Origin of the sequence: Amycolatopsis sp. SB7-3, from assembly GCF_041021335.1 — a bacterium.
GTDB lineage: Bacteria > Actinomycetota > Actinomycetes > Mycobacteriales > Pseudonocardiaceae > Amycolatopsis > Amycolatopsis japonica.
In genome coordinates, this window is the sequence record NZ_JBFPJQ010000004.1 from 230,171 (window position 1) to 285,772 (window position 55,602).

The 55,602-nt window shown below is 70.1% G+C and carries 57 protein-coding genes and 1 pseudogene (2 of these 58 only partly in view); 15 read left to right on the forward strand and 43 right to left on the reverse strand.

The genetic code is table 11. The features are described 5' to 3' along the window. The 3 genes from AB8M46_RS28600 to rpe all read right to left on the reverse strand — a co-directional run. Positions 1–655 carry the 5' portion of a bifunctional 3,4-dihydroxy-2-butanone-4-phosphate synthase/GTP cyclohydrolase II gene (locus AB8M46_RS28600; RefSeq protein WP_394362429.1) on the reverse strand. The gene continues 620 nt to the left of window position 1, outside the view, so 655 of the gene's 1,275 nt are visible here — the first part of the coding sequence; its start codon is at positions 653–655; the stop codon falls past the left edge of the window. Positions 656–711: 56 nt separating this feature from the next. Beyond that, positions 712–1,335, reverse strand: a complete 624-nt coding sequence (locus AB8M46_RS28605) for a riboflavin synthase (protein ID WP_125736379.1) — start codon at positions 1,333–1,335, stop codon at positions 712–714. 112 nt (positions 1,336–1,447) lie between these two features. Further along, positions 1,448–2,116: a ribulose-phosphate 3-epimerase gene (rpe, locus tag AB8M46_RS28610; RefSeq protein ID WP_007029650.1), complete on the reverse strand. Its 669-nt coding sequence runs from the start codon at positions 2,114–2,116 to the stop codon at positions 1,448–1,450. 145 nt (positions 2,117–2,261) lie between these two features. On the opposite strand from rpe, the gene AB8M46_RS28615 reads away from it, so the two are divergent. The 3 genes from AB8M46_RS28615 to AB8M46_RS28625 all read left to right on the forward strand — a co-directional run bounded on the left by AB8M46_RS28615 (position 2,262) and on the right by AB8M46_RS28625 (position 5,351). Beyond that, on the forward strand, positions 2,262–3,497 hold the full coding sequence (locus AB8M46_RS28615; protein ID WP_394362252.1) for a sensor histidine kinase: 1,236 nt from the start codon (positions 2,262–2,264) through the stop codon (positions 3,495–3,497). Beyond that, complete coding sequence (locus AB8M46_RS28620; RefSeq protein ID WP_037343968.1) at positions 3,494–4,153, forward strand: response regulator transcription factor; 660 nt, start codon at positions 3,494–3,496, stop codon at positions 4,151–4,153. The genes AB8M46_RS28615 and AB8M46_RS28620 overlap by 4 nt, the downstream gene beginning before the upstream one ends. Before the next feature lie 82 nt (positions 4,154–4,235). Beyond that, positions 4,236–5,351 carry a serine hydrolase domain-containing protein gene (locus AB8M46_RS28625; RefSeq protein WP_394362253.1) on the forward strand — a complete coding sequence of 372 codons (1,116 nt, stop codon included), beginning with the start codon at positions 4,236–4,238 and terminating at the stop codon, positions 5,349–5,351. On the opposite strand, the gene AB8M46_RS28630 is transcribed toward AB8M46_RS28625, so the two are convergent. From AB8M46_RS28630 to ggt, 4 genes are all read right to left on the reverse strand, one after another. Continuing rightward, entirely contained in the window at positions 5,348–5,854 is a 507-nt protein-coding gene (locus AB8M46_RS28630; RefSeq protein ID WP_037343965.1) for a flavoprotein, read from the reverse strand. The two genes, AB8M46_RS28625 and AB8M46_RS28630, sit on opposite strands and share 4 nt — an antisense overlap. Beyond that, entirely contained in the window at positions 5,851–7,287 is a 1,437-nt protein-coding gene (locus tag AB8M46_RS28635) for an RsmB/NOP family class I SAM-dependent RNA methyltransferase (protein ID WP_394362254.1), read from the reverse strand. Before AB8M46_RS28635 ends, AB8M46_RS28630 begins: the two co-directional genes overlap by 4 nt. Beyond that, on the reverse strand, positions 7,284–8,210 hold the full coding sequence (fmt, locus tag AB8M46_RS28640) for a methionyl-tRNA formyltransferase (RefSeq protein ID WP_394362255.1): 927 nt from the start codon (positions 8,208–8,210) through the stop codon (positions 7,284–7,286). Before fmt ends, AB8M46_RS28635 begins: the two co-directional genes overlap by 4 nt. Positions 8,211–8,417: 207 nt before the next feature. Beyond that, a complete protein-coding gene (gene ggt / locus AB8M46_RS28645; RefSeq protein ID WP_394362256.1) occupies positions 8,418–10,229 on the reverse strand; it encodes a gamma-glutamyltransferase in 1,812 nt (603 codons plus the stop codon). Positions 10,230–10,326: 97 nt separating this feature from the next. Here ggt and AB8M46_RS28650 point away from each other — a divergent pair, with 97 nt between their 5' ends. Further along, entirely contained in the window at positions 10,327–11,706 is a 1,380-nt protein-coding gene (locus tag AB8M46_RS28650; protein ID WP_394362257.1) for a hypothetical protein, read from the forward strand. Positions 11,707–11,781: 75 nt separating this feature from the next. Here the strand turns inward: AB8M46_RS28650 and AB8M46_RS28655 are convergent, their stop codons facing one another. The 13 genes from AB8M46_RS28655 to pyrR all read right to left on the reverse strand — a co-directional run bounded on the left by AB8M46_RS28655 (position 11,782) and on the right by pyrR (position 26,797). Further along, complete coding sequence (locus AB8M46_RS28655; RefSeq protein WP_394362258.1) at positions 11,782–13,872, reverse strand: primosomal protein N'; 2,091 nt, start codon at positions 13,870–13,872, stop codon at positions 11,782–11,784. Between the two features lie 449 nt (positions 13,873–14,321). Continuing rightward, positions 14,322–15,524 carry a methionine adenosyltransferase gene (metK, locus tag AB8M46_RS28660; protein ID WP_037344531.1) on the reverse strand — a complete coding sequence of 401 codons (1,203 nt, stop codon included), beginning with the start codon at positions 15,522–15,524 and terminating at the stop codon, positions 14,322–14,324. A gap of 96 nt (positions 15,525–15,620) precedes the next feature. Beyond that, complete coding sequence (coaBC, locus tag AB8M46_RS28665) at positions 15,621–16,841, reverse strand: bifunctional phosphopantothenoylcysteine decarboxylase/phosphopantothenate--cysteine ligase CoaBC (RefSeq protein ID WP_394362259.1); 1,221 nt, start codon at positions 16,839–16,841, stop codon at positions 15,621–15,623. Further along, a complete protein-coding gene (gene rpoZ / locus AB8M46_RS28670; RefSeq protein WP_005152353.1) occupies positions 16,834–17,103 on the reverse strand; it encodes a DNA-directed RNA polymerase subunit omega in 270 nt (89 codons plus the stop codon). Before rpoZ ends, coaBC begins: the two co-directional genes overlap by 8 nt. 24 nt (positions 17,104–17,127) lie before the next feature. Beyond that, entirely contained in the window at positions 17,128–17,757 is a 630-nt protein-coding gene (gene gmk / locus AB8M46_RS28675) for a guanylate kinase (RefSeq protein ID WP_081975946.1), read from the reverse strand. Further along, a complete protein-coding gene (gene mihF / locus AB8M46_RS28680) occupies positions 17,754–18,071 on the reverse strand; it encodes an integration host factor, actinobacterial type (protein WP_003096398.1) in 318 nt (105 codons plus the stop codon). The genes gmk and mihF overlap by 4 nt, the downstream gene beginning before the upstream one ends. A gap of 107 nt (positions 18,072–18,178) precedes the next feature. Continuing rightward, positions 18,179–19,018: an orotidine-5'-phosphate decarboxylase gene (gene pyrF, locus AB8M46_RS28685; RefSeq protein ID WP_394362260.1), complete on the reverse strand. Its 840-nt coding sequence runs from the start codon at positions 19,016–19,018 to the stop codon at positions 18,179–18,181. Continuing rightward, on the reverse strand, positions 19,015–22,329 hold the full coding sequence (gene carB, locus AB8M46_RS28690) for a carbamoyl-phosphate synthase large subunit (protein ID WP_037343957.1): 3,315 nt from the start codon (positions 22,327–22,329) through the stop codon (positions 19,015–19,017). The genes pyrF and carB overlap by 4 nt, the downstream gene beginning before the upstream one ends. After that, positions 22,329–23,462, reverse strand: coding sequence for a glutamine-hydrolyzing carbamoyl-phosphate synthase small subunit (gene carA / locus AB8M46_RS28695; RefSeq protein WP_037343955.1), 1,134 nt, complete (start codon positions 23,460–23,462; stop codon positions 22,329–22,331). Before carA ends, carB begins: the two co-directional genes overlap by 1 nt. Continuing rightward, positions 23,462–23,971, reverse strand: a complete 510-nt coding sequence (locus AB8M46_RS28700; RefSeq protein WP_037343953.1) for a hypothetical protein — start codon at positions 23,969–23,971, stop codon at positions 23,462–23,464. Before AB8M46_RS28700 ends, carA begins: the two co-directional genes overlap by 1 nt. Next, entirely contained in the window at positions 23,968–25,260 is a 1,293-nt protein-coding gene (locus AB8M46_RS28705; protein ID WP_037343951.1) for a dihydroorotase, read from the reverse strand. Before AB8M46_RS28705 ends, AB8M46_RS28700 begins: the two co-directional genes overlap by 4 nt. Next, on the reverse strand, positions 25,257–26,189 hold the full coding sequence (locus tag AB8M46_RS28710; RefSeq protein ID WP_016333100.1) for an aspartate carbamoyltransferase catalytic subunit: 933 nt from the start codon (positions 26,187–26,189) through the stop codon (positions 25,257–25,259). The genes AB8M46_RS28705 and AB8M46_RS28710 overlap by 4 nt, the downstream gene beginning before the upstream one ends. After that, a complete protein-coding gene (pyrR, locus tag AB8M46_RS28715) occupies positions 26,186–26,797 on the reverse strand; it encodes a bifunctional pyr operon transcriptional regulator/uracil phosphoribosyltransferase PyrR (RefSeq protein WP_037343950.1) in 612 nt (203 codons plus the stop codon). Before pyrR ends, AB8M46_RS28710 begins: the two co-directional genes overlap by 4 nt. A gap of 260 nt (positions 26,798–27,057) precedes the next feature. On the opposite strand from pyrR, the gene AB8M46_RS28720 reads away from it, so the two are divergent. Then, positions 27,058–27,546, forward strand: coding sequence for a transcriptional regulator (locus AB8M46_RS28720; protein ID WP_003096372.1), 489 nt, complete (start codon positions 27,058–27,060; stop codon positions 27,544–27,546). A 109-nt stretch (positions 27,547–27,655) separates the two neighbouring features. Here AB8M46_RS28720 and nusB read toward each other — a convergent pair whose 3' ends face one another. The 3 genes from nusB to AB8M46_RS28735 are packed head-to-tail and all read right to left on the reverse strand — an operon-like array spanning position 27,656 to position 29,813. Beyond that, positions 27,656–28,120: a transcription antitermination factor NusB gene (gene nusB, locus AB8M46_RS28725; RefSeq protein WP_037343947.1), complete on the reverse strand. Its 465-nt coding sequence runs from the start codon at positions 28,118–28,120 to the stop codon at positions 27,656–27,658. Continuing rightward, positions 28,120–28,683, reverse strand: a complete 564-nt coding sequence (gene efp / locus AB8M46_RS28730; RefSeq protein WP_034311660.1) for an elongation factor P — start codon at positions 28,681–28,683, stop codon at positions 28,120–28,122. The genes nusB and efp overlap by 1 nt, the downstream gene beginning before the upstream one ends. 38 nt (positions 28,684–28,721) lie before the next feature. After that, complete coding sequence (locus AB8M46_RS28735) at positions 28,722–29,813, reverse strand: Xaa-Pro peptidase family protein (RefSeq protein ID WP_037343944.1); 1,092 nt, start codon at positions 29,811–29,813, stop codon at positions 28,722–28,724. Between the two features lie 429 nt (positions 29,814–30,242). On the opposite strand from AB8M46_RS28735, the gene AB8M46_RS28740 reads away from it, so the two are divergent. Continuing rightward, a complete protein-coding gene (locus AB8M46_RS28740; RefSeq protein ID WP_037343941.1) occupies positions 30,243–30,662 on the forward strand; it encodes a B-4DMT family transporter in 420 nt (139 codons plus the stop codon). Here AB8M46_RS28740 and AB8M46_RS28745 read toward each other — a convergent pair. From AB8M46_RS28745 to AB8M46_RS28795, 11 genes are all read right to left on the reverse strand, one after another. Then, the gene (locus tag AB8M46_RS28745; protein WP_125736600.1) at positions 30,617–32,101 is read right to left on the reverse strand and encodes a beta-xylosidase; all 1,485 of its coding nucleotides are present in this window, start codon (positions 32,099–32,101) and stop codon (positions 30,617–30,619) included. The two genes, AB8M46_RS28740 and AB8M46_RS28745, sit on opposite strands and share 46 nt — an antisense overlap. Before the next feature lie 60 nt (positions 32,102–32,161). Further along, on the reverse strand, positions 32,162–33,088 hold the full coding sequence (locus AB8M46_RS28750; protein WP_394362261.1) for a GNAT family N-acetyltransferase: 927 nt from the start codon (positions 33,086–33,088) through the stop codon (positions 32,162–32,164). Beyond that, positions 33,085–33,516, reverse strand: coding sequence for a type II 3-dehydroquinate dehydratase (gene aroQ, locus AB8M46_RS28755; RefSeq protein ID WP_394362262.1), 432 nt, complete (start codon positions 33,514–33,516; stop codon positions 33,085–33,087). The genes AB8M46_RS28750 and aroQ overlap by 4 nt, the downstream gene beginning before the upstream one ends. Then, positions 33,513–34,622 (reverse strand): 3-dehydroquinate synthase, encoded by a 1,110-nt coding sequence (gene aroB, locus AB8M46_RS28760; RefSeq protein WP_037343933.1) that lies wholly within the window; start codon positions 34,620–34,622, stop codon positions 33,513–33,515. The genes aroQ and aroB overlap by 4 nt, the downstream gene beginning before the upstream one ends. A gap of 8 nt (positions 34,623–34,630) precedes the next feature. Next, on the reverse strand, positions 34,631–35,038 hold the full coding sequence (locus AB8M46_RS28765) for a hypothetical protein (RefSeq protein WP_394362263.1): 408 nt from the start codon (positions 35,036–35,038) through the stop codon (positions 34,631–34,633). Continuing rightward, complete coding sequence (locus AB8M46_RS28770) at positions 35,035–35,559, reverse strand: shikimate kinase (RefSeq protein WP_394362264.1); 525 nt, start codon at positions 35,557–35,559, stop codon at positions 35,035–35,037. The genes AB8M46_RS28765 and AB8M46_RS28770 overlap by 4 nt, the downstream gene beginning before the upstream one ends. Further along, positions 35,556–36,743, reverse strand: a complete 1,188-nt coding sequence (aroC, locus tag AB8M46_RS28775) for a chorismate synthase (RefSeq protein ID WP_037343929.1) — start codon at positions 36,741–36,743, stop codon at positions 35,556–35,558. Before aroC ends, AB8M46_RS28770 begins: the two co-directional genes overlap by 4 nt. 47 nt (positions 36,744–36,790) lie before the next feature. After that, a complete protein-coding gene (locus tag AB8M46_RS28780) occupies positions 36,791–37,402 on the reverse strand; it encodes a prepilin peptidase (RefSeq protein WP_394362265.1) in 612 nt (203 codons plus the stop codon). Between the two features lie 253 nt (positions 37,403–37,655). Further along, the gene (locus AB8M46_RS28785) at positions 37,656–38,285 is read right to left on the reverse strand and encodes an anti-sigma factor family protein (RefSeq protein ID WP_394362266.1); all 630 of its coding nucleotides are present in this window, start codon (positions 38,283–38,285) and stop codon (positions 37,656–37,658) included. After that, positions 38,282–38,794: a sigma-70 family RNA polymerase sigma factor gene (locus AB8M46_RS28790; protein ID WP_073846967.1), complete on the reverse strand. Its 513-nt coding sequence runs from the start codon at positions 38,792–38,794 to the stop codon at positions 38,282–38,284. The genes AB8M46_RS28785 and AB8M46_RS28790 overlap by 4 nt, the downstream gene beginning before the upstream one ends. Continuing rightward, entirely contained in the window at positions 38,791–39,159 is a 369-nt protein-coding gene (locus AB8M46_RS28795; protein WP_394362267.1) for a hypothetical protein, read from the reverse strand. The genes AB8M46_RS28790 and AB8M46_RS28795 overlap by 4 nt, the downstream gene beginning before the upstream one ends. 132 nt (positions 39,160–39,291) lie before the next feature. Between AB8M46_RS28795 and AB8M46_RS28800 the strand changes: the two genes are divergently transcribed. Beyond that, positions 39,292–39,732 (forward strand): ubiquinol-cytochrome c reductase iron-sulfur subunit, encoded by a 441-nt coding sequence (locus AB8M46_RS28800; protein WP_125736398.1) that lies wholly within the window; start codon positions 39,292–39,294, stop codon positions 39,730–39,732. Positions 39,733–39,794: 62 nt separating this feature from the next. Here AB8M46_RS28800 and AB8M46_RS28805 read toward each other — a convergent pair whose 3' ends face one another. Both AB8M46_RS28805 and AB8M46_RS28810 read right to left on the reverse strand, forming a co-directional pair. Continuing rightward, the gene (locus tag AB8M46_RS28805; protein WP_016333082.1) at positions 39,795–40,250 is read right to left on the reverse strand and encodes a PTS glucose transporter subunit IIA; all 456 of its coding nucleotides are present in this window, start codon (positions 40,248–40,250) and stop codon (positions 39,795–39,797) included. Continuing rightward, positions 40,247–40,492 (reverse strand): annotated as a pseudogene (locus tag AB8M46_RS28810) (glucose PTS transporter subunit EIIB); the annotation flags it as partial. The pseudogene AB8M46_RS28810 and the gene AB8M46_RS28805, both read right to left, overlap by 4 nt. 225 nt (positions 40,493–40,717) lie before the next feature. Here AB8M46_RS28810 and AB8M46_RS28815 point away from each other — a divergent pair. From AB8M46_RS28815 to AB8M46_RS28830, 4 genes are read left to right on the forward strand one after another with little or no spacing between them, the layout of a single operon-like run. Further along, entirely contained in the window at positions 40,718–41,506 is a 789-nt protein-coding gene (locus AB8M46_RS28815) for a GntR family transcriptional regulator (RefSeq protein WP_037344522.1), read from the forward strand. Then, positions 41,503–42,759, forward strand: a complete 1,257-nt coding sequence (locus AB8M46_RS28820; protein ID WP_037343920.1) for a PTS transporter subunit EIIC — start codon at positions 41,503–41,505, stop codon at positions 42,757–42,759. Before AB8M46_RS28815 ends, AB8M46_RS28820 begins: the two co-directional genes overlap by 4 nt. Positions 42,760–42,799: 40 nt before the next feature. Beyond that, on the forward strand, positions 42,800–43,066 hold the full coding sequence (locus AB8M46_RS28825) for an HPr family phosphocarrier protein (protein ID WP_007031200.1): 267 nt from the start codon (positions 42,800–42,802) through the stop codon (positions 43,064–43,066). A gap of 59 nt (positions 43,067–43,125) precedes the next feature. Further along, the gene (locus tag AB8M46_RS28830; RefSeq protein ID WP_394362268.1) at positions 43,126–43,950 is read left to right on the forward strand and encodes a serine hydrolase domain-containing protein; all 825 of its coding nucleotides are present in this window, start codon (positions 43,126–43,128) and stop codon (positions 43,948–43,950) included. Here AB8M46_RS28830 and AB8M46_RS28835 read toward each other — a convergent pair. Beyond that, positions 43,940–44,881, reverse strand: coding sequence for a D-2-hydroxyacid dehydrogenase family protein (locus tag AB8M46_RS28835; protein WP_394362269.1), 942 nt, complete (start codon positions 44,879–44,881; stop codon positions 43,940–43,942). The two genes, AB8M46_RS28830 and AB8M46_RS28835, sit on opposite strands and share 11 nt — an antisense overlap. Positions 44,882–44,929: 48 nt before the next feature. On the opposite strand from AB8M46_RS28835, the gene AB8M46_RS28840 reads away from it, so the two are divergent. Next, a complete protein-coding gene (locus tag AB8M46_RS28840; protein WP_037343915.1) occupies positions 44,930–45,265 on the forward strand; it encodes an NIPSNAP family protein in 336 nt (111 codons plus the stop codon). A 12-nt stretch (positions 45,266–45,277) separates the two neighbouring features. Beyond that, positions 45,278–45,907, forward strand: a complete 630-nt coding sequence (locus AB8M46_RS28845; protein WP_394362270.1) for a maleylpyruvate isomerase family mycothiol-dependent enzyme — start codon at positions 45,278–45,280, stop codon at positions 45,905–45,907. Between the two features lie 3 nt (positions 45,908–45,910). On the opposite strand, the gene AB8M46_RS28850 is transcribed toward AB8M46_RS28845, so the two are convergent. Continuing rightward, positions 45,911–47,110: an endonuclease/exonuclease/phosphatase family protein gene (locus tag AB8M46_RS28850; RefSeq protein WP_037343910.1), complete on the reverse strand. Its 1,200-nt coding sequence runs from the start codon at positions 47,108–47,110 to the stop codon at positions 45,911–45,913. A 140-nt stretch (positions 47,111–47,250) separates the two neighbouring features. Here AB8M46_RS28850 and AB8M46_RS28855 point away from each other — a divergent pair, with 140 nt between their 5' ends. Both AB8M46_RS28855 and AB8M46_RS28860 read left to right on the forward strand, forming a co-directional pair. Then, a complete protein-coding gene (locus tag AB8M46_RS28855) occupies positions 47,251–47,673 on the forward strand; it encodes a hypothetical protein (protein WP_394362271.1) in 423 nt (140 codons plus the stop codon). A gap of 17 nt (positions 47,674–47,690) precedes the next feature. After that, positions 47,691–48,359, forward strand: coding sequence for a TetR/AcrR family transcriptional regulator (locus AB8M46_RS28860; RefSeq protein WP_037344521.1), 669 nt, complete (start codon positions 47,691–47,693; stop codon positions 48,357–48,359). Positions 48,360–48,424: 65 nt separating this feature from the next. Here the strand turns inward: AB8M46_RS28860 and AB8M46_RS28865 are convergent, their stop codons facing one another. The 5 genes from AB8M46_RS28865 to alaS form a co-directional block, all read right to left on the reverse strand. Next, positions 48,425–49,678, reverse strand: coding sequence for a GrpB family protein (locus AB8M46_RS28865; protein ID WP_394362272.1), 1,254 nt, complete (start codon positions 49,676–49,678; stop codon positions 48,425–48,427). A gap of 394 nt (positions 49,679–50,072) precedes the next feature. Continuing rightward, on the reverse strand, positions 50,073–50,903 hold the full coding sequence (locus tag AB8M46_RS28870; protein ID WP_394362430.1) for a shikimate dehydrogenase: 831 nt from the start codon (positions 50,901–50,903) through the stop codon (positions 50,073–50,075). 13 nt (positions 50,904–50,916) lie between these two features. After that, positions 50,917–52,362, reverse strand: coding sequence for an endolytic transglycosylase MltG (gene mltG, locus AB8M46_RS28875; protein ID WP_037343901.1), 1,446 nt, complete (start codon positions 52,360–52,362; stop codon positions 50,917–50,919). 347 nt (positions 52,363–52,709) lie between these two features. Then, a complete protein-coding gene (ruvX, locus tag AB8M46_RS28880; protein ID WP_043848020.1) occupies positions 52,710–53,213 on the reverse strand; it encodes a Holliday junction resolvase RuvX in 504 nt (167 codons plus the stop codon). Then, on the reverse strand, positions 53,206–55,602 hold the 3' portion of the coding sequence (gene alaS, locus AB8M46_RS28885; protein ID WP_037343896.1) for an alanine--tRNA ligase. 267 nt of this gene lie beyond the right edge of the window; only the last 2,397 of its 2,664 coding nucleotides appear in the window; its start codon lies beyond the right edge, outside the window; the stop codon is at positions 53,206–53,208. The genes ruvX and alaS overlap by 8 nt, the downstream gene beginning before the upstream one ends.

Below are 55,602 nucleotides of genomic sequence, written 5' to 3' on the forward strand. Positions count from 1 at the left end.
GGATCCGCGCCTCGGCGACCCGCTCGACCTGCTTCTCGGTGCGCCGCCGGTACGCGATCAGGTCGGCGATGGTGATCATCTTGAGGTCGTGGTCCGCGGCGAAGACCTCGAGTTCGTCGCGGCGGGCCATGTCACCCTCGTCCTTCTGCGACACGATCTCGCAGAGCACCCCGGACGGCGAAAGCCCGGCCAGCCGGGCCAGGTCGACGGAGGCTTCGGTGTGCCCCGGGCGCCGCAGGACGCCGCCCTGCTTGGCGCGCAGCGGGACCACGTGGCCGGGGCGCCGGAAGTCCGACGCCTTGGACGCCGGGTCGGCGAGCAGGCGGACGGTATGCGACCGGTCGGCCGCGGAGATCCCGGTGGTGATGCCCTTGGCGGCGTCGACCGTGACGCTGTACGCGGTGCCGCGCTGGTCCTGGTTCGTGTGGTACATCGGCGGCAGGTCGAGCCGGTCCGCCTCGGCCTCGGTCAGCGCCACGCAGACGTAACCCGAGGTGTAGCGCACCATGAACGCCATCAGCTCCGGCGTGGCCTTCTCCGCCGCGAAGATCAGGTCGCCCTCGTTCTCACGGTCCTCGTCGTCCACCACGACGACCGGACGGCCCGCCTTGATGTCGGCGATCGCCGCCTCGATGGCATCGGCGTTCACTGCCACCACCCCGCCCGCACAGGGGGTCAGATCGGCCGACCCCGGAATCGCACTCGTCTCGCTCACGCCCGCTCCTCCGTACCGCCATTGTCCCCCTGCGCGCGCAGGTGCGGCATGGCCAGCTTCTCGACGTACTTGGCGACCACGTCCACCTCGAGATTCACCAGGTCGCCCGGGGTGTTCCGGCCGAGCGTGGTGAGTTCGAGGGTGGTCGGGATCAGAGCGACGGAGAACTCCTCGTCGGTCACCGAAGCGACCGTGAGGGAGACACCGTCGACCGCGATCGACCCCTTCTCGACGACGTACCGGGACAGCTTCTTCGGCAGCGCGAACGTGGTGAGTCCCTGCTCGTCGCGGTTGAGGAAGACGCCGGTGCCGTCGACATGGCCCTGCATGATGTGCCCGCCGAGCCTGCCGCCGGCCGGCGTCGCGCGTTCGAGGTTTACGACGTCGCCGACCTGCACCTTCGCGAGGCTGGAGCGCTGTAGGGTCTCGTGCACGACATCGACGGTAAACTCACCGCCCGCCACCGCGACCACGGTGAGGCACACGCCACTCACCGCGATGGAGTCGCCGTGCCCGGCGTCGCTGGTCACCAGCGGCCCCCGAACGGTCAGTCTCGCGGCGTTCGGGACCTGCTCGACCGCGGTGACCTCGCCGAGTTCCTCGACAATGCCGGTGAACACTCCTGCTGCCCTCCTCCTGGCTCGCACCGCCGCTAAGAACGGTGCTCCCCTCATCCAACACCCATCGCGGCCGATTCCTTCTCCTGACCCGACGGCGGATCACGAGGCGGGATCAGCCGCGGACGCGGGCCGCCTGCTCGCGAAGCGCCGCGACGGCCTTACCTGGGTCTTCGGCGCCGTAGACGGCGGAACCGGCGACGAAGCAGTCCACTCCGGCTTCGGCGGCCTGCTCGATGGTGTCGGCGTTGATCCCGCCGTCGATCTCGACGACGAGCTTGAGGTGGCCGGTGTCGACCAGGCGCCGCGCGGTGCGGACCTTGTCGAGGACGCCCTCGATGAACGACTGGCCGCCGAAACCGGGCTCGACCGACATCACCAGGAGCGTGTCGTAGTGCTTGAGGGTCTCGAGGTGGTCCTCGATCGGCGTGTTCGGCTTGATCGACAGGCCGGCCTTCGCCCCGGCGGCGCGCAGGTTCTTCGCCAGCGCGATCGGGTCGTGCGCGGCCTCGACGTGCACGGTGACGTTGTAAGCGCCCGCTTCGGCGTACCCGATGGCCCACTTGTCGGGGTTCTCGATCATCAGGTGGCAGTCGATGGGGACGTCGGTGGCCTTGAGCAGCGACTGCACCACGGGCAGGCCCAGGGTCAGGTTCGGCACGAAGTGCGCGTCCATGACGTCGACGTGGACCCAGTCCGCGCGGGTGTCCCCCTCCCCCGCGACGGCACGGATCTCGTCGCCGAGCCGGGCGAAGTCCGCGGAGAGGATGCTGGGTGCGATCAAAGGTCGGTGAGCCACGCGCCCGAGTGTAGGAGGACGCCGCTAACGCCCGCTAACCGGCTGTGACCGTCGACCCGGTCTGGAGTATGACGCGAAATGGCACCGCAGTGGGAGGTGCGCGCACACGCCGCCGAATAGCGTTCCCCTCATGGTCAACCCACTCAAGCCCCTCGTGCGGATCGGCAGCTACCGCAGCGTCCCGTTCGGACTCCTCGGCATGGCGATGACGGCGATCCCGTTCCCCGTCGCGCTCATTCCCGCCGTCCTCGTCCCGGGTGACGTGTGGGCGAAGATGGTCTACGGCGTGCTCGCCATGAGTGTCCTGGTCGTGCTGGCCGGTTTGCCCGGACCGATGCGCCGGGTCGGTATCTGGTTCTCCAACCAGATGCTGGACACCCGGATCGCGCAGCCTCCGCAGCACACGAAGGTCGCCTGGGCGGAGCGCTGGCGCTCGGCGGCCTGGCTGCTCGTGCACACCGCGCTCGGCTGGGTGCTGTTCGGCCTCGGCTGTTTCCTGATGCTCGGCTTCGTGTTCGCCGTCGTGTGGGCGGGAGGCGGCGGCAGCCCCATCGAGTTCTTCGGGGAACGGGTGACGATCGAATCGGGCACCGGCGGGCTGTGGACGCTGCCGATCGCGCTGGTCACGCTCGTCGTCATCGCCTACGTCCTCGCCGGTTTCAGCAAGCTGTTCCAGTACGCCGCGGTCGCCCTGCTGGGCCCGTCCGCCACCGAGCGCGTCGCCGCGGCGGAAGTCCGGGCGAACCATTTCGAGCAGCGCAACCGGCTGGCCCGCGAACTGCACGACTCGATCGGGCACACGCTGACGACGTCGACCATCCAGGCCGCCGCGGCCGCCGAACTGGTCGATTCCGAACCGCAACTGGTGCGCCGGGCGCTGGGCACCATCGAGGAGTCTTCGAGGGCGGCGCTCGAAGACCTCGACCACGTACTCGGCCTGCTGCGGGAGGACCGGTCGTCCCGTGAGCCCGAACGGCGGCTCATCGAGGCCGGGACGTTGGCCGAACGGGCCCGCGCGGGCGGCGCGGAGATCGACTACGAGCTCACCGGCCCGGCCGCCGAACTGCCCGCGACCCTTTCGCGGGAGGCGTACCGGATCGTCCAAGAAGGACTGACGAACGCGTTGCGGCACGCCCATCCCGGCCCGGTGAGCGTGCGGGTCGCGGTACTCGCCGACGCGTTGCGGATCGAGATCGTGAACCCGCTCATGGAGCACGCGGCCGCCTCCGGCCGCGGCGGCAACGGGCTGCCGGGGCTCACCGAACGCGTCGAGGCCCTGCGCGGGGAGCTCGTCGCGGGGCCCGCCGTCGACGGGGAACCGTTGTGGCGGCTGGTGACCACGATCCCGCTACGGTCGCGCTCATGACACTGCGCGTCCTGATCGTCGACGACGAACCCTTGCTGCGAGCCGGTTTGCGTTCCCTGCTGGACAACCAGCCGGATCTGACCGTGGTCGGCGAGGCGGACGACGGCGGCGAGGTGGTCGATCTGGTGCGGCGGACACATCCCGACGTGGTCCTGATGGACGTGCGCATGCCCGGGGTGGACGGGATCGAGGCGACCCGGCGGGTGCTCGCCGAAATCCCCGACCCGCCGAAGGTCCTCGTGATCACGACGTTCGACAACGACGACTACGTCTATGACGCGCTGCTGGCCGGGGCGAGCGGTTTCCTGCTGAAGCGGGCGCGCAAAGAGGAGTTCGCGCACGCCATCCGGACGATCGCCGCCGGGGAGACACTGCTGTTCCCCGACGCGATCCGCCGGATGGTCACCGCGCGCCCGGCGCCGTCCGGCCTCGCTCCCCGCCCGTCGTCGCTGACGAAACGGGAGACCGAGGTGCTGCGCCTCATCGCCACCGGGAAGTCCAATGTGGACATCGCGGCCGAGCTGGTCATCAGCCTCGAAACCGTCAAGACCCATGTGGGCAACATCTTCGGGAAACTGGGCGCGGCGAACCGGAGCCAGGCGGTGGTGTTCGCCTACGAGACCGGCGTCGTCGCGCCAGGGCACAGCCTGCGCTGAGCGACATGGTGGGGCAAACCTCAGTAAGGTGTGGGGGTTCACCCCATGGCCACCGCGTCCGCGCCTCCCTAGCGTGGAATCCATGCGAAAATCCTTGCCAGGCAAGAAGATCGTCGCCGTCGGTTCACTGGTCGCACTGCTCGCCGCGACGACCGCCACCCCGGCACTGGCCGTCACCCACCCGCGGGACGAAGTCGACAAAGCGCTGAAAACACTGGTGCAGGACGGCGTCCCCGGCGCGCAGGCGACCGTGACGAGCCCGTCGGGGCGGTCGTGGTCGGAGCGTGAGGGCGTCGGGAACGCCGAGACCGGGACACCGTTCCCGCACGACTCGAAGTTCCGGGCGGCCAGCATCACCAAGACCTTCGTCGCGGTCGTGGTCCTGCAGCTCGTCGCCGAGGGGAAGGTGCGGCTGGACACGCCGATCGACCGCTACCTGCCCGGTCTCGTCCGCGGGAACGGCAACGACGGCACCAAGATCACCGTCCGACAGCTGCTGCAGCACACGAGCGGGCTGTACAACTACGTCCGCGATCTCGACATCGACGAGTGGCGGCATCGCGGCGCCGAACCGGGAGAACTGCTGGCGGTCGGCCTGGCGCATCCGCCGGACTTCGCGCCGGGCACGGACTGGAGGTACTCCAACACGAACTACGTCATCGCGGGCATGCTCATCGAGAAGCTCACCGGCCGCTCGGTCTCCACCGAGATCCGGAAGAGGATCGCCGAGCCGCTCGGCCTGCGCCACACCTACCTGCCCTTGCGCGGCGACGAGCGCCTGCCGCTGCCGCACGCCAGGGGCTACGCGCCGGGTCTCGTCGACTACACCGAACTGGATCCCTCGCTCGCCGGGGCCTCCGGCGGGATCGTTTCGACCGGCGCGGAGCTGAACCGCTTCTACGGGGAGCTCGTCGACGGCCGTCTCCTGCCCCGGGCACAGCTGGCGGAGATGCAGCGGACCGTGCCGGCGGGCCTGGGCATCCCCGGAGCGGAATACGGGCTCGGGATCGCGTCGGTGCCGCTGTCCTGCGGCGGGAGGTTCTGGGGCCACGGCGGCAACCTCCGCGGCTTCGCGAACATCTCGGGGGCGGTCCCGCACGGGAAGAAGGTGAACGTCGTGGTCAACCAGGACCCGCTGCCGGACGGGGCGTCGGCGCATCTGGTGGCCGCGGTCGACACGGCGTTCTGCGCCCGCTAGACCGCTGGGAGCAGGTCCAGCACCGAGGTCCAAGCGGTTTCCGGGGTGAGCCTCGTGGTAGTGACCCCGGCGGAGGCGAGCGTGTCGAGATGGCGCCGCCACGCCGGATGGTGCACCCGTGTGTCCTGGATCTGGTAGCCCAGCACGATCGTGATGCCCGGCGTGCCGAGGACGTCGCCGAGCAGGGTCAGCGCCTGGTTGTCGGCGATGCCGAGCGCCAGTTTCGCCACGGAGTTGGCGGACGCTGGCGCGAACAGGAACACCTCGGGGTCCGGATGCGGGCGGGGTTCGCCCGGTAGCCGGGAGGTGCTGCGGACCGGCAGCCCGGTGCACTTCTCCAGGTCACCGAGCCCGCCGGTCTTCTCCAGCCAGCGGGCCGCGGTGGGGGTCAGCGTGATGGCGAGCTCCCAGCCGCGGTCCGCGGCCGGTTTCGCGAGCTGCGCGGCGAACCGGGTGTCCAGTCCGCCGCACGAGCTCGCGACCAGGCCGAGGACCCTGCTCACCCGGCGGTGTCCGGCTTCCGCAGGACGGCGCAGAACATCGCGTCCGTGCCGTGGCGGTGCGGCCACAGCTGGACGTACGGGCCGTTGCCGAGCTGCGGGACGCCGGGGAAGAACTCCCGCGCGTCGACGATCTGGGTACCGGCGCGGCGCGCGGTCTCCCCCACGACGCCTTCGGTCTCGGCCAGATGCGGCGAGCAGACGACGTAGGTGACGATGCCGCCGGGCCGGACCAGGTCCAGTGCCGCGGTGATCAGCTGGCCCTGCAGTTTCGTCAGGTCCGCGATGTCGCTGGGCTGACGGCGCCAGCGTGCTTCGGGGCGGCGCCGCAGCGAGCCGAGACCGCTGCACGGCGCGTCGACGAGGACGCGGTCGTAGCCCGGTTCCAGACCGGTCTCACGGCCGTCGGCGACGTGCACGGTCACGGGCAGGTCCTGCACGGCCTTCTCGATCAGCTTCGCGCGATGGGGCGCCTTCTCGACGGCGTCGACGGTCGCGCCCGCGGCCACCGCGAGCGCGCCGAGCAGCGCCGCCTTGCCGCCCGGACCGGCACACAGGTCCAGCCACCGCACGTCGGAGCCGGAGACCGGGACCCTCGTGACGGCGTAGGCGCACAGCTGGCTGCCTTCGTCCTGCACCGCGGCCAGCTTTTCCTTGATCGGCTCGAGGTCGCCGGGGTCACCGGAGCCCGCGGGCAGCCGCACGCCGTAGGGCGAGTACGGCGCGACGTCGCCACCGGTGATGGCGGCCAGTTCCTCGGCGCTGATCTCGCCGGGCCGGGCGACCAGGTGGACGTCGGGGCGGTCGTCGTCGGCCTCCAGGGCCGCCTTCAGCTCCGCTCCCTTGTCCCCCAAGGCTTCCGCGAACGACCGCGCGACCCAGCGCGGATGCGCCGTCCGCAGGGCGTAGGCGCCGATCGGGTCGGCGGCCTCGTCGGGGGCCAGCTCGTTCAGCCAGGTCTCTTCGTCCTTTTCGGACACCGAACGCAGCACCGCGTTCACGAAACCCGCGATCCAGGAACCGACTTCGGCGCGGACGAGGTCCACAGTGGACCCGACGGCGGCGTGCTGGGGGATGCGGGTGCGCAGCAACTGGTACGCGCCGAGCCGGAGGCCGTCCAGCACGATGGCGTCGACCTTCTCCAGCGGACGGTCCAGGCAGGCCGCGATGACGGCGTCCAGCATGCCGACCGCGCGGCAGGTGCCGTAGGTCAGTTCGGTGGCCAGCGCCGCGTCGCGGCCGGAGATCCGGCGGTTGCGCAGCAGTTGCGGCAGCACCAGGTTCGCGTACGCGTCGTCTTCGCGGACCGCGCGCAGGACGTCGAAGGCGACCTGCCGGGCCGGGTCGATCTGCGGCGGGCGGCTGGGCCCCTCTTTACGCTGGCCCGGACGGCCGCGATCCGGCCTCGACGGCCGGCGTTCCCTACGCTCGTTCACTGCAGGCGCTCTCCTTGTTCGATCCTCATACCGCGCGCCCAGTCGGTGGCCGCCATCCGCTTCTTCCCCTGCGCCTGCACCTCGCCCAGCCTCACCGGCTTCGACGCCGTGCCGACCAGCACCCGCTTGCGCTCCACGACGAGTTCGCCGGGCGGGGGCCCCGGCTCGTCCACGACCGTCACCGGGCCGAGTTTCAGCCGCTCACCCCGGAACTCCGCCCACGCGCCCGGCTCCGGCGTGACCGCGCGGATCTGCCGGTCGACCGCGGCGGCCGGATCGGCGAACGACACGCGCGCGTCCTCGACGGTCACCTTGGGCGCGTAGCTCACGCCGTCGCCGGTCTGCTCGACCGCGCGCAGTGAGCCGTCGGCGATTCCGTCCATCGTGGACACGAGCAGCTTCGCCCCGGACTCCGCCAGCCTGCCGAGCAGTTCGCCCGCGGTGTCGGTGGCGGCGATCTGCTCGGTGACCACGCCGTAGACCGGGCCCGCGTCGAGTTCCTTGACGATGCGGAACGTCGAGGCGCCGGTGATCTCGTCCCCGGCGCGGATCGCGGCCTGGACCGGCGCGGCGCCACGCCACGCGGGCAGCAGCGAGAAGTGCAGGTTGACCCAGCCGTGCGCCGGGATGTCCAGCGCGGCCTGGGGCAGCAACGCCCCGTACGCGACCACGGGGCACGCATCGGGCGCGATCTCCGCGAGCCGGGCGAGGAACGCGGGGTCGCTCGCCTTCGGCGGGGTCAGCACCTCGATCCCGTGCTCGTCGGCCAGCGCGCCGATCGGCGACCGGACGACGCGGCGGCCGCGGCCTGCCTGGGCGTCCGGACGGGTCACGACGGCGACGACCTCGTGCTGCTCGGACGCCAGCAGCGCGCGCAGCGACGGGACCGCGGGTTCGGGGGTGCCGGCGAAGACGAGGCGCATCAACGCACCTCCGCCGGGGGGACGGGTACCTCTGACTGGGCGAACATCGCTCTGCAGTCTAGAAGGAGCTCACCACCCCGGCGCGCTCGCTCTCCCTCTGCGGTGCGGCGGCTGCTAGGAACGGTCCTTTCCTTGCAAATTTCGCAAGGAAAGGACCGTTCCTAGCGCGCGAAAGGGCCGAAGAGGCCTTCGCGAGCGAAGTCGTCCTTAACGCGGCGGCCAGGGCAGCACGACGGCCGCCGAGCCGCCTCCCCGGCGCGTGGGTTCGGCCGCGGCGAGCCACCGGCCGTCCCGCAGCCGCTCCACGCCGGTCGCCGCCCCGATCTCCGCGGGCGTCGCCGAGAAGCCCTGCCCCTTGGCCTTCAGCACCTTGAGCACCTCGGTCTGGTCCAGGAACGCCTGCTCCACCTGCGCGGCCGCGGAGTTCCGCTGCGAGGCGCGCGGTTCGGCGATCGCGTCGACCAGCTTCAGCCCGCGATCGATACGGCCGGTGAGGATCTGCAGCACCGTGGTGATGATCGACGCGCCACCGGGCGAGCCGACGGCGAGGAACGGCTTGCCGCCCTCGAGCACGATGGTCGGCGCCATCGACGAACGCGGCCGCTTCGCCGGGCCCGGCAGGTTCGGGTCGGGCACGCCCGGCGTCACCGGGGTGAAGGAGAAGTCGGTCAGTTCGTTGTTGAGCAGGAAGCCGCGGCCCGGCACGACGATGCCGCTCCCGCCCTCCTGCTCGATGGTCAGCGTGTAGGCGACGACGTTGCCCCACCGGTCGGCGACCGTGAGATGCGTGGTGTTCTCGCCCTCGTACGGGGTCGGCGCGGGGTTCGTCCCGGCCACGCACGGGGTGGGCTTGCGCGGGTCCGCCGGCGCGACCGGGCTCGTCCCGGCCTTCGCGGGGTCGATCAGGCACGCGCGGCTGTCGGCGAACTTCTGGCTGATCAGTTCCTTCGCCGGGACGTCGACGAAGGCCGGGTCGCCGATCCAACGGTTGCGGTCGGCGAAGGCGTACCGGGTCGATTCCAGGAAGTAGTGCAGGTAGTCGGCCTTCTCCAGCTTCGAGAGCTTCGTGTTCTCGAGGATGTTCAGCGCCTCGCCGACGGTCAGCCCACCGGACGACGGCGCGGGCATGCCGTAGACGTCGAGACCGCGGTACTGGGTCTTCGTCGGCTTCCGCTCGACGACGCGGTACTTCGCGAGGTCGGCCGCGGTCATGTCACCGGGGCGCACCTTCAGCGCCGACGCGGGGTCGACCGGCGGCTTCCGCACGGTGTCGACGACGTCCGCGCCGATCGGGCCGCGGTAGAGCACGTCGGTGCCCTTCGCGGCGAGCTGCGCGTACGTGCCCGCGAGGTCCGGGTTCTTGAACGTCGAGCCGACCGCGGGCGGCGCGCCGCCGGGCAGGTACAGCGACCGGGTGGACGGGAACGCCGAGAACCGGGCGGCGTTGTTCGCGATCTGGGTGTTGAAGGTCTGGTCGACGGTGAAACCCCTGCGCGCGAGGTCTTCGGCGGGTTTGACCGCCTTCGCGAGCGACTTGGTCCCCCATTTGCGCAGGGCTTCCTGCCAGGTGGCGGGCGTGCCGGGCACGCCGACGCCCAGTCCGCTGGTGACGGCCTCGGCGAACGGGATCGCCTTGCCGTTCTCGACGAAGAGGTTCTCGTTCGCGGTCGACGGGGCGGTCTCGCGGCCGTCGAGCGTGTGCACCTTGCCCGAGCGCGCGTCGTAGTAGACGAAGAAGCCGCCACCGCCGAATCCGGCGGAGAACGGGTCGGTGACGCCGAGCGCGGCGGCCGTCGCGACGGCGGCGTCGACGGCGTTGCCGCCTTCGCGCAGGATCTTCGTGCCGATCGCGGTCGCGTCCGCGTCGATACTCGACACCGCGCCCAGATAGCCGACGGCGGTGGGCGATTTGGCCGTCGGTGGCGCGGCCGCCGCCATCCCCGGCGCGGCGGTGCCGACCAGGACGGCGATCGCGGTGACTGCGGTGATGCGTACCGGAGTTCTTCTGTGCGCGGCCATGGCGCGAGTCTGCCCCGCCTGTCCACCCCGGACAAGACCCGTCCAGACCTGCGTTCGTCGGTGGTGCGGCCGTGGCGGGATGAGCAGAATGCGGGCCATGAAGACTTCCGGCAGGCGGTGGGGCGCCTTCCTCCCGCTGCTCATCGCACTTCCCGTCCTCGCTGTCCCCGGTGTCGCGCAGGCAGAAGGCGCGAGTGCCTGCTTCGACGACTCCGCCGCGATCACCGTCGAGGAGAAGCGGCTCACCGCGACCATGCCTTCGGGTGGTCCCGCGGTCGGCCCGGAACTCGTCCGGCTCGCCGGACTCGACAAGCTCGTCTCCGACTTCACGAGGCGCCTCTGCGCCACGAAGACCGCTTTGCGGGCCGAGAAGCTCGCCGAGACCGCCGGTGACGGGCTCTGGCGCACCGCGGTCGACCGCGCGCAGGGCCGCCGTCCCGACCTCGGCAGCATCGATAAGGCCGACGACCGGCCGCTCTACTGGGCCCGCCTCCAGATGAGCAAGGCGCTGCGGCAATGGACGCCGCGTTTCCCGCTGTCCGCGCCCGCCCGGGCGGAGCTGCTGAAGACGTTCGACTTCGGCGCGCGGGGCCTCGACGATTCCCGCTTCCCCGCCGGCCCGAAGCTCCGCCGGGTGCTGGTGAGCGGGTTCGATCCGTTCACCCTCAACGGCGCGGGCGTCCGCATCGCGAACCCGTCCGGCGCGGCGGCACTGCATCTCGACGGCAAGACCATCCAGACACCGACCGGGCCCGCGCTGGTGCAGGCCGTGTCGTTCCCGGTGGTGTGGCGCTACTTCGACGCCGGAATCGTCGAGTCGGCTTACGGCCAGGCGTTCAAGGACCGGTTCCGCCGTCCGGAGCTGATCATGACGATCAGTCAGGGGCGCCCCGGCCGCTTCGACATCGAGCGGTGGGCGGGTGCGTGGCGCGGTGGTTTCCCGGACAACCTCGACGAGCCCGTCCGCGGCCAGGTCCCGCCCGCCGACGGCTGGCCGCAGCCGGACGTCCAGTTCATCGAAACCACGCTGCCGTACGAAAAGATGCTCGCCGCGCCCGCCGGGGCGTATCAGGTGCTGTACAACGAGGCGTTCTGCGTCTGGCCGGACAGCACGAAACCGGGGACGGGGGCCGCGGTGTGCCGGACGGACGCGCCGAAGCCCGGTGAAGTCGCCGCTTCCGGTGGCGGCGGCAACTACCTGAGCAATGAGTCCATGTTCAGAAGCAACCGGCTCCGGACGGGCCTTGGCCTGACCGGGATCGCGGGCGGGCACCTGCACACGCCCGTCCTCGGCACACCCGCCGATCCTTCGGCCCTGACCGACGCCGATTTCGAGGCACGGCGGGCGGCGATCTCCTCGCAGATCGTCACGCTGCTCACCGCCGCTCTGGGCGGCTCCGCCACGAAGCCCGCTTCGCCCGCTCCGGGCGCTCCGGCGCGCGCCGACGTCCTCGCGACCCCCGGCACGACCCTCTGACCCCACGCATTTCGTCCTCTGGATGCGATGGTTCGCTGTCGAACCACCGCATTCAGAGGACGAAACGCGGGGGCTCTAGATGAGCTCCAGCGGGTCCAGCTGGATCCGGATGGGCTCGGACGCCTTGCGCGCGTCCCGCCGGGCGGCCGCAGCGTGGACGGCGGCGGCGAGCGCCTTCCCGTCCGGACGCGCGACGCGCACCAGCGCCCGCTCCCGTTCGGCGTTGCCGTCCTCGTCGACCTCGCCGAGCGGCACCGGGCCCAGCACCTCGCCGGTCTCCGGGAGGGCGAGGTCGTCGAGCAGTCCGGCGACCGCGTCCGGGGTGCCTTCGATACTCGCCATCCGCATCGCGGGCGGGAACCCGAGTTCGCGCCGCTCCGCCAGTTCGAGGCTCGCATGCCAGCCCGGGTCCCAGCGCACCAGAGCCTGCACCACCGAAAGGCCCGCTTCCGCGCCGACGAACACGCGACCGCCTTCGGTCCCCGGCCGCACCAGGGCCGCCGCAGCCATCCAGCGCCGCAGGGTCTCCTCCCCCGCGCGCAGGTCCTGCCGCCCCAGCAGCGCCCAGCCGTCCAGCAGCAGCGCCGCGCCGTAGCCGCCTTCCGCGACCGGCTCGGCGCCCGGCGTGCACACGACCAGCGCCGGTTTTCCGGGCACCGAAGCCAAAACCTCCGTCGCACCCGAGGTCCGTACGGGGAATCCGGAGAACGCGCGGCCCAGTTCCTCCGCGGTGCGCTTCGACCCGACGACGACCGCCCGCAGCCGCACCGAACCGCAAGCCACGCAATGGAAGTTCGTCTCGGGGACGCCGCACCACCGGCAGGCCGGCGGTCTCGGCGCGCCGTCGATCAGCCCGCCCGGCAAGGAAAGCGGCCCGGCGCACCGACGGCAGTGCGCCGACGTCCGGCAGTTGCCGCACGCGAGCCCCGGGACGTACCCGCGACGCGGAACCTGCACCAGCACGGGGAATCCGCCCGCCAGCGACTGTCGCGCCGCCTCGAAGGCGACCGACGGGAGCCGCGCGGCCTTGGCCGCTTCGTCCCGGGCGACGTCGAAGTCCTCTCCGACCGGGGTGACCCTCGGCGCCGCCGCCCGCAGTTCCGGCCGGGCGGCCACGAGTGGCTGCGCCCAGCCCGATTCCACCAGGAACTGCGCTTCGGCGGTGCGCGCGAAACCGGCGACGAGCATGGAGCCCTTCGCGGCGTGCGCGCGGTCCATCAGCACGTCACGGACGTGTGGATACGGTGCGTGCTGGTCGAGGTGGACGTCGTCGCCGTCGTCCCACACCACGAACAGGCCGGGATCGGCGACCGGCGCGAACATCGCCGCACGCGTGCCGACGACGACGCGCACCGCGCCGCGCAGCACCGCGAGCCAGCGGCGATACCGCTCGGCGGGGCCGAGCCCCGCGATCAGCGCGACCACGGATTCGGCGCCCAGCAAGGAAACGCACGCGTCGTGCAGCCGGGTCAGGTCACGATGGTCGGGCACGACCATGACCACACCCCGGCCCGCGGAAGCCGCGACGGCGGCCGCTTCGGCGAGGCGGCGCGGCCAGTCCTCCCCCGGCAGCGCCTGCCAGACCGCGTTGGCCGGACGCCGTTCCGCGACGGCCTCCAGGAACGCCGGACCGCTCTGGTACTTCTTCCAGGCGGTGGTGTCGGGCGGTTCCGGCGTCGGCGCGGGCTCGGCGGGCGGTTCGCTCTCGGCCTTCGCGTGCCGGGACGGGATCGCGAGCCGCAGAACGTCGCTGAGGGTGCCGCCGTAGCGGTCCGCGACGGACCGGCAGAGCGTGAGCAGCGCCGGGGGCAGGACGGGCTCGCTGGAGGTCACCCTGTCGATGTACGCGAGCTTGCCGGTGAACTCCGTGGTGTCGGCACGCTCGACGAGGTACCCGTCGACGAGCTGACCGGCGAACCGGACCCGCACCCGGCAACCGGGGACGGCGGCTTCGTGCAGTTTCTCGGGGATCCGGTAGTCGAAGGTGCGGTCGAGATGCGTGAGCGGGATGTCCACGACGATCCGCGCGACCGGGTTCTCGGGCGCGGGGTTCTGCGCCCCGCGGCGGCTGGCCGTTTTCGCGCGCGACGGCTTCGCCTTCCGCGCCGGCTCGGCCTTCGGCTCCGGAAGGTCCCACAGAGGGGTCGGTTCGGGACTGCTGCTCACCCGGTGATCTCTACCAGACGCTGTCGCCAGTGCCCGCCACCGCGTGGCCATCTCGCTGTGGAGTGCCGTGAAGGCCTCCTTGAGGGACCCAGAGTCCCTCAAGGAGGCCTTCACGGACCAGGCAATGCCCCGTTCGCCCCAGGCGCACCAGCAGTCACAATGGTCTCGCATCAAGGCTCTCCCGAGTACATGAAGGCCCCCTTCCTTGCGCCTAGGTAAAGGAAGGGGGCCTTCATGTACCTCCGGCAAGCAGAGACGCGCCAGCACCGCGCAGGCCGGGATCTCAAACTGGCGGCCTCGCGTGGTCGAAGGGACGACACGCGTGATCCGGCGGACGACACGCGTGTCTGGATGGACGACACACGCACAACAGGGCTCCGACCCCAAGACGCCGTGAAGGCCTCCTTCCCTACCCTCAAGGTAGGCAAGGAGGCCTTCACGGAAAGGGATCAGGCGCCCGCGGCCGACTTCAGGTCCGCGGCCCGCGCCGTGCTCTCCCACGGGAGCGACAGCTCGGGACGGCCGAAGTGGCCGTACGCGGCCGTCGGCGCGTAGATCGGGCGAAGCAGGTCGAGGTCGCGGATGATCGCGGCCGGACGCAGGTCGAAGACCTCCGTGATGGCGGCCTGGATCTTCGACGGGTCGACCGTCTCGGTGCCGAAGGTCTCGACGAAGAGGCCCACCGGGGCCGCCTTGCCGATCGCGTACGCGACCTGGACCTCGGCACGGGCGGCGAGCCCGGCGGCGACGACGTTCTTCGCCACCCAGCGCATCGCGTACGCGGCCGAGCGGTCCACCTTGGAGGGGTCCTTGCCCGAGAACGCGCCGCCACCGTGACGGGCCATGCCGCCGTAGGTGTCGACGATGATCTTGCGGCCGGTCAGGCCCGCGTCACCCATCGGGCCGCCGATGACGAAGCGGCCGGTCGGGTTGACCAGCAGCCGGACGTCGGAGGTGTCGAGCCCGAGCTCGGCGATCTCCGGGGCGACCACGTGCTCACGGACGTCGACGCCGAGCATCTGCTCCAGGTCGATGCCGTCCGCGTGCTGGGTGGACACGACCACCGTGTCGAGCCGCACCGGCTGGTCGCCGGCGTACTCGATGGTGACCTGGGTCTTGCCGTCCGGGCGCAGGTACGGCAGCACGCCTTCCTTGCGGACCCGGGTCAGCCGCTGCGAGAGCCGGTGCGCCAGCGCGATCGGCAGCGGCATCAGCTCGGGGGTGTCCGAGCAGGCGTAGCCGAACATCAGGCCCTGGTCGCCGGCGCCCTGGCGGTTGATCTCGTCCTCGTCGGATTCCACGCGGGACTCGTACGCGGTGTCGACACCCTGCGCGATGTCCGGCGACTGGGAGCCGATCGCGACGTTGACGCCGCACGAGTTGCCGTCGAAGCCCTTGGCCGAGGAGTCGTAGCCGATCTTCAAGATCACGTCGCGGACGATGGTCGGGATGTCCGCGTAGGCCTCGGTGGTCACCTCGCCGGCGACGTGCACCTGACCGGTGGTGATAAGGGTTTCGACCGCCACCCGGCTGCGCGGGTCCTTGGCCAGCAGGCCGTCCAGGATCGAGTCGCTGATGGCATCGCAAATTTTGTCGGGATGACCTTCAGTCACCGATTCCGATGTGAACAGTCTGCTCGTGGACGCGGTCACGGTGCCCGTCACTCCCTCACCTAGACGTCTGATGCCTAGAAAGTTAGGCACCCCTCAGCTTGAACTCAAGCCTACTGACTATCGCTTTGGGGGCTCTCAACGCTTCATCAACGTCACAACAGCGTCCCACAATGTGGACGCGAGTTCGGCCTTGGCGCCGAGCGGGATCGGGATTTCGGTGCCGTCGGCCCCGAGCAGCCAGCCGGAGTTGTCCTCGGTGCCGAAGGCCTTCCCTTCACCGACGGCGTTCACCACCAGCAGATCCGCGCCCTTGCGCTTGAGTTTGACCCTGGCGTGGTCGAGGACGCCACCCTTATCGTCCCCTGTTTCGGCGGCGAACCCGACGACCACCTGGCCCGGGGTCCGATTCCGCACCAGTTCGGCCAGGATGTCCGCGTTGCGGGCGAGCTCGACGACGGGATCCGGTGCGTCGTCGGACTTCTTGATCTTGTGGTCGGCCCGGTTCGAGGGCCGGAAGTCGGCGACGGCCGCGGCCATCACGAGGACGTCGGCGGAGGCGGCCTCGGCGTGCATCGCCTGGCGCATCTCCTCGGCGGTGGACACGTGGACGACCTTCGCGCCCGCGGGCTCCGGCAGCGCGACGGTGTGCGCGGTGACCAGGGTGACCTCGGCGCCGCGCTGGGCGGCGACGCGGGCCAGCGCGTACCCCTGCTTGCCCGACGAGCGGTTGCCCAGATACCGGACCGGGTCGAGCGGCTCACGGGTGCCGCCGGCCGAAATGGCCACGCGCACGCCTTCGAGGTCACGCGTGAGGGCCTTCGGCACGGCGAGCAGGAGCCGGGCGAGGTCGACGATCTCGGCCGGGTCGGCGAGCCGTCCCTTGCCGGTGTCCTTGCCGGTCAGCCTGCCGGCGGCGGGTTCGGCGACGACCAGGCCACGCGACCGCAGCAGCGCCACGTTGTCGCGGGTAGCCGGGTGCTCCCACATCTCGGTGTGCATCGCCGGGAAGAAGGCGACCGGGCACCGGGCCGTGAGCAGGGTGTTCGTCAGCAGATCGTCCGCGATGCCGTGCGCGGCCTTCGCGAGCAGGTTCGCCGTGGCGGGCACGACGATCACCAGATCGGCTTCCTTGCCGACGCGGACGTGCTGGACCTCGGGCACTTCGGTGAACACGCCGGTGTGCACCGGGTTTCCGGAAAGTGCCTCGAAGGTGGCCGCGCCGACGAAGTTCAGCGCGGCTTCGGTGGGGACCACGCGGACGTCGTGACCGGATTCGGTCAGTCCGCGCAGGACCTCACAGGCCTTGTAGGCGGCGATCCCGCCACCCACGCCCAGAACGATACGGGGTTTATTCACCCTCGGTGTGCTCGAGCAGACCGCCGTGGATCTCGCGCAGGGCGATGGACAGCGGCTTCTCGCGCGGGCCCGGCTCGACCAGCGGGCCGACGTACTCCAGGAGACCCTCGCCGAGCTGGGCGTAGTAGTCGTTGATCTGGCGAGCGCGCTTGGCCGAGTAGATCACCAGCGCGTACTTCGAGCTGACCTTCTCGAGGAGGTCGTCGATGGGCGGGTTGGTGATGCCTTCGAGCTCTTCGTGCAGCGTGGCCTGAGTCGTCACTCGTGGTGCTCCGAATCTTCGGGTCTAGTTGTCGCCGGTTATCAAGTTTAGCAACTGCTCGGCGGCCTCTCGCACGTCGGCGTTGACGACGCGCTCGTCGAACTCCCCGGCGGCGGCGAGTTCGCGTTCGGCCTCGGCCAGCCTGGCCTTCACGGCGGCTTCGTTCTCGGTGCCGCGGCCGGTCAGCCTGCCGACCAGTTCGTCCCACGACGGCGGCATCAGCATCACCAGCCGGGCCTCCGGCATCGCCTTGCGGACCTGCCGCGCGCCCTGGAGTTCGATCTCCAGGATCGCGTTGCGGCCCTCGGCCAGCACCCGCTCCACGGGCCCGCGCGGGGTGCCGTAGCAGTTGCCCGCGAACTCGGCGTGTTCGAGCAGTGCGCCGTCGGCGACCATGCGGTCGAACTCGGCCCGGTCGATGAAGTGGTAGTGCTCGCCGTCCACCTCACCCGGCCTCGGCTTCCTGGTGGTCACCGAGACGCTGAAATAGATCTCCGGATCCAGCTTGCGCAGCTCCTTGGCCACGCTCGACTTCCCGACCCCCGAAGGCCCTGAGACGACCGTGAGCCGGTGCCGGGATTCGACTCCCGCCACCGGCTCACCGCCGCGGTCAGCGCCCGGGTTCACCGGGTGGTCCTGACCGATGCCGCTCACTCGCCGCTGAATTCGGCCAGCAGCGCCTTGCGCTGCCGGTCGCCGAGGCCGCGAAGACGACGGCTGGGTGCGATCTCCAGTCGTTCCATGGTCTGCTGGGCACGGACCTTGCCGACGCCCGGAAGAGCCTCGAGCAGAGCCGAGACCTTCATCTTGCCGAGGACTTCGTTCTCCTCGGCCTGCTTCAACACGTCGACCAGAGTGGTACCGCCCCGCTTCAGCCGCTCCTTCAGCTCAGCACGGATGCGGCGGGCGGCGGCGGCCTTCTCCAGCGCCGCAGCGCGCTGTTCCTCTGTCAGCTGGGGAAGTGCCACGTTTTCCTCCGGTAGTTCTCAAATCTGGGTGGGTGTGGCGACGGTACCCACCCGTTACCTCGGCCCACAATGCGGGGGTGGCTGGTCATGACGGATTCCCGGGCCTGCTATTGGCCTTTTTCCAGGGGACCGAGGGAATCCCGGGTCCGCCGAACGGCCGCACGCAGAGCTTCGGGGTCCGGCCCGTGCTTGAGGACGTCACGGGACGACGCGGGCAGCACACCCGGCAGCCCGGCCCCGAAAACGGCCCGCAGATCGGCCGGAGTGGCCCCCTGGGCCCCGAAACCGGGTGCCAGGACCGGACCGTTCAACCCGCTCAGATCGAGCTGTCCCGGCGCGATGGTGGCGCCGACGACGACACCGATGTCACCCAGGGGGCCGACGCCCGCGTTGTATCCGGCCGCCGTGTCGACGATGTCCTGCGCGACGGTCTTTCCGTTGGGCAGCAAGGCGTTCTGCAATCCCTGCGCCTCCGGGTTGGAGGTGCGCGCGAGGACGAACAGCCCCTTGCCTTGCGCCTGCGCGACCTCCAGCGCGGGCGCCAGCGAACCGAACCCGAGGTACGGCGACACCGTGATGGCGTCGGCCTCGAGTTCCGCGCCGCCGGGCAGGAACGCCGCCGTGTACGCCGCCATCGTCGAACCGATGTCGCCGCGTTTGACGTCCAGCAGGACGAGCGCGCCCGCTTCCCGGCACACCTTCATCGTCTTGGCCAGAACGGCGACCCCAGGAGGCCCGTAGGCCTCGAAAAAGGCCGACTGGGGCTTGATCACCGCGACCTCGGGCGCGAGCGTCTCAGCGGCCGTGAGGGCGAACTTCTCCAGCCCGCCCGCGTCCGCCGTCAGACCCCACGCTTCGAGCAACCCGGGATGGGGGTCGATACCGGCGCAGAGCGGTCCCTTTTCCGCGACCGCCCGCGCCAGCCTCGCCCCGAACCGCTCGCTCATGCCTTGGCCTTCAGCGCCGCCTGCAGGCTCTGCAGCGACCGCACGCCGATGTCGCCCTTGATGACGGCCTCTATCCCGTGCACGGCCGCGGCCGCGCCCTGCACCGTGGTGATGCAGGGGATGTCGCGCGACACCGCGGCGGTGCGGATCTCGTAGCCGTCGATCCGCGGACCGCTGTTGCCGTAAGGCGTGTTGATCACCATCTGCACCTCACCGCTGAGGATGACGTCCACGACGTTCTGTTCGCCTTCGGCCGAACCTTCGTAGTGCTTGCGCACGACGGTGCAAGCGATCCCGTTGCGCCGCAACACTTCCGCGGTACCCGAGGTGGCCAGGATCTCGAACCCGAGATCGGCCAGCCGCTTCACCGGGAAGACCAGCGAACGCTTGTCGCGGTTGGCGACGGAGACGAACACCTTGCCGGAAGTCGGCAGCGAACCGTAGGCACCGGCCTGCGATTTGGCGAACGCCTTGCCGAAGGAGACGTCCACGCCCATGACCTCACCGGTGGACTTCATCTCCGGGCCGAGCAGCGAGTCGACGCCGTGGCCCTCCGGGGTGCGGAAGCGGTGGAACGGCAGGACCGCCTCCTTGACCGCGACCGGCGAATCGGCGGGCATGTGGCCGCCGTCACCCTCGGCCGGGAGGACGCCGGACTCGCGCAGATCCTTGATCGACGAGCCGGTCATGATCAGCGCCGCGGCCTTCGCCAACGGCACCGCGGTCGCCTTCGACACGAACGGCACCGTCCGCGACGCGCGCGGGTTGGCCTCCAGGACGTACAGGACGTCGTCCTTGAGCGCGTACTGGACGTTCAGGAGCCCGCGGACGCCGACGCCGCGCGCGATGGCCTCGGTCGAGCGGCGCACCGTCTCGATGTCGGTCCGGCCCAGCGTGATCGGCGGCAGCGCGCACGAGGAGTCGCCGGAGTGGATCCCGGCCTCCTCGATGTGCTCCATGACGCCGCCGAGGAAGAGCTCGTCGCCGTCGAACAGCGCGTCGACGTCGATCTCGATGGCGTCGTCGAGGAACCGGTCCACCAGCACCGGGTGCTCGGGGGTGACCTCGGTGGCGCGGTGGATGTAGCCGGCGAGGGACTCCTCGTCGTAGACGATCTCCATGCCGCGTCCGCCGAGCACGTAGGACGGCCGCACGAGGACCGGGTAGCCGATCTGGTCGGCGATCCGCTTCGCGCCCTCGAACGAGGTCGCCGTGCCGTACTTCGGCGCGGGCAGCCCGGCGTCGGTGAGGACCTCGCCGAACGCGCCGCGGTCCTCGGCGAGGTGGATCGCGTCCGGGGAGGTGCCGATCACCGGCACACCGGCGTCGGCGAGGCGCTTCGCGAGCGAGAGCGGGGTCTGGCCGCCCAGCTGCACGATGACCCCGGCGACGGTGCCCGACTCCTGTTCGGCGTTGACGACCTCGAGGACGTCCTCGAACGACAGCGGCTCGAAGTAGAGCCGGTCCGAGGTGTCGTAGTCGGTGGAGACGGTCTCGGGGTTGCAGTTGACCATGACGGCCTCGAAACCGGCCTCGCGCAAGGCGATCGCGGCGTGCACGCACGAGTAGTCGAACTCGATGCCCTGCCCGATGCGGTTCGGCCCGGAGCCGAGGATCAGCACCTTCGGCTTCTCGGTCTGCGCGGTGATCTCCGACTGCGCCGCGGGGTCGGTCTCGTAGGCCGAGTAGTGGTACGGCGTCTTGGCCGCGAACTCGGCCGCGCAGGTGTCGACGGTCTTGTACACCGGCCGCACCCCGAGCCGGCGGCGCAGCGCGCGGACGCCGTCCTCCCCGGCCAGTTCCGGCCGCAGCGAGGCGATCTGACGGTCGGAGAGGCCGATCCGCTTGGCGCGGCGCAGCAGCGGCTCGTCGAGCACCTGGGCGTCGCGGACCTCGGCGCCGACCTCGCCGATGAGGGCGATCTGGTCGATGAACCAGGGGTCGATACCCGATGCCTCGTGCACCTGCTGGACGGTGGCGCCGAACCGCAGCGCCCGCTCGACCTCGTAGAGCCGTCCGTCGTGCGGGGTGCGCAGTGCCTCCAGCACGGATTCCAGCGTCGCGCCCTCGGGGTCGGGGCGGGTCCAGAAGCCGGTGGCCTTGGTGTCGATGGACCGCAGCGCCTTGCCGAGCGCCTCCGGGAAGCTACGGCCGAACGACATCGCCTCGCCGACGCTCTTCATCGTCGTGGTCAGCGTCGGGTCGGCGCCCGGGAACTTCTCGAAGGCGAACCGCGGCACCTTCACCACGACGTAGTCCAGCGTCGGCTCGAAGGCCGCCGGGGTCTCGCCGGTGATGTCGTTGCGGATCTCGTCGAGGGTGTAGCCGATGGCGAGCTTCGCGGCGATCTTGGCGATCGGGAACCCGGTCGCCTTCGACGCCAGCGCGCTGGAGCGGGACACGCGCGGGTTCATCTCGATGACGACCATGCGGCCGTCCTCGGGGTTGATCGCGAACTGGATGTTGCAGCCGCCGGTGTCGACGCCGACCTCGCGCAGCACCGCGATGCCGACGTCGCGCATGTGCTGGTACTCGCGGTCGGTCAGGGTCATTGCGGGCGCGACGGTGACCGAGTCACCCGTGTGCACGCCCATCGCGTCGATGTTCTCGATCGAGCAGACGACCACCACGTTGTCGTGCCGGTCGCGCATGAGCTCGAGTTCGAACTCCTTCCAGCCGAGGACGCTCTCCTCGATGAGCACCTCGGTGACCGGCGACTCGTCGAGACCGGTGGAGGCGAGCCGCTCCAGCTCCTCGTCGGTGTGCGCCATACCCGAGCCGAGCCCGCCCATGGTGAACGACGGCCGGATGACCACCGGGAGGCCGACCTCGGCGACGGTCGCGCGGACCTCGTCCATGTCGTGACAGACCCGCGAACGCGGCACCTCGGCGCCGATCGTGCGGACGATGTCCTTGAACTTCTGCCGGTCCTCGCCGCGCTGGATGGCCTCGACGTCGGCACCGATCAGCTCGACGCCGTACTTCTCCAGCACACCCCGGTCGTGCAGGGCGACGGCGCAGTTCAGCGCCGTCTGCCCGCCGAGGGTCGCGAGGATCGCGTCGGGGCGCTCCTCGGCGATGACCTTCTCGACGAATTCCGGGGTGACCGGCTCGATGTAGGTCGAGTCGGCGAACTCGGGGTCGGTCATGATGGTCGCCGGGTTCGAGTTCACCAGCGAGACGCGCAGTCCCTCTTCGCGCAGTACGCGGCAGGCCTGGGTGCCGGAGTAGTCGAACTCCGCCGCCTGGCCGATCACGATCGGCCCGGAGCCGATCACCAGCACGTGCTGGATGTCTGTCCTCTTCGGCATTACTTGGCCTTCTCCATCAAGCTCACGAACTCATCGAACAGGGGGGCCGCGTCGTGCGGACCGGCGGCGGCCTCGGGGTGGTACTGCACCGAGAACGCGGGGACGTCGAACGCGCGGACACCTTCGACGGTGTCGTCGTTCGGGCAGTAGTGCGAGATCTGCGCGGCACCGAACGGCGTCTCGAACCGCTGGCCCGGCTCGCCTTCGAGGGCGAAACCGTGGTTCTGCGCGGTGATCGCGACCCGTTTGGTGGCCACGTCGATCACCGGGATGTTGATCCCGCGGTGGCCGTAGCGCATCTTGTACGTGCCCAGCCCCAGCGCGCGGCCGAGGATCTGGTTGCCGAAGCAGATGCCGAACAGCGGGATCTCCCGCTGCAGCACCGATTTCGTCAGCTCGGTGGCGTGCGCGGTGGTCGCCGGGTCGCCGGGACCGTTGGACAGGAACACGCCGTCCGCCTCGACCGCGAGCAGATCGTCCACAGTGGACGACGAGGGCAGCACGTGCACCTCGATGCCGCGCGCGGCCATCAGGCGCGGGGTGTTGGACTTGATGCCCAGGTCCAGCGCGGCGACGCGGAACTTCCGCTCGCCCTGCGCTTCGACGACGTACGCCTGCTTGGTGCTGACCTCGCCGGCGAGGTCGGCGCCCTTCATCTGCGGGCTCGCCTGCACCTGCGCGAGCATCTCCTCGTCGGAGCCCAGCGCGTCGCCCGAGAAGACGCCGGACCGCATGGCGCCCTGCTCGCGCAGGTGCCGGGTCAGCGTGCGGGTGTCCACTTCGGAGATCCCCACGACGCCCTGGCGCTCCAGTTCCTCGTCCAGCGTGCGCTTCGAGCGCCAGTTGGACGGGGTGCGCGCGGGGTCGCGGACGACGTAGCCCGAAACCCAGATGCGCGAGGACTCGTCGTCCTCGTCGTTCCAGCCGGTGTTGCCGATCTGCGGCGCGGTCTGGACCACGATCTGCCGGTGGTACGAGGGGTCGGTCAGCGTCTCCTGGTAGCCGGTCATCCCGGTGCAGAACACCGCCTCACCCAGGCTGCGGCCGCGGGCGCCGTACGCGGATCCTCGGAACACCCTGCCGTCTTCCAAGACGAGCGCGGCGGGTGTGCGGGTGCCGTTCGCGGTGCTCATCAGGCACCTCCCTTGATGTCGTTGCGGGTGTCTTGCAAAGCTTCGATCCACTGTGGATAGTCGTCGACGTCGTCGCCGCGGAATCCGGTGTCCAGCTCGACGTCGCCGGCCAACCAGGTGATGACGAGCAGCGCGTCGATGCCCATCACCTTCCCGGCCATCCCCTTGTCCTTGCGGACGCCGGTGACCGAGGCGCGCGGGATCCAGAAGTCCGGGGCGCCGCCGCGTTCGATGGCGATACCGTCTTCGTGCAGGCGCCACACCGCGCCGGTGCGCAGGCCCGCGCCGCGCGTGACGACGCGGTCCTGCCAGTGCCCGGCGGTGGTCGTGCTGACGTAGAGACCGGTCGATTCGAGCGACGCCTCGCCGGGTTCGGCGGGGATCTCGGCGAACGGCGGGACCTGGACGCTCTGCGCCCGGGACTTCCGCCGCCAGCCGCGCCACATCAGGAACACGCAGAAGAGGAAGAAGGCGAAAACCGCCAGGGTCAGCAGAATCCGGTCGCTCATGAGGCGATCTTCCCTTCCCGCGCGGTGATCCGCCCGCGCAGCAACGTCGCCGTCACCACGCCGGGGAGCCGCATTCCTTCGTACGGGGTGTTGGCCGCGATACTCGCGAACTCGGCCCCTCGCACGGTCCATTCGGTGTCCGGGTCCACCAGCGTCAGGTTGGCGGGTTCGCCGACCTCGATCGGGCGGCCGTGGTCGGTCAGGTTCCCGATCTCGGCGGGCCGCTCGCTCATCACCCTGGCGACGCCCCGCCAGTCCAGCAGGCCGGTGCGGACCATGGTCTCGACCACGATCGACAGCGCGGTCTGCAGCCCGAGCATGCCGGGGCGGGCCGAACTCCACTCGCAGTCCTTGTCCTGGACCGCGTGCGGCGCGTGGTCGGTGGCGACGCAGTCGATGACGCCCTCGGCCAGCGCGGCGCGCAGCTTCTCGGCGTCGGATTCCGTGCGCAGCGGCGGGTTGACCTTGTTGACCGGGTCGTAGGTCGCGAGCCGCTCGTCGGTCAGCAGCAGGTGATGCGGGGTGACCTCGGCCGAGACCTTGGTGCCGCGATCCTTGGCCCACTTCAGGATGTCCGCGGTGCCCGAGGTCGAAACGTGGCAGACGTGCAGCCGCGCGTTCGCGTGCTCGGCGAGCAGGCAGTCGCGGGCGACGATCGACTCCTCCGCCGAAGCGGGCCAGCCGGTGTAGCCCAGGCGCGCGGCCTGCTCACCTTCGTGCGCCTGCGCGCCGACGGTCAGCCGCGGTTCTTCGGCGTGCTGCGCGATGACCACGCCCAGCGCCGTCGAGTACTCCAGCGCGCGGCGCATGAGCAGCGGGTCCGCGACGCAGAGGCCGTCGTCGGAGAAGACCTTCACCCGGGCTTCGGACTTCGCCATGGTGCCGAGTTCGGCGAGTTTCTCGCCCTTGAGACCCACGGTGACAGCGCCGACCGGGTGCACGTCGACCAGCCCGGCCTCCTGGCCGCGGCGCCACACGTGGTCGACGATCACCGCGTTGTCGGCCACCGGATCGGTGTTGGCCATGGCGAACACCGCGGTGTAGCCGCCGAGCGCGGCCGCGGCCGAACCGGTGGCGATGGTCTCGGTGTCCTCGCGGCCGGGTTCGCGCAGGTGGGTGTGCAGGTCGACGAAACCGGGGAGCAGCACCTGGCCGCCCGCGTCGATCACTTCGGCTTCTTCTGGCGCGTCGAGCGAACCGATGTCGGTGATGACCCCGTCCTCGACGAGCACGTCGACCGGGTCGCCCTCGCCGTAGGGTCGGGCGCCCTTGATCAGGACGGTGGTCACGCGGCGGCTCCTTCGCTGGCGAGCAGGTGGTAGAGGACCGCCATGCGCACGTGGACGCCGTTGCGGACCTGTTCGGTGATGGCCGAGGCCGGGGAGTCGGCGACCGCCGAGGCGATCTCCATCCCGCGCAGCATCGGGCCGGGGTGCAGGACGACGGCGTGCTCGGGCAGGAGCTTCATCCGCCGTTCGTTGAGGCCGTAGGCGATCGAGTACTCGCGCGCGCTCGGGAAAAAGCCCCCGTGCATGCGTTCGGCCTGGACCCGCAGCATCATGACCGCGTCGAGCGCGGGCAGTTCGGCGTCGAGTTCGTGCGACACCGTGACCGGCAGGCTCTCCACGCCTGCGGGCAGCAGCGTCGGCGGCGCGACGAGCACCACCTCCGCGCCCAGTGCCGACAGCAGGTGGATGTTCGACCGCGCGACCCGGCTGTGCAGGACGTCGCCGACGATCCCGATGCGACGGCCCTCGAACGAACCGAGGCGCTCCCGCAACGTGGCCGCGTCGAGCAGCGCCTGCGTCGGGTGTTCGTGGGTGCCGTCCCCGGCGTTGACGACCGCCGTGCCCGCTTCGGCGAGCCAGCCCGAAAGCCGCTGCGCCGCACCGGAGGCGGGGTGCCGGATGATCACGCAGTCGGCGCCGGCCGCGGCCAAAGTCAGCGCGGTGTCCCGCAGCGATTCGCCCTTGTTGACCGAGGAACTGGACGCGGAGACGTTGATCACGTCGGCGCTCATCCACTTCCCCGCGATCTCGAACGAGACGCGGGTGCGGGTGGAGTTCTCGTAGAACAGCGTGATGACGGTGCGGCCGCGCAACGTCGGCAGTTTGCGGACCTCGCGGCCCAGCAAGGTGTGCTTGAGCTCTTCGGCGGTGTCCAGCACGGCTGTCGCGAGCGCCGGGTCGAGCCCGTCGGTGGCGAGCAGGTGCTTCACGATCGATCTCCTTCTGGTGAAGCGCTCTCGTTCAACGACCGCAGCAGAACCGTGTCCCGTCCGTCCACTTCGGACAGCAGGACCTCGATCCCCTCGGCGCGCGAGGTGGGCACGTTCTTGCCCACGTAGTCGGCACGGATCGGCAGTTCGCGGTGGCCGCGGTCGACCAGCACGGCCAGCTGCACCGCGCGCGGGCGGCCGTGGTCGCGCAGGGCGTCGAGGGCGGCGCGGACGGTGCGGCCGGAGAACAGCACGTCGTCGACCAGGATCACCACCGCGTCGTCGATACCGGTCGGCGGCAGCTGCGAATGTTCGAGCGCGCGGGGCGGGCGGCGGCGGAGATCATCACGGTAGAGCGTGATGTCCAGCGCGCCGGTCGGCGGACGGATGCCGGAGAACTCGGCGATCTTGTCCGCGAGCCGCAGGGCGAGCGGCGTTCCCCTGGTGGGGATGCCCAGCAACACGGGCGGAGTCGAGCCACCGGCACCGAGAGCGGTCTTCTCGATGACCTGGTGGGCCATTCGGGCGATCGTGCGCGCGACATCGCCGGACGAGAGCAGCTCGCGCTCTCCCGCCGGTTCCGCCGCGCCACGCGGGCGTGACGACAAGGCGGACCTCCTTCCCCGCCTCTCTGGACGGGTCCTTAAAGGACGTCGACTTCCTGCGTAGCGAGGAAATCCCCCCGACACTAGCAGGAGCGATGGCTCATTCTTACGAGTGGCGCGCCCCAGGTGACGAAGGCCTCTCGAAAGCACCCGCTTGACCTGGTGACAACTATGCGTAACCATTACTCTGAGTATTCGACTCTAGGAGTCCCCTGGATCGGTCACCCCGACCGGTTGGGGGTGAGGAAACGGAGAACCACCAGATGGGCGATTACGCCAAGGCGCTCGGGGCCAAGCTCCGCGGGATCCGCCAGCAGCAGGGCCTGTCCCTGCACGGGGTCGAGCAGAAGTCCGGAGGCCGCTGGAAGGCCGTCGTCGTCGGTTCGTACGAGCGCGGCGACCGCGCCGTCACCGTGCAGAAGCTCGCCGAGCTCGCCGATTTCTACGGCGTCCCGGTGGTCGAGCTCCTGCCGGAGGGCCGGGTGCCGTCGGGCGCCGAGCCCGCCACGAAGATCGTCATCAACCTGGAGCGGCTCCAACAGCTCCCGGCGGAGAAGGTCGGGCCGCTCGCCCGCTACGCCGCCACCATCCAGAGCCAGCGCGGTGACTACAACGGCAAGGTGCTCTCCATCCGCACCGAGGACCTGCGTTCGCTGGCGATCATCTACGACATGACCCCCGGTGAGCTCACCGAGCAGCTGATCGACTGGGGTGTGCTGCCGCCCGAGGCTCGACCGTCCAAAGAGGACTAGAGATGGCGACGTTTTCGGTCCGGGGGGACCGGAAACGCCAACCGGCACCACCGAGCACGAGAACGGGCCGTGCCCTCGGCAGAGGACACGGCCCGTTGTCGTACGTCTTCTAGAGGACCGCGCGGAGCCTGTCGGCGATCGTGCCGATCCGGCCGAGCACGCCGTTGACGAACCGCGGCGAATCGTCGGTCGACAGCTCCTTCGCCAGCCCGACGGCCTCGTCGATGGCGACCGGGTCCGGCACGTCCTCGGCCCACAGCAGCTCGTAGACGCCGACCCGCAGCACCGCCAGGTCCACCGGCGGCATCCGGTCCAGCGTCCAGCCCTGGGCGTGCTCCGCGAGCAGCTCGTCGATCTGGGTCTTGCGGCCGGTGACGCCCTCGACCAGCGAGATCGTGTAGTCCGCGATCGGGTCGACCTCGACCGAACCGACCCGGTCCGCCAGCAGCGTCACCGCGTCGGCGCCCCGCTGGGCGGCCTCGTACATCATCTCGACCGCGCGCTTGCGGGCCTGACGACGGCTGATCGGCCCGCCGCGGTTCGGCGACTTGCCCGCTTTGGCTGAGTCGGCCATCAGCTGGAAACGCGGCCCAGGTAGCGGCCGTCACGGGTGTCGACCTTGATCTTCTCGCCGGTGGTGAGGAACAGCGGCACCTGGATCTCGGCGCCGGTCTCCAGGGTGGCGGGCTTGGTGCCACCGGTGGAGCGGTCGCCCTGCAGGCCGGGGTCGGTGTGCTGGACGACGAGCTCGACCGAGGTCGGCAGCTCGATGTACAGCGGGACACCCTCGTGCACCGCGACCTGGACCTCGGTGTTCTCGAGGAGGTAGTTCGCGTTGTCGCCGACGGTCTCGTTCAGCACGGTGATCTGGTCGTAGGTCTCCGCGTCCATGAACACGAAGTCCTGACCCTCCTTGTACAGGTAGGTCATGTTGCGGCGGTCGACGGTGGCCGTGTCGACCTTCGTCCCCGCGTTGAAGGTCTTGTCGACGACCTTGCCGGTGAGCACGTGCTTGAGCGTGGTGCGGACGAACGCGCCGCCCTTGCCCGGCTTGACGTGCTGGAACGCGGTGACGGTCCAGAGCTGGCCGTCGAGGTTGAGGACGAGCCCGTTCTTCAGGTCGTTGGTGGTGGCCACGAGTGTGCAGTCTCCTGTGTCGATCTTCCGGGCCGTCGTCAGACGACCACGAGTTCCTTGGTGCTCAGCGTGAGGAGTTCGGGCGTACCTTCCCGCACGACCAGCGTGTCCTCGATGCGCACGCCTCCGCGTCCGGGCAGATACACACCAGGCTCGACGGTGACGGCCATACCGGCGGACAGTGTACCGACGCCCGTGGTGGCCAGGCTGGGCGCCTCGTGCACCTGCAGTCCGACGCCGTGACCGAGGCCGTGGCCGAACTCCTCGCCGCGCCCCGCGTCGACGATCACGCCGCGGGCCGCTTTGTCCACTTCGGACACTTCGGCGCCGGGCAGTACGGCGTCGCAGCCCGCCGCCTGCGCGCGCTGGACCAGCTCGTAGATCTCCTCCTGCCACGCCGCGGGCTTGCCGAGGACGAACGTGCGCGTCATGTCGGAGTGGTAGCCGTCGACCGTGGCCCCGAAGTCGATCTTGACGAAGTCGCCGGTCGCGAGCACGGCCGAGGTGGGCCGGTGGTGCGGGATCGCGGAGTTCGCGCCCGCCGCGACGATGGTGTCGAACGAAGGCCCGGTCGACCCGTGGCCGAGCATGCGATTCTCCAGGTCGCGGGCGACGTCGAGCTCGGTGCGGCCCGGGCGGAGCCCGCCGGCGGACACCAGATCCTCCAGCGCCCGGTCGGCCGCCGCGCACGCCTGGCGCAGCGCCTCGATCTCCTGCTCGTCCTTGACCAGCCGCAGCTGCTCGACGAGCCCGGGCGTCCGGACCAGCTCGACCCGGTCGAAGCGGACCTTGAGGTCCTCGTGCTGCTCGACACTCACGTGCTGGCTCTCGAACCCGGTCTTGCCGAGCTTCTTCTCGGCCGCCAGATCGGCCAGCTTCGCCGCGCTCGCGCGGTCCAGCACCCGCTCGAGATCGGGCACCTCCGTCGCCGACTGGACCTGGTAGCGGCCGTCGGTGCAGAAGATCGTCTTGTCGTCGCCGCTCCCGTGGACGAGGAGAGCGGCGTTGGACCCGGTGAAGCCGGTCAGGTACCTGATGTTGAGCAGGTCCGTGACCAGCAGCGCGTCCACTCCGGAGTCGGCCAGCAGGGAACGCAGCGCCGCGCGGCGGCGAGAGAAGTATTCACGCACGTCATGGAGTTTAGGGGGTGATCCGCCGGTGGCACGCGTTTCGCCTACTGCTTGCGTTCACTGTGGGGCGCGGTGGTCCGTGAAGGCCTCCTTGAGGGACTCTGGGTCCCTCAAGGAGGCCTTCACGGACCGGGAAAGCGCCCTTTCGCCCCAACAACCCCACCAGTCACAGCATCGTCGCGTGAAGGCCCCCTTCACGCGACTGAGCCGAGGGAAGGGGGCCTTCACGCGCATCCATCGTGGCCACTGGTGCACCTGGGGCGAATGTGGCGGCCACCGATTCCGTGAAGGCCTCCTTCACTACCTTCAGGGTAGGCAAGGAGGCCTTCACGGACCGAAGGACCGACCACCACCGGCACGTGGGGGCGCCGGTCGCTACTGGCGAGTTAAGCTTCCCCAATGGCACCGTGGCTGACTCGTGGACTCGTGATGGCGCTGCTGCACGGCGCGGCCGTCACCGTGCTGGCCAAGTACGAGGTCTTCAACCCCACCGACAAGACCCTCGTCACCTCCCTCGCCCTCGCCGTCCTGGTCGGCGCGGCGGCGGGCTGGGGCGCCGTCGACGCCTGGCAGGGCAAACCCGAACGCGGCAAGAACTGGTTCATCGCGGCGCTCATCGCCGGCCCGGTCTCGGGCGTGCTGTACGTGATCGGCCGCGCGGTGTTCGTCGACCAGACCGGCGCTTCGGAACTCGGCGGCGCGCTCACCGGCGGCGCCGCCTTCTCGGCCCTGCTGGTGCTCATCCCGGCCGGGATCGGCCTGTTCGTCGGGGGCCGCATCACCAAGACCGGCGACGACGAGGATCAGCCGGCGAGCGAGAAACCGGCCGGGAAGCCGTCCCAGGCCTGATCGCCGATCTCTTCGACGGTCGAGTCGTTCAGCGCCGCCGTCCCCGCGTCCGGCACCGCGTACAGCTTGCCGTCGAGCACCACGCCGAATCCGCGGCCCGGCGCGTGCACCGTCTTCGCCCCGGCGCTCAGCCGCGCGGCCTGCGGGAACTTGTCGACGACCTTGAGCCGCTGGTCCAGCACCTCGCCCGCGAGAGCCGCCGCCACCGAGCGCCGGTCGACCCGCACCAGCTTGCCGTCGGCGACCAGGTCGATGGTCCGCTGCGGCGACGGCATCGCGACACCTTCGAACGAGGTCCGGATCCGGGCGTCGCCGTCGCACGCCCGCGAACCGCGGACGTCCAGGCCGAAATGCTTGAGGTCGGTCGGCGCCCCCGCGCCGCCGACGATCGTGGCGCGGACGACGTCGAAGGGCACCCGGTCGCAGACGTCGCCCGACGTGAGCGGCGCGTGCCCGTCGGGCCGCCGGACCAGGCCGGGGCCCTCCTTCCAGGCGCCGGGGATGAGCGCCGGCCGGTACGGCTGCGCGGTGAAATCCCTGGTCCAGAAGGTGAGCGTGGTGCCGGCGTCGGTCTCGTGCGCGATCACGAAGGCGTCGAGCGCGCCGACCCACATGAGGTCGGTACTGAATCCGTCGACCAGCGAGCGGGTACGCGGCGAGATCGTCGTGGGCTTGGCGACGAAGCCCTGCTCCCCCAGCGTCTCCACGCCCCGCGTGAACGCCGCGTCCTTGGCGCGGAGCAGGAACTGCCCGGCGCCGTTCCACCCGGCGGCCTTGGCCGTGGTGTCGGTGAAGAGCACGTAGAACCAGCCGTCGAGGTACACCGCCGAGGGCTGGCCCGCGCCGTAGACGTTGGCACGGTGGACGTCGTGCGCCGGTCCGATGATCGGCTGCCCGCCCGCGGCACGCGTCCAGGTGAGCCCGTCGGGGCTGGTCGCGAGGCCGATCGAGTTGCCGAGGGCGTGATCGCCCGCCGCGCCGGTGTAATACATGTAGTAGGTCGAGCCGACCTTGATCACCGACGGGTCGCAGGTGTGCATCCCGTCGAAACCGCCGGGCGCGCCGGAGAACACCGCCGCCGGACCACCGCCGGACGGGCCGGTGAAAGGACCGTCGAGCGAGGGGGACTGCGCGTAGAGGACGTCGTCACCGGGCGGCTGGGCGCTGCCGTACTGGCTGCACCACCACATCTTGAGCTTGCCGCCGTCCCGCATCACGGTCGGGCTGTAGTTGTAGACCGCGTCCTGATCTCCCGCGGCGACCACGCCGCCACTGGCCCGGGGATCGCTCGTCGCGAGCTCGACGTCCATCGGCCGCGGCTTTTCCTGGGGCGCCTGCTGGGCTCCGCCGATTCCGCCGCCCTTGCCGTCGGCCTGGGACTGCACGTTCCCGTCGCTGCACGCCACGAGGACCGCGCCCGCCGCGAAGACGGCCACCACGGCACGGGCGGGTCGCCGACCCCCTCGAAAAAGGCGCATGATGGCCGAGTGTAGCGAGGCTTAACCCGGCCGGGTGACGTCAGTACCCGGGAGGGCGACCAATTCCACTTCGAAGCCGTCGGCGTTTTCGAGGTAGGCGGCGTAGTGATGGTCACCGCCCGCATTCGGATAGCGGTCCGCGAACATCGGCGACCAGCCGTGTTCGACGGCTTTCGAAGCCAGCTCGTCCACCCGCTCGCGTGACTCGACGTGCAGGGCGAGATGGTTCAGGCCCGGCGCGGTGCGGTCGTGTTCTTCCCCGCTGAGCGCCGGAGAACGCTCGACGACGAGGTAGGTCGCGCCGTGCTTCCAGCTGACCCCGGCGGGCCAGCGCTGGAACTCCCGCCAGCCGAGTTCGCCCAGCAGCCAGCCCCAGCTCTCCTCCGCGCGGCCGAGATCGGGCACCCACAGCTCGATATGGTGCGCGCGGCCGTGGTCCGAAGGCAGCGCGACGAAGACGCGATGCGGCCCGCTGCCGTAGTGGTCACCGCCGCCGACATCGAGGAAACCCAAGCGCCGCACCAGATTCTGACTGGCCACATTGGACTCGCCGACCAGCGCCCACACCGACGACAGGCCGAGCCCGACGAGTCCGTGCTCCAGGAGCGCCTTGGCGGCCTCGGTCGCCAGACCTTGCCCGCCGTGCGCCCGCGCCAGGTAGTACCCCAGCTCCGGGACGTCGCCGGGAAGCTCTTGCGACGGCCGCAGGTGCGCGAGGCCGATCACCTCGCCGTCGCGTTCGATCACCCAGTGCCCCATGCCCGCCGGGCCGTCGTAGGACAGCCTGCGGCCGACCATTTCACGGACGTGGTCCGGTTCGGTGAGCGGCACCGCGAAATGCGCGCTCATCGCCGGGTCGGCGAAAAGCCCGACGATCGCGCCGGTGTCGGCTTCGGTCAGCGCGCGCAGCCGCAGCCTCGTGGTCCTGAGCTCGGGAGGGTTGTTCACGCCGCGTTCGCGGCCATCCAGCGCAGGGCCAGGGGGTATCCATCGACCCCGAGCCCGGCGATCACGGCGGTGGCGATATCCGACAGCACGCTGTGGTGCCGGAACTGCTCGCGTTTGTGCACGTTGGAGATGTGCAGTTCGATCAGCGGCGCCTTGAGCTGGGCGGCGGCGTCGCGGACGGCGATCGAGTAGTGCGTCCACGCGGCGGCGTTGAGCACCACCGGCCAGCCCGCGTCGGCGGCTTCGTGCAGCCAGCCGACCATCTCCCCCTCTTGGTCGGTCTGCCGGACCTCGACGTCGATCCCCAGCTCCTTGCCGGTTTCGACGCAGGTGGCGGCCAGATCCGCGTGCGTCGCCGAACCATAGATGCCGGGTTCGCGCAGCCCGAGCCTGCCGAGGTTGGGGCCGTTGAGGACGAGCACCTTCACAGCAGCACGCTCCCGCCGGGTTTGGGCGCGTCGCCCGCCACCACCGAGTACGCCGCGGCGAGCAGGGACGGATCCGGGCCTTCCAGCCTGCCGGGCTTCGCGAGCCCGTCGAGGACGACGAAGCGCAGCACACCCGAGCGGGTCTTCTTGTCGCCCTTCATCGTCTCCAGCAGCTGCGGGAGCGCGTCGGGGTCGTAAGTGGTCGGCAGGCCCAGCAACTTGAGCACCTTGGCGTGCCGCTCGGCGGTGGCGTCGTCGAGACGGCCGGCCAGCCGCGCGAGCTCGGCGGCGAACACCAGGCCGACACTGACCGCCGCGCCGTGACGCCACCGGTACCGCTCACGGCGTTCGATGGCGTGGGCGAGCGTGTGACCGTAGTTGAGGATCTCGCGCAGATCCGATTCGCGCAGATCCGCGGCGACGACGTCGGCCTTGACCTGGATCGAGCGGCGGACCAGCTCGCCGAGCACCTCGCCGGTGGTGTCCAGCGCCGCGGCGGGGTCCTGCTCGACGAGTTCGACGATCCGCGGGTCGGCGATGAACCCGGCCTTGACCACCTCGGCCATTCCGGCGACGAGTTCGTTGGGAGGCAACGTTTCCAGCGTCGCGAGGTCGACGAGGACCGCGCTCGGCTCGTGGAAGACGCCGACCAGGTTCTTGCCCGCCTCGGTGTTGATACCGGTCTTCCCGCCGAGGGCGGCGTCGACCATGCCCAGCAGCGTGGTGGGCACGTTGACCAGCCGGACGCCGCGCATCCAGGTGGCGGCGACGAATCCGGCCAGGTCGGTCACGGCGCCGCCGCCGAGCCCGACGACCACGCCCTGGCGGTCGAGACCGATGCGGCCGAGGACCTCCCAGCAGAAGCTGGCGACGGTGAGCGCCTTGCCGTCCTCGGCGTCGGGGATCTCGACCCGGTGCGCGTCGATCCCGGCCTCGGCCAGTTCGTCGCGGATGGCCTCGGCGGTGGTCGTCAGCGTCGGCGGGTGGATCAGCGCGACCTTGGAGGCGTCGGTGAGCTGCTCGGTGAGCTCGCCGAGCAGGCCGCGGCCGATGACGACGTCGTAGGGCTTGGCGGTGTTGACGGTGATGCGGACCGGCTCGGTCATCGTTCCCCTCACTTCGGCGGAAGCCGCTTGGCCCTCGCGACCTCGCAGGTGATCTTGCCCTTGACCGGGGTGTCCCCCGGGATCTCTTCGGTCACCTTCTGGCCTGGTGTCATCCGGTTCTTCACGAACAGCGCCTCGCCGGCGGCCTTGCCCTCGGCGTCCTTGATCGCGATGGTGACGGCGTACCGCGCGTCCTCACCGGTGCTGTTGGTGACCTCGATGGTGATCTTCGGGGTGTAGCTGTTGCTATCGCATTTGGTGACCTTGACGTCGGCCGCGACATCCGCCTCCGGCGCGGGGCTGCTGGCCACGCCGGTCTGGACGACGTCCGCGCCGGGAGGCTGCTTCTCCTCGCCGCACGCGGTCAGGCCCAAGGCCACGACGCCGAGCAGGACGCCGGCGATGGTGCGTTTCATGCTCGTTCCTTGCTGATCTCGGTCAGCCCGATGAGGGCGGCCTCGACGACCTCGTCGGCGGTCAGCTGGTCGGTCTCGATCTCGAACGTGGCCACCTCGCGGTACACCGGCAGGCGCGCGTCGAGGAGCGCCTTGTAGGTGGCGCGGGGGTTCACCCCGGCCAGCAGCGGGCGCGCGGTCGAGAGCCCGGCGCGCTGGACACCCGCGGCCATCCCGACGTTCAGGAAGATCACGGTGTGCCCGGCCAGCCGTTCGCGGGTGCCCGGCGTGATCGGCGCGCCCCCGCCCAGGGAGAGGACGCCTTCGTGTTCGGCCAGCGCCTTCGCGACCATCTCCTCCTCCAGCGCGCGGAAGGCGGGCTCGCCCTCCTCGGCGAAGATGTCGGTAATGGGCTTGCCCACGCTCGCGACGATGTCGTCGTCGCTGTCGCGGAAGGCGAGACCGAGCCGGGCGGCGAGCGCCGGGCCGACCGTGCTCTTGCCCGAGCCCGGCGGTCCGATGATCACCGCGCGAGGGGTCACCAGCGCTCCTCGAGCGCCTTCAGGTACGCCTCGACGTTGCGCTTGCCCTCGATCAGCGAGTCGCCGCCGAACTTCTCCAGCGCGGCGTCCGCGAGCACGAGCGCGACCACCGACTCCAGCACGACCCCGGCGCGGGGTACCGCGCAGACGTCGGAACGCTGGTGGATGGCCACCGCGGGTTCGCCGGTGGTGACATCCACAGTGGACAGTGCTTTGGGGACGGTCGAGATCGGCTTCATGGCGACCCGCACGCGCAGCGGCTCGCCGTTGGTGATGCCGCCTTCGAGCCCACCCGCGCGGTTGGACCGGCGGGTCACCCCGACCGGTCCGGTGCCGCGGTCGATCTCGTCGTGTGCCTGGCTGCCCCAGCGCTTGGCCGTGGTGAAGCCGTCGCCGACCTCCACGCCCTTCATCGCCTGAACTCCCATGAGCGCGCCGGCGAGGCGGGCGTCGAGCCTGCGGTCCCAGTGGACGTGCGAGCCGAGGCCCGGCGGCAGACCGTAGGCGATCACCTCGATCACGCCGCCGACGGTGTCACCCGCCTTCCGCACGGCGTCGACCTCGGCGACCATCGCGTCGGTCCCCTCCTGGCCGAAGGCGCGGACCGGGCTCTCGTCGATGGCCGGGAGGTCCGACGGCACCGGGAGCGGCCCCTCGGGCGCCGAGGCGCCGCCGATGGACACGACGTGGCTGAGGATCTCGACCCCGAGCAGCTGCTTGAGGTACGCGCGGGCCACCGTGCCGAGCGCCGTGCGGGACGCCGTCTCGCGGGCGCTCGCACGCTCCAGCACCGGACGGGCCTCGGGGAAACCGTACTTCTGCATGCCGGGCAGATCGGCGTGGCCGGGCCGGGGACGCGTCAGCGGCTCGTTGCGCGCGAGGCCTTCCAGCTCCTCGGCGGGCACGGGATCGGCCGACATGACCTTCTCCCACTTGGGCCACTCGGCGTTCTCGATCTGGACCGCGACGGGGCCACCCTGGGTGAGCCCGTGCCGGACACCGCCGGTGAACTCGATGTGGTCGGTCTCGAAGCCCATCCGGGGGCTGCGGCCGAAGCCGAGCCTCCGGCGCGCGAGCTGCTCGCCCACTTCGGCGGTGGTGACCTCGACCCCGGCGGGCATCCCTTCCAGGATGGCGGCGAGGGCGGGTCCGTGCGATTCCCCTGCGGTTATCCAGCGCAACACCTGACAGATCCTGTCACAACCTCCTCTCTGTCCCAGTACAGGCCGGGCTATCCAGGACCCGGTCCGGCGAAGACGGCGAGCGCCCACGCCGCGACCAGGAGACCGGGCCCGTGCGGCACCGTGGGATGCCGTGGCCCGCCCACCGCGAGCGCCACGCTCAGTAACACGGCAGCGACCGCGCCGAGCACGATCGACGGCCAGCCCGTCGCGGCGAGGACCGCGCCGAGACTCCCGGCGAGCTTCACGTCCCCCGCGCCGAGCGAGCGCGGCGACACCGCGTGCACGAGCGCGTGCGCCCCGCCGAAGACCAGCGCGCCCAGCACCGCCCGCCACGCGATGGCGGCCCCTCCCCCGTACGCGGCGATCGCCAGCGCGACGGCCAGTGCCGGGTACGCGGGCAGGGTGAGGATGTCGGGCAGGCGACGGTACTTGAGGTCGGCGAGCGCGAGCGGGACCGCGAAGACGGTCAGCACGGCCGGGACCGCGAGCCACCACGAGGGCCAGGCTCCCGACTGGTACCTGAGGCAGACCGCGACGAGCGCCACCGCGGTGAGGGCGGCGGCCCACGCCGTGATCGGCGCTCCGGCCCGGCGCAAGCAGGAGCGCGTGGCGAGCGCCGATCCGGCGCCCGCCACCGCGAAGGCGATCGGCGTGAACACGAGATCAAGAGTGCGTCCGGTGGCGGACGGGCGGCAAGATTTTCTTTTCGTGACAGGGACTCTCACGCACTTTCGGCAGGTGGGGCGAGGGTGCGGAAGTCGTGAACGGACCGTTCACGCAGGGGCGCGCGGCGAGATGGCTGCCGGGTTGGTCGTGAGTGGCGTTTCGGGTTAGAACCCGAAACGCCACTCACGACCAACTGGACCCAATCCACCCCGCGCCTGGCCCCGAAGACCTGTCATGACACCGGGATCAGGGGTTCATCCGCAGCAGCGGGAGACCCGACGGCGTGCGGATCTCGAGCGCCTTGATGTCCCCGGTCCGCATCGCGGTGCCGACCACGATATGCGCGGTGTCCTGGGGCATCGCGCGCCAGGACGCGAGTTCGCTGGTGCCGCCGTCGGCGCCGACGGCGACCAGGATGTAGTCCCCGGTGCGGTTGCCGCCGTAGCTGCACGTCATGTCGACCTTCGTGCCGGTGTCCGTGGCGGACATGGCGACTTCGGCGGTCACCGGGTAGTCGCCGAGCGGGGTCATCGGGTCGCCCGCCGCCGCCATCGGCCCGGTCAGGACGACGACGAGCGCGACGCCGGCGGCCACGGCCAACCCCGCCGCGGTGGTGGTGATCGCCCGTTGGATCCGCCTTCCCCGGCGGACCCGTTTGAGCACGGTCGGCAGGAGATCCGGCGAGGGCGCCGGTTCGTCCTCCAGCAGGGCCGGAGCGCCCGCCTGGGCGAGCAGTCCGGGGATCCCGGCCAGGTCGCGCACGGACGCCGCGCACCGGTCACAGACGCGAAGGTGTTTCTCGTAGGCGGACCGGTCTTCCGGGGACAACGCACCGAGCACGTAGGCCGCGTCGTAGGTGGCGAAGGGGTCGGTCATTGAGTCACCCCTCTTTCCTCCAATATCAGCCGCAGCGCCCGCAACGCGTAATGCGTCCGCGACTTGATCGTCCCTTCGGCCACACCCAGCCGCTTCGCAGCGTCGGCGACGGAGTAACCCTGGAAATAGCACAGGACCAGGACGTCCCGATGCCTCGGCGAGAGCTCACCGAGCGCTTCGGCGACCAGCCAGCCCTGGACCGCCCGTTCCGTGCCGTCCGTGACCGCCGTTTCGGGCGGTTGACCGGTCACCACCTCCGGATGCGCCTCGGCGGCCCGCCAGTCGTCGATGGCGATCCGTCTCGCCACGGTGAACAGCCAGCCCCGCGCCGAGCCCTCGGTCTGGTCGAGCACCTTGGCGTTGCGCCAGGCCCGCAGCAGGGTCTCCTGGACGACGTCCTCCGCGCGGACCCGGTCGCCGCTGGTGAGGTGCAGCGCGTAGGACCAGAGTGCCGCCGCGTGCTCGTCGTGCAGAGCCCGCATCAGCCGGTCCTCCGCGAATTCCTTCACCGATCCGTGCTTTCGCGGTTGAGGAGCAGCGGGAGGGCGAAGACCACGCAAGCCACTTCGGTGATCAGGCCCCAGAGCTCGGCCTGGGTGGTGAAGCGTTCCGAGACTCCGAAGAACCCTGTGGTCAGCGAGAGCACGTACGCGCCCAGCGTGGCCAGGCCGAAGCCGATCGCCGCGAGCGCGGGAAGCCAGTGGTGCCAGACCAGGACGGCGATCGCGATGACCGCACCCGCCACGACGTTCACCAGGAAGAGCGGGCCGACCACGTCCGTTTCCGAGGCCCAGTCCTGCCATACGACGTAATGCACCCATGCCGAGCCGAGGAGGCCCGCCGCCACCACCGCCCGCAACAGCCACCGGATCATGTCCGTATCTCTTTCCCGCGTGTTCGGTTCCCCTATGCCCTTGAACACGGAAAAGAGGGCCTCGCGGTTCAATCCGGCACCTGATGGCCGGCGAAATTGAACCGGATGGGTGCCCGGACCGTGTGTATGGGCATGACTGCCGAACTCCACTCCCGCCGCAAGGTCCTGACCACCGGCGCCGCCGTCGCCGGTGCCGCCGCCGGGGCCGTGGCCCTCACGGCCTGCGGAAGCGACAGCAAACCGTCCGGTTCGACCGCCGCGCCGCCCGCCGCGGCGCCGGGCGAGACCCTGACCGCGCTCTCCGACCTCCAGGTCGGCCAGGCGAAGGCCGCCAAGACGGCCGACGGCAAAGACGTCATCGTCACCAGGACCGCCGAAGGCACGGCGGCCGCGTTCAGCGCGATCTGCACCCATCAGGGGTGCGCGGTCGTCCCCGAGGGCGCGGAGCTGAAATGTCCCTGCCACAACTCGATCTTCGACGCCGCGACCGGCGCGGTCAAAAAGGGACCGGCGGACCAGCCGCTGCCCTCGATCGCGGTCAAGGTCACCAACGGCCAAGTCGTCACGGCCTAGAAATACGAAAAGGGTCCCTTTAGGACGTTCTAACCGTCCTAAAGGGACCCTTTCGCAAGCTTTCAGCTGTCCCAGGTGAAAATCGGGTCGCCCGCCTCGACGTCGCCACCGGTGAGCAGTCCGGAAAGGACCTCCGCCTTCGCGTCGAGCGCCACCACGGGCACGATCGGCGAGTAGCCCGCGGCCTTCACCGCGTCGGGGTCCCAGCCGACGACCGGCTGCCCGGCACGGACGGCCTCACCCTTGACGACGTGGAGGGTGAATCCCTCGCCCTTCTGCTTCACCGTGTCGATCCCCAGGTGGACCAGCACGCCGCGACCGTCCTCGGTGGCCACCACGAACGCGTGCGGGTGCAGCGTGACGACCGTCCCGTCCACCGGGGCGACCGCGTCCTGGCGCCCGCCCGAGGGCAGGACCGCGATGCCGGGGCCGACCATGGCCTGCGCGAAGACCGGGTCGGGCACTTCGGTCATAGCGGTCGTCTTGCCGCTCACCGGGCTGAGGATCTCGAGACTCACAGCAGATCCTCGATCTCACTGGCGATGTTGTCGGCCTCGGGGCCCACGATGACCTGGACACCGGCGCCCATGCGCACGACGCCCATCGCGCCGGCGGCCTTCAGCGCCGCCTCGTCGAGCAGGCTTATGTCTTCGAGCTCACAACGGAGCCTGGTGATGCACCCCTCGACCTCGATGACGTTCTCGGCACCGCCGAGGCCCGCGAGGATCTTTTCCGCCCTGTCATCCGCCATCGCGGTCTCCCTGTTCCCTGTCGGTTTCCCACATGCGAACCAGCTGTACTACGCCGTTCGCCGACTCGCACCCGATCCCTGGCCACGAACGCGTAACGGTGGTTGACACCCGCTCGTGCGACGGAGCATCCTGCCCCATCGGATCATTGGTCTAGACCGGAACGTACCAATCTTCCGGACCAGATGCGAGTACGGGTTACCCGAACAGACCGGCCCGAAAGGACGGTGACCGTCATGAGCGCTTCGGCGCAGCTGCCGCCGTCCGACCGTGTGATCAACGGACCGACGCCCAAGCACGCCCAGCTGCGGGAGATTCTGCGCCGCACGGTGGAGCGTGAGCTACCCCCCGGCTCGCCGATCCCCTCGGAACGTGACCTCGCCGAGACCTATCAGGTGTCGAGGCTCACGGTCCGTTCGGCGATCGGCAAGCTGGTCGAAGAAGGGCTCTTGTCGCGGGTGCGCGGCAAGGGGACGTTCACCGCCGCGAGGCGGATGGAACTGCAGCTCTACCTGATGTCCTTCACCGAGGACATGCGCCGTCGCGGGATGACGCCGACCACGGAGGTCGTCAAGACCGCCACCGAGGTCCCGCCCGCCCCCTCGGCGCACGCCCTCGGCCTGGCCGCCGGGACCCCGGCGCACCACCTGGTCCGGCTCCGCCGTGCCGACGGGGTGCCGCTGGCGGTCGAACGCGGCTGGTATCACGCGGGCCGGATGCCCGGTCTGCTCGACCTCGATCTCACCCGATCGTTGTACGTCCAACTCGCCCAGTCGTACGACCTGCGCCCGGATCACGCGTGGCAGACGGTCTGGGCCGAATCCGCGGACCGCGAAACGGCACGCCTGCTCGGCATGCGCGCCGGCAGTCCGCTTCTTGTCTTCCGCCGGGTCTCCAGCGTCAACGGGGAACCGATCGAAGACATGACTTCCTGGTACCGGGGCGATCACTACCAGGTCACCATGCAGCTGGACCGGAACACCCCGGATTCCGGTCACCATCCTCACTACGGAGGTACCCGATGAGCTCCACCACCGCGGAGGGGGCGAAGGGCAAAGGCAAGGGACTGGCCGGGCTTCAGCGCTTCGGCCGTAGCCTCATGCTCCCCATCGCCGCCCTGCCCGCCGCCGCGCTCCTCAACAGGTTCGGCCAACCCGACCTGCTCGGCAAGGACGGCCTCGGCTGGGACAAGGTCGCCGAAGTGCTCGGCGCGGCGGGCAACTCGCTGTTCAGCTGGCTGCCGCTCCTGTTCGCGGTGGGTATCGCCGTCGGCTTCGCCCGGAAGAGCGACGGCGCGACCGGGCTGGCCGCCGTGGTCGGCTTCTTCGTGTTCACCAGCGTCCTCCAGGTCTTCGCGCCGTTCTCCGAGCTGCCCGGCTGGAACCCCGAGAAGCCCGCGGGCCTGATGCTCAACCCGATGAAGTGGCCCTACAGCGTGCTGGCCGGTGTGATCGTCGGCCTGGTCACCGCCCTGCTGTGGCAGAAGTTCTACCGCATCAAGCTGCCGCCGTACCTGGCCTTCTTCGGCGGCCGCCGGTTCGTGCCGATCATCACCGCGGTGACCCTGATGGTCCTCGCGGTGCCGCTGGGCCTGGTCTTCCACTGGGTCAACGACGGCATCCAGGCCGCGGGTGAAGCGGTCACCGGCGCCCCGGTGGTCGGTGGCGGTATCTACGGTGTGCTCAACCGCCTGCTGATCCCGGTCGGTCTGCACCAGCTGCTGAACGTGCCGGTGTGGTTCATCTTCGACGGCGGTGACCTCACGAAGTTCTTCGAGGGCGACCCGACCCGCGGTACCTTCATGACCGGGTTCTTCCCGATCTTCATGTTCGCCATCCCCGCCGCGGCGCTGGCGATCTGGCAGAGCGCCAAGCCCAGCCAGAAGAAGATCGTCGGCGGTGTGATGATCGCCGGTGCGCTGACCTCGTTCCTGACCGGTATCACCGAGCCGATCGAGTTCTCGTTCATGTTCGTCGCGTGGCCGCTGTACCTGATCCACGCGGTCCTGACCGGTACGTCGCTGGCACTGGTGAACGCGCTCGACATCCACCTCGGCTTCGGTTTCTCGGCCGGTGCGATCGACTTCGCGCTCAACAGCGGTCTCCCGGCGGCGAGCGGCAACGTCTGGCTGCTCATCCCGATCGGTCTCGCCTACGCGGTCGTCTACTACGTGATCTTCCGGTTCGTGATCAAGAAGTGGAACCTGCGGACCCCCGGCCGCGAGGACGACGCCATCGAGGCGGATCTCGAAGCCACCGCGGCGAAGCCCGTCAAGTAGTTTCAGCTCAGCAGAACCAAAGGCACGAAAGGGAAAGAACATGCCGGAGAAACGCGTCACCGTGGCCAGCAAGGTGGGCCTGCACGCCAGGCCCGCGGCGACGGTCGCCAAGGCGGCCGCGGCGCAGCCCGTCGCGGTGCACATCGCCAAGGCGGGCGGTGACCCGGTCGCGGCCGGCAGCGTGCTGAACCTGATGACGCTCGCCGCCGGTTACGGCGACGAGGTCATCATCAGTGCCGAGGGTGAGGGGGCCGAGGCGGCCGTCGACGCCATCGCCGAGCTGGTGGCGACCGACCTCGACGCCTGACCCCACTCTCTGCGAAGCCCGGGCCGCCCCGACCGGCCCGGGCTTCGTAGGGTGTTGGCATGGAAAGCGTGCGCAGGATCGAACAGTGGCCGGTGGACAACGCCGCCACGTCCGTGGTGACCGCCGCCGGTGACGTGCTGGGCACGCACGGCGACCCGACGAAGGTGTACCGGCTGGCGTCGGTGACCAAACCGCTCACGGCCTACGCCGCGCTGATCGCCATCGAAGAGGGCGTCGTCGAGCTCGACACTCCCGCCGGGCCGGAGGGCTCCACGATCCGGCATCTGCTCGCGCACACCTCGGGCCTGGCCTTCAACGAGCACAAGGCGATGGCCGCGCCCGGCAACCGGCGCCTGTACTCCAACGCCGGCTTCGAACAGCTCGCCGACGCGCTCACCGAGCATTCCGGCATCCCCTTCGCCGACTATCAGGCGGAGGCGCTCTTCCAGCCGCTGGGCATGAAGGCGACCAAACTGACCGGCTCCCCCGCTTCGGGCGCGGAGTCCACTGTGGACGACCTGGTCGCGTTCGCCGCCGAACTGCAGGCCCCTAAGCTCATCGCCGCCGAAACGGTGCGCGAGGCGACTTCCGTGGTCTTCCCCGGACTTTCCGGTGTCCTGCCCGGTTTCGGCCACCAGAAGCCGAACGACTGGGGCCTCGGCTTCGAGATCCGCGACCACAAGAGTCCACATTGGACCGGTTCGTCGAGCTCGCCGCGGACCTTCGGCCACTTCGGGCAGTCCGGCACCTTCCTCTGGGTCGACCCCGACGCCGGTGCCGCCTGCGTCGCGCTCACCGACCGCGCCTTCGGCCCGTGGGCGGCCGAGGTCTGGCCGCCCTACACCGACGCCGTACTGGCGGAGCTGCGCGGCTCTACTCCATGACACGGATCGGCGAACCCGCCTGGAAGGCCGCGATGTCCTCGACCGCGTCGCGGTAGAAGATCTCGTAGGCCTCCCGGGTGACGTAGCCGATGTGCGGGGTGAGCACGACGTTGTCCAGCGTCCGCAGCGGATGCTCCGACGGCAACGGCTCCACGTCGTAGACGTCCAGTGCGGCGACCGCGATCTCCTTGCGGCGCAAGGCGTCCACCAGTGCGGCCTCGTCCACGATCGGTCCGCGCGAGGTGTTGACCAGCATCGCCGTCGGCTTCATCGCGGCGAGTTCGGCCGCGCCGACCAGCCCGCGGCTGCGGCCGCTGAGCACCAGATGGACCGACAGGACGTCCGCGCGGGCGAACAGTTCGTCCTTCGACACCGCGGTCACCCCGTGCGGGTCGGCCTTCTCCTGGGTGAGGTTCTGGCTCCACGCGATGGTCTCCATGCCGAACGCCTGGCCGATCTTGGCCGCGCCGGCGCCGAGCCTGCCGAGCCCGAGCAGCCCGAGCGTCTTGCCGGACAGGATCGTGCCGACCGTGGTCTGCCAGCCGCCCTCACGCATGTTCCGCGACTCCACCGGCACGTTCCGCGCGGCGGCGAGGATCAGCGCCCAGGTGTGCTCCGCCGCGGGGGCCGCGATGTACCCGGTGGACGAGACGACCACGCCGTTGCGCCGGGCGGCGGCCACGTCGATCGCGGCGTTGCGGTGGCCGGTGCTCACCAGCAGCCTGAGCGCGGGCAGCCGGTCGAGGACTTCGGCGGGGAAGCGGGTGCGTTCGCGCATCGCCACCACGACCTCGAAGTCACGCAGACGGCCCACCACGTCGGCGGGATCCGCGAACGGCTTCGTGAACACCTCGATCTCGGCACCGAGGGAGTCCCAGTCCCCGAAACCGAGCGCCACTTCCTGGTAGTCGTCGAGAATCGCGATCTTCATGCTCCCCAGGCTAGAGTCGGCGCCGAAACCATGCCTGGGGAGGCCACCATGATCCTGGAAGTCCGCACCTACCGGCTGCAGCCCGGGACGAGCGAGGAATTCCTCCGCGTGATGCGCGAAGAGTCCGTGCCCCTGCTGGAGCGCGCGGGGCTGCGGGTCGTCGACTTCGGACGGTCGCTGGTCGCCGAGGACGGACACGAAGAGGCCTACCTGATCCGCGCATTCGGCTCTCTCGAAGAACACGAACGGCAGGAACGCGAGTTCTATGGCAGTGAGGCCTGGCTGACGGGCCCGCGCGAGGCGATCGTCTCGCGGATCGAGAGCTACCACACGATCGTCATGGAGACCTCCGAAGAGGCGGTCAAGGCGCTCGGACAACGGTGACCGGAGGAACGAATGCACGAGGGCGGGATCCTGGCCTGGACCGAAGCGGAGCGGCTGAGCTTCGCTGATCTGCTGGAGGGGCTCGACGACGAGGACTGGTCCGCGAAGACGTTGTGTCCGGAGTGGACGGTCCACGCGATGGCGGGCCACCTGGCGCAGACGACGAGGAACCGGCTCAAGGACACCCTCGCCGGCATCGTGAAGGCCAAGGGGAACTGGGACCGGATGAACACCGGCCAGGCCATCGCCTACGCCGCCCGGTTCTCCCCCGCCGAACTCGTCGCCCAGATCCGCGAGGACGCCGGATCGGCCCGCCGCTCGCCCGGCGCCAAACCGATCGACCCGCTCGCCGACGTGCTCATCCACGGCCAGGACGTCGCCCGCCCGCTCGGTATCGCGCGGCCGATGCCGGAGAAGCCCGCCATCGCGGCGCTGGAGCACCTGCTCGTCAGCCCGTTCTGGGGCGCGAAGAAACGCTGCAAGGGTCTCCGGCTGATCGCCACGGACGCCGACTGGACCGGCGGAACGGGCCCCGAGGAAGTCCGGGGCCCGCTCGTCGACCTGCTCCTGGCCGTGAGTGGCCGGAACACCGGGCTGGCCACCTTGACCGGCCCGGGCGCGGCGCTGCTCGGCGCCCGCTGAGCCCTACCGGCGCGGGACGAACACGTCGACGCGCACCAGGTGGTGGTCCGAGGCGTCGTTGAGCCGGGCCAGCGGTGACTCGGGCAGCGGCCAGAAGACCTCGGCACGCCAAGGGAACAGGCCCTTCGACGGCAGGACGTAGTCGATCCGCAGGTTCCCCGGCGCCTTGTCGTTGAAGTCGCCGGTGTCGAAGTACGGGTCGCCCTTCTGGCCGATGTTGGCGCCCGCCTGGTCCTGAGCCGCCCGTACGCCGCCTTCGCTCCCCGGCCGGGTCTCGATGACGCGCGGCGCGTTCAGCAGGCGTGAGATGGCGCCTGGGACGCTGTCGCCGTCGAGCGGGTCGGAGTTGTGGTCGCCGGCGATGACGAACTTCTCGTGCGCGCCCAGCCCGCCGCGACGGCCGCGGTCGTCGTGGATGTAGCGGCCCTTGCCCGGGGTCACGTAGTCCGCCCAGAAGCGGATCTCGTCGTTGTTGCGGGTGCCGTTGCGGTCTTCGGGACCGTCGAAGGTGGGCGGCGTCGGATGCGCGGCCAGGAAGTGCACGGTCGAACGGCCGACCCGGATCGGAACGTCCCAATGGGACTTCGACGACAGGCGCAGCACGTCGAGCGCCTGCGGCGAGTACCAGTCGTTCGGCGCGGGGGTGGCCGGGTCGTCGGGCAGCAGCGCGCCCGGCATGTCCTTCCAGAGGAACTTCTGGAACGTCCGCACGCTGTGAGTGTCGATCGGGTACTTCGACAGCACGAGCATGCCGTACTGGCCCTCGAAGAGACCGAAGCCGTGCGCGTCGTTGCCGCCGCCGACCTTGCCGTCGCGGTCGAGGTCGAAGCCGGTCGCGACGCCGGTGTTCGAGGGCGCGGTGAAGGCGTACGGGTAGTCGATCGGGGCGGCGCCGTTCTGGCCGCGCATCAGGTAGTTCTCGCGGAACAGGTCCGCGGCGCGGTTGCCGGGCACGTAGTCGAATTCGTTGATCAGCAGCACGTCGGGCCGGTTGCGCTGGATCACCTCGGCGACCTCGTTCGCCTGCGCGTTGCCCGGCTGCGACAGGTCGGTCACGAGCTGACCGGCGGCCCCGCGGTTGAGCGAAGCGTTGTACGTCGCGAAGCGGACGTTCTGCCCGGCGGCGGCTTGCGCCGGTGTGGCGGCCAGCAGCGTCCCGGCGAGCAAGGCGCCCGAGGTGAGCACGGCGGCGATGCGTTTCACGTTCCTTACCTCCCAGAGTTCGAGGCGACCTTACGCATCCGTCGTGACCGGTGGGGTGAGGTTCAGGTGAACAGCATCTCTTGAACGCGTTCAAAATCTGGGCTACGGTTCTTCTTGAACACGTTCAAAAGGAGGTCCCCATGCAACCCGTAGTCATGGCCTACGCGCTCTACCTGGTCATCACCGTGCCGTTGACCGTGCTGGTCGCGCGCACGCTGAGCAGGCACGGCAAGACGTTCCTGGAAGACGTCTTCCAGGACAAACAAGCGTTGGCGCATTCGGTGAACCAGCTGCTCGTCGTCGGGTTCTACCTGGTCAGCCTGGGTTTCGTGACCCTGTTCCTGACCAGCGACGACACCGTCCTCGACGCGCGCGACGTCTTCGAGATGCTGTCGGTCAAGGTCGGCACCGTGGCGCTCGTGCTCGGCGTGATGCACGTCGGGAACGTGCTGGTGTTCAACGGGATCCGGCGCAAGCACCTCAACCACGCGACCGAACGGCCCGCGCCGGTGCCGCCGCCCTACCCCGGCTACCCGGCGCCCGCTCCGCACCCCGCGCCCTGACCGGATAACGTGCAGTGGTGGCGAAGAGTGAGGAAACCAGGTCACTGATCGTGGCGACCGCGTTGCGGCTGTTCGCGGAGAACGGCTACGACCGCACGACCATGCGGGCCATCGCCGCCGAAGCGGGCGTGTCGGTCGGGAACGCCTACTACTACTTCGCCTCGAAAGACCAGCTGATCCAGGGTTTCTACGACGAGATCGCGAAGGCGCACCTGACGGCCGCGCGCCAGGCGATCGAAGGTGAGCGGGACTTCAGCGCCCGGCTCAAGACCGTCCTGCTCACCTGGCTCGACGTCGCCGAGCCGTACCACCGCTTCGGCACCCAGTTCTTCGTCAACGCCGCCGACCCGGACTCGCCGCTGAGCCCGTTCAGCGAGGAGTCTTCGCCGGCGCGGGACGCCTCCGTCGGCCTGATGCGCGACGTCATCGCCGACTCCGACGTCAAACTCGACCCGGATCTGCGCGACGATCTGCCCGATCTGCTGTGGCTGTACCAGATGGGGGTCGTGCTGTTCTGGGTCCACGACCGGTCCGCCGGGCAGAAACGCAGCCGGATCCTGGTGGAACGGACGGTGCCGCTGATCGCGCGGCTGGTGGGGCTTTCGCGGTTGCGGGTGCTGCGCCCGGTCAGCCGGGAGATCGTTTCGCTGATCCGGGACCTGTCGAAGCGGGACGACGTCGCCTGACACGCATTTAGTCCTCTGAATGCGATAGGGGAAAACCGCATCCAGAGGACTAAACGCGGCGTGGGTCAGGACTCCCGGATGGTCCGGAAGTACAGGAACCGTGGTTCGGTCCGCAGTTTCGCGTACCACCGCGGATCCGATTCGGCGATCGCCTCGTCCGGCATCGGCTCGACCAGCCTGTCGACGGCGAACCCGGCGTCCCGCACCGCGCCGAACGTCCAGCTCAACGGCCGCCGGTAGAAACGGACCGGCTGCCCCGGCGGGAACTCGTCCTCCAGGAGTTCGAGCTGGAAGTAGTTCCGCTTTTCGAACCACCGCCAGTCCTCGCCCGGATGATGCACCGAGAACACCAGGAGCCCGCCCGGTTTGAGCACCCGCCGGAACTCCGCCAGCGCCGGCGCCCACTCCTTCAGGTAGTGCAGCACCAGCGACGCCGTGATGACGTCGATCGAAGCGTCCTCCACGAAAGGCATCGGCCGCGACACGTCCGCCGTCTCGAATTTCGCGACGTGCCCGAACTTCTCCCTGGCGACGGCGACCATGCCCGAGCTGGCGTCGACACCGAGGACGTCCGCGCCCTTCTCCGCGAGCAGGGCGCTCAGGTGTCCCGCCGCGCTGCCGACGTCCAGCACCCGTTTGCCCGCCACGTCCCCGGCCAGCTCCACGATGGCGGGACGGTCGTAGTGGGCGTTGGTGCTGCTGGTCTCGGCGTGCGCCGCGTAGAGCCGCGCGAACCCGTCGTACTGGGCCGCGCGCGCCCGCTCGATGATCTCGTCGACCACGTCGTTCTTGGCGTCGGCGTAGTGCTGGATGTACTTCCAGGTGCGCGACGCCAGTTCGCGCTTCTTGGCCTCGTAGAGCTTCCGCTCGTCCTCGTGCGCGATGAGACGGTCCCGGAAGAGACGGTAGCGCTCGGTCTGGCCGTTGTCCGGCGAGTAGACGTGCAGGTTGATGTTCGTGTCCGGACCTTTGAAGCAGCGGTGCTTCTCCCAGTCCGGCTCGCGGATGACGAGTTTGTAGCCCTCGGCCTCCAGCTGCGGCACGTAGGTTTCCTCGTCGTCCGAATCCGCGACGATCAGCATGATGTCGATGATCGGTTTCGCACACAGTCCCGGCACCGACGTGGAGCCGACATGCTCCAGGACCAGTGCGCGTTCCCCCAGGATCCCCCTGATGCGCTTGGCTTCCCGGTCGAACAGCTCAGGCCACTCCGGGTCGTACTCGGCCAGGGTGACGGTGGAATTCATGACCGGAGCCTCGTCGACCCAGGAGTTGTTGATGTCTTCTTCGGTGTAGTGGTCTCGATCGGGTTTAGGCATCGACCCCTTGTTCCTTCCTCAAGGCAGTCGACCAGATTATCGAACTCAGGCGATCTTGTCAGGCGCTTTCACGAAGAAGGTTCCGCTCACCGGTCCGTGAAGGCCTCCCCCTGAAGGTCAATGCAAGAAACTTGAGCGATGTCGCTTGGATGTCCACAGAGGACGGTCGCTCGGTGGAATTGTCCGATTGGCGACCTTTTGACGCTGTACCCCAGCCGCACGACGGGCCGACGCCTCACCCGCTACCTGCGCAAACGTGACCCGCTCGGGTGGAGCGTTGTCGATGAAGGATTTGGGACGTTCACTGTCCCAAATCCTTCATCAACGAATCCAAGTCCCTCAAGGAGGCCTTCACCACCCGCCGAGCCGTGCGACCTGGCCTCCCGTGGTCCGCTCAGCCGATCGGCAGGGAAAGGATCCCGCCGGTCGCCTCACGCAGCGCGTCCCGCATCTCCGCCCGCGGCGCGGGCTGCCCGGTGAAGTACTCGGACTGCCCGAAAGCCTGATGCAGCAACATGTCCAGCCCGGTTGCGAGCCGCCCGCCCCGCTCGGCGACGGCTTCGGCGAGCGCGGTGGGCCAGGGGTGGTAGATGACGTCGAGGACGCATCCGATCCCGGACAGCTCCGCGAGATGCGGCCGCACGGCGTCCGGGGGCACGGTGTTCACCAGCACCGCCGAATCGGCCGCGAGCTTCCCGAAGTCGGCTTCGGCCCAGCGCAGGACCTCGACGTCGAGCCCGGCCCGCTGGGCCGCCTCGACCGTTTCCGCCGCCCGTGCCGGATCCCGCACGACGAGCCGGACCGTCCGCACGCCGAGCGAGGCCAGCCCGACGACGGCCGCAGCGGCCGTCCCGCCCGCACCGAGGACGACGGCGGCGTCGTCCGGGCCGGGCGTGTACTCCCCCGCGATCCGCAGCGCCTCGGTGACGCCGTCGACGTCGGTGCAGTCCGCCAGCCAGCCGGATTCCCGGCGCACCAGCGTGTTCGCCGCGCCGACCGCCGCCGCGCGCGGCGTGACCTCGTCGGCGTAGTCCAGCGCGGCCCGCTTCCCGGGCATCGTCACCGAGAGCCCGGTCCACTCCGGACCGAGGCCGTCGACGAACGCGGGCAGCCCGGGACCGTCCATCTCGACCCGCTCGTAGGTCCAGCCGTCCAGACCCAGCGCGCGGAACGCGGCACCGTGCAGGACGGGCGAGAGCGAGTGTTCGACCGGTTTCCCGAGGATCGCGGCCTTGCGGTCAGATGACACCGCGCCTCACCGCGTCGTCCCGGTTCTTCCGGTGGTCCTCGAAGGTCACCGCGAAGCAGGAAAGCCCGTTCTTCTCGCATTTGACGAAGAACAGCCACTCCCCCGCCGTCGGCTTCAGCGCGGCCTGGATCGCCTCCGCGCTCGGGACCGCGATCGGTGTCGGGGTCAGGCCGACCGACTTGTAGGTGTTGTAGGCGCCCGCTTTTTCCCGTTCTTCGGGTTTGGTGAGCAGGGTCGGCCGGTCGAGGACGTAGTTGATCGTCGAGTCCATCTCGAGCCGCATCTTCTCGTCGATCCGGTTGTAGATGACCCGCGAGATCTTCCCGAAGTCGGCCTTCACCGCCTCGCGTTCGATGATCGACGCGATGACGAGCGTCTCGTACGGCGTTTTGCCCTCGCCCTTCGACTGCTCGCTCAGCCCGGCGTTGAGGATGCGCTCCGCCGACGTCTTCACGGCGTAGGTGAGCAGTTCTTCGGCCGTCCAACCGGGCTTGATGTTGTAGATACCCGGGGCGATCAGCCCTTCGAGGCGCCGGTCCTTGTGCTCGGCGTTCGTCGCGGGCTCGATGGCCCACGCCGGGACGCCCAGTTTCGCCAGATCCGCGGTCTCGATCGTCTTGCGCAGTTCCTCGACCGGCACACAGGTGCTCGTGCCGTTCAGGTCGGCGCAGGAAGCCTTGGACAGCAACGTGTACACCCCGGGCGTCACCTTGCCGTCGGGCTGGGTGATGTCGTGGAACTGGGTGTACGGCCGGATTTCGACCTGGCCGACCTTCGACGCGGGCGCGATCATCTTCTCGACCGCGCTGGCCCCGGACATCTTCGTCTTCATGACGTAGTAGCCCTGCTGGAGCCGCGAGACGGCGGTGTTGTCCTCGCCCGCCTTCACGAACGCCTTGCCGCTGGCGACCACCCCGGCCGCCTGCAGCCGGTTGCCGATCGCCGACGTCGAGTCGCCCTTCTCCACCTGGACGAGGACGTCGCTCTCGCCGGTGCCCTCGTAGTCGTCGTAGCCGAAGATCTCGGTGAAGCCGTAGTAGGCGCCGCCGGCGAGCAGGACGAGCACCGTCAGCGCGGCGATCCAGCCCAGCGCGCGCTTCTTCTTGCGCTTCTTGGGTGGCGGCCCCTGACGTTCCGGGCGCTCGTCCTCGATGCGTTCCGGTTCGGCCCGGTCCTCGTCGTCGTAGTCCTCGTAATCCTCGTAGTCGTCGTACTCGTCATAGTCGTCGTACGCGTCGTCGCCGAAGATCTCGTTGTATTCCTCTTCGCTGCCCTGAGGCGGCGAAGAAGGAGCCGCGCCGGGGCGCCGGGCCAGCGGCGCCTCCTGGATCGCGGGGAGGACGTCGGTCGGCCGCTCGTCCGGGAGCGGGCCGTCGTCCTCGCGGCGCCTGCGGCGGCCGGGACGGGGGGTCTCGTCCTGGGCGTAGGCGGGCATGCCGATACCCCGGTCACCCGGCTGGGGGGACCGCCGCTGGGGCGCGGGGGGCGGCGGAGGGACCGCCTGTTCCGGGGCCCGCCTGGCCGGGGCCGGACGCGGTGCCCGGGGCGGCGGCTCGTCGGCGGCGCGCCGGGCCCGCGGTGGTGGCTCTTCCGGTGACCGGCGGGCTCTCGGCGGTTCTTTCGACGGACGCCGTACGGGCGGTTCCTCCCGGATGTGCCGTCGTCCCGTCGGCTGGGGCTCGGGCCGTCGACGTGGCGGGGCCGGTGGCTGGATGGCCTCTTCAGGCTCCCGCAACCGTCGTCTTCCGCCCTGACGGCGTTCGGGCCGGCCGTGGGGCTCGGTCATGTGTCGCCCTTCCGTGCGCGATGTGCCGCTACCGCGTCGATCCACGCCTGCAGGATCTCGACCGCGGCCGCCTGATCGACGACGGCACGTTGCTTACGTCCCTTCACCCCACGCTGCGACAGCATCCTGGATGCCGTCACCGTGGTCAACCGCTCGTCGGCCAGTCGCACCGGTACCGGGGCGATCCTGGCGGCGAGCTTCCCGGCGTAGTCGAGTGCCGCTTCGGCCGCGGGGCCGTGACGGTCCTTGAGCGTCCTCGGCAAGCCGACGACGACTTCGACCACGTCGTGTTCCGTGACGAGTTCGACGAGCTGGTCGACGTCCTTGTCGCCCGCCGCGTCGCGAGTGAGGGTAACGAGCGGGCTCGCGAGGATGGGGTCGGGATCGCTGAGCGCGATCCCGACCCGGACGGATCCGACATCCACCCCGAGCCGCCTGCCGCGCCCCGGATCGGACTCCCCAGGCCGATCCGGGCGCCGCTGAGGGGCGTCGTCAGCCAACTTGGGCGACCGCCGCGCGCAGGGAGGCGATGGCCTGGTCGGCCCCGGCCGGGTTGGTGCCCCCGCCTTGGGCCATGTCCGGCTTGCCGCCGCCACGGCCGCCGATCGCCTCGGCGAACGACGGGACGAGCTTGCCCGCCGCGACGCCCTTCTCCTGCGCCGCCTTCGTGGTGGCGACGACGAAGGCGACCTTCTCGCCCTGCGGGGCGAACAGCGCGACGACGCCGGGCCGGTTGCCGAGCCTGCCGCGGATGTCCGAAGCCAGCGCGCGCAGACCGTTCGAGTCGACGCCTTCGCCGAGCTTCTCCGCGACGACCGCGATCCCGCCGATGTCCTCTGCCTTGTCCGCGAGCGATCCCGCCGAGCCGAGCACCTGCTGGGTGCGCAGCTGCTCGATCTCCTTCTCGGCGTTCTTGAGCCGGGTGAGCACGTCGTCGATGCGCGACGGCAGCTGCTCCGAGGGCACCTTGAAGGTGTTCGCGAGCTGCGAGACGAGCAGCTGCTCCTTGCGGACGTACTTGAGCGCGTCCGTGCCGACGAGCGCCTCGACGCGGTGCACGCCGGAACCGATGGACGAGTCGCCCACGAGCTTCACCAGGCCGAGCTGGCCGATGCGGTCGACGTGGGTGCCACCGCAGAGTTCACGGGAGTACTCGCCCATGTCGACGACGCGGACGTCGTTGCCGTACTTCTCGCCGAACAGCGCGACCGCGCCCAGTTCGAGGGCCTTGTCCTTCGTGGTGACGAAGGTGTTCACCTCGACGTTGGTCTGGAGGTAGTCGTTGACCTCCTCCTCGACCTCGGTGAGCACGTCGGCCGACACCCCGCCGGAGGTGGTGAAGTCGAAGCGCATCCGGCCCGGCGAGTTCAGCGAACCGGCCTGGGCCGCGCGCTTGCCGTACGCGCCGCGGACGGCGGCGTGCACCAGGTGCGTCGCGGAGTGCGACCGCTCGATCGACAGGCGGCGGTGCTGGTCGACCGAACCGGTCAGCGCACTGCCGATGCCGACCTCGCCGTCGAGCACCTCGACCCGGTGCACGAACAGGCCCGGCACGATCTTCTGCACGTCGTGGACCTTGAGCTCGACGCCGTCGCCGAGCAGCACACCGGTGTCGGCGACCTGGCCACCGCTCTCGGCGTAGAACGGCGTGCGGTCCAGGACCAGCTCCGCCTTCTTGCCCGCGCCGACGCGGGAGACCGGCACGCCGTCTTCCAGCAGCGCGACGACCTTCGCCTCGGCCTGCAGGTCGGTGTAGCCGAGGAATTCGGTCTCGCCGTGCTGCTCCAGCACCTTGCGGTACTCGGACAGGTCGCCGTGACCGGTCTTGCGCGACGCCGCGTCGGCCTTCGCGCGCTGCCGCTGCTCGTTCATGAGCGTGCGGAAGCCCTCTTCGTCGACGGTCAGGCCCTGCTCGGACGCCATCTCCAGGGTCAGGTCGATCGGGAAGCCGTAGGTGTCGTGCAGCTGGAACGCCTTGTCGCCGGCCAGCAGCGAGCCACCGGAGCGCTTGGTCTCCTCGGCCGCGAGGTCGAAGATGCGCGAACCGCTGGTGAGCGTGGAGAGGAAGGCCTCCTCCTCGACGCGAACGACGTCCTCGATGCGGTCGAAACCGGACACCAGCTCGGGGTACGTCGGGCCCATCGTGTCGCGGACGACCGCGGCGAAGGCGGGCAGCACCGGCTCGTGCACGCCCAGCAGGCGCGCGGAGCGGATGATGCGGCGCAGCAGGCGGCGCAGCACGTAACCACGGCCGTCGTTGCCCGGGGTGACGCCGTCGCCGATGAGCAGCACACCGGTGCGCGCGTGGTCGGCGATGACGCGGAAGCGGACGTCGTCGGTGTGGTCGGAGCCGTAGCGGCGGCCGGAGAACTCCTCGGCGCGGCCGATCACCGGGCGGACGAGGTCGGTCTCGTAGACGTTCTCGACGCCCTGGAGGATCGTCGCCACGCGCTCGACGCCCATGCCGGTGTCGATGTTCTTCTTCGGCAGCTCACCGATCGGCTTGTGGCCGTGCTTCGGGCTCTTGTCGCCCCGCACGTCCTGCATGAAGACGAGGTTCCAGATCTCGATGTAGCGGTCCTCGTCGGCGACCGGGCCGCCCTCGCGGCCGTAGTCGGGGCCGCGGTCGTAGTAGATCTCCGAGCACGGGCCGCCGGGTCCGGGCACGCCCATGTCCCAGTAGTTGTCCTTGCCGTCACGGGACTGGATGCGCTCGCCGGGCAGGCCGGTGAGCTTCTTCCACAGACCCGCCGCCTCGGCGTCGTCCTCGTAGACGGTCGCCCAGATGCGCGCCGGGTCGAGGCCGTAGCCGCCTTCGCTCTGGGGCTTGGTGATCAGCTCCCAGGCCGCCTCGATGGCGCCTTCCTTGAAGTAGTCGCCGAAGGAGAA

What these genes read in the sequence shown, in the direction of transcription:
- AB8M46_RS28615 (WP_394362252.1), top strand. Translation starts at nt 2,262, where the DNA reads ATGGTCAACCCACTCAAGCCCCTCGTGCGGATCGGCAGCTACCGCAGC.
- AB8M46_RS28620 (WP_037343968.1), top strand. Translation starts at nt 3,494, where the DNA reads ATGACACTGCGCGTCCTGATCGTCGACGACGAACCCTTGCTGCGAGCC.
- AB8M46_RS28625 (WP_394362253.1), top strand. Translation starts at nt 4,236, where the DNA reads ATGCGAAAATCCTTGCCAGGCAAGAAGATCGTCGCCGTCGGTTCACTG.
- fmt (WP_394362255.1), bottom strand. Translation starts at nt 8,210, where the DNA reads ATGCGCCTCGTCTTCGCCGGCACCCCCGAACCCGCGGTCCCGTCGCTG.
- ggt (WP_394362256.1), bottom strand. Translation starts at nt 10,229, where the DNA reads ATGGCCGCGCACAGAAGAACTCCGGTACGCATCACCGCAGTCACCGCG.
- AB8M46_RS28650 (WP_394362257.1), top strand. Translation starts at nt 10,327, where the DNA reads ATGAAGACTTCCGGCAGGCGGTGGGGCGCCTTCCTCCCGCTGCTCATC.
- pyrF (WP_394362260.1), bottom strand. Translation starts at nt 19,018, where the DNA reads ATGAGCGAGCGGTTCGGGGCGAGGCTGGCGCGGGCGGTCGCGGAAAAG.
- carB (WP_037343957.1), bottom strand. Translation starts at nt 22,329, where the DNA reads ATGCCGAAGAGGACAGACATCCAGCACGTGCTGGTGATCGGCTCCGGG.
- carA (WP_037343955.1), bottom strand. Translation starts at nt 23,462, where the DNA reads ATGAGCACCGCGAACGGCACCCGCACACCCGCCGCGCTCGTCTTGGAA.
- AB8M46_RS28700 (WP_037343953.1), bottom strand. Translation starts at nt 23,971, where the DNA reads ATGAGCGACCGGATTCTGCTGACCCTGGCGGTTTTCGCCTTCTTCCTC.
- AB8M46_RS28720 (WP_003096372.1), top strand. Translation starts at nt 27,058, where the DNA reads ATGGGCGATTACGCCAAGGCGCTCGGGGCCAAGCTCCGCGGGATCCGC.
- nusB (WP_037343947.1), bottom strand. Translation starts at nt 28,120, where the DNA reads ATGGCCGACTCAGCCAAAGCGGGCAAGTCGCCGAACCGCGGCGGGCCG.
- AB8M46_RS28740 (WP_037343941.1), top strand. Translation starts at nt 30,243, where the DNA reads ATGGCGCTGCTGCACGGCGCGGCCGTCACCGTGCTGGCCAAGTACGAG.
- aroB (WP_037343933.1), bottom strand. Translation starts at nt 34,622, where the DNA reads ATGACCGAGCCGGTCCGCATCACCGTCAACACCGCCAAGCCCTACGAC.
- AB8M46_RS28765 (WP_394362263.1), bottom strand. Translation starts at nt 35,038, where the DNA reads ATGAAACGCACCATCGCCGGCGTCCTGCTCGGCGTCGTGGCCTTGGGC.
- AB8M46_RS28785 (WP_394362266.1), bottom strand. Translation starts at nt 38,285, where the DNA reads ATGACCGACCCCTTCGCCACCTACGACGCGGCCTACGTGCTCGGTGCG.
- AB8M46_RS28795 (WP_394362267.1), bottom strand. Translation starts at nt 39,159, where the DNA reads ATGATCCGGTGGCTGTTGCGGGCGGTGGTGGCGGCGGGCCTCCTCGGC.
- AB8M46_RS28800 (WP_125736398.1), top strand. Translation starts at nt 39,292, where the DNA reads ATGACTGCCGAACTCCACTCCCGCCGCAAGGTCCTGACCACCGGCGCC.
- AB8M46_RS28815 (WP_037344522.1), top strand. Translation starts at nt 40,718, where the DNA reads ATGAGCGCTTCGGCGCAGCTGCCGCCGTCCGACCGTGTGATCAACGGA.
- AB8M46_RS28820 (WP_037343920.1), top strand. Translation starts at nt 41,503, where the DNA reads ATGAGCTCCACCACCGCGGAGGGGGCGAAGGGCAAAGGCAAGGGACTG.
- AB8M46_RS28825 (WP_007031200.1), top strand. Translation starts at nt 42,800, where the DNA reads ATGCCGGAGAAACGCGTCACCGTGGCCAGCAAGGTGGGCCTGCACGCC.
- AB8M46_RS28830 (WP_394362268.1), top strand. Translation starts at nt 43,126, where the DNA reads ATGGAAAGCGTGCGCAGGATCGAACAGTGGCCGGTGGACAACGCCGCC.
- AB8M46_RS28835 (WP_394362269.1), bottom strand. Translation starts at nt 44,881, where the DNA reads ATGAAGATCGCGATTCTCGACGACTACCAGGAAGTGGCGCTCGGTTTC.
- AB8M46_RS28840 (WP_037343915.1), top strand. Translation starts at nt 44,930, where the DNA reads ATGATCCTGGAAGTCCGCACCTACCGGCTGCAGCCCGGGACGAGCGAG.
- AB8M46_RS28845 (WP_394362270.1), top strand. Translation starts at nt 45,278, where the DNA reads ATGCACGAGGGCGGGATCCTGGCCTGGACCGAAGCGGAGCGGCTGAGC.
- AB8M46_RS28855 (WP_394362271.1), top strand. Translation starts at nt 47,251, where the DNA reads ATGCAACCCGTAGTCATGGCCTACGCGCTCTACCTGGTCATCACCGTG.
- AB8M46_RS28865 (WP_394362272.1), bottom strand. Translation starts at nt 49,678, where the DNA reads ATGCCTAAACCCGATCGAGACCACTACACCGAAGAAGACATCAACAAC.
- mltG (WP_037343901.1), bottom strand. Translation starts at nt 52,362, where the DNA reads ATGCCCGCCTACGCCCAGGACGAGACCCCCCGTCCCGGCCGCCGCAGG.